This is a genomic window from Pseudomonas sputi (assembly GCF_021603585.1).
GTDB classification, from domain to species: domain Bacteria; phylum Pseudomonadota; class Gammaproteobacteria; order Pseudomonadales; family Pseudomonadaceae; genus Aquipseudomonas; species Aquipseudomonas sputi.
On the sequence record NZ_BQHI01000001.1, the window covers coordinates 57,672 to 112,715 of the forward strand.

Here is a 55,044-nt window from a genome sequence, read left to right on the forward strand (position 1 = left end):
GTGCGTTGCGGCCGCTGGAAAAGGCTCGCGAACAGATCGCCCAGTTACAGCAGGGCCAGCGTTCACAACTCGATGAACAAGTGCCGGCGGAACTGGAACCGCTGGTGGCGCAGATCAACCATTTGCTGGCGCACACCGAAGACAGCCTCAAGCGTTCGCGCAATGCCCTGGGCAACCTCGGGCATGCGCTGAAAACCCCGTTGGCGGTGCTGCTGAGTCTGGCGTCGAGTGAACGGCTCGACGCGCACCCGGAGCTGCGCAAGATCCTCAAGGAACAACTGGAGCAGGTTCAGCAACGGCTGAACCGCGAGCTCAACCGTGCACGCCTGTCCGGCGATGCGCTGCCGGGGGCGCTGTTCGATTGCGACGCAGAGCTGCCGGGGCTGCTGTCGACATTGAACATGATCCATGGTGAACATCTGGAACTGAGTTATGTGGCCCCGCCGGGCCTGCAACTGCCCTGGGATCGTGAAGACTTGCTGGAGCTGCTCGGCAACCTGCTGGACAACGCCTGCAAATGGGCCGATGCCGAGGTGCGGCTGAGTGTGGTTGAGCGTACGGACGGCTTCGCCCTGATCGTCGAAGATGACGGACCGGGGATTCCCGAATTGCAGCGTGCTCAGGTCTTCAGTCGTGGTACGCGACTGGACGAGCAGACCGACGGGCATGGCTTGGGGCTGGGGATTGTGCGCGATATTGTCGAGACTTGGGGTGGGTTGCTGGTGATGGGCGAGAGTGAGTGGGGCGGTTTGAAGGTGGTGATCGAGTTGCCTAAACGCTGATTCGTGTCACGCCACAACCCTGTGGGAGCTGGCCGGCTCTCACAGGGATTTTGAGGTGGACCTCAGACCCGAAACTGATCCATCAGACTCTGCTGCTGATTCGCCAGGCTATTGAGCGATTGACTCACCCGCGCCGATTCATTGGCCTGCCCCGACAGCGACTCCGTCACATCACGAATCGTCGCCACGTTGTTGTTGATCTCTTCGGCCACCGCGCTCTGCTCTTCGGCAGCGCTGGCGATCTGCAGGTTCATGTCGCTGATTACCGTTACCGCGTCGCCGATCTGGCGCAGCGCGGTCACGGCCTGACCGACCTGTTCGACGCTGCCCTGGGCCTGACGATGGCTGTTGCCCATCGAACCGACCACATCCTGGGTACCGGTCTGCAGTTGTTCGATCACTTGGCGGGTTTCTTCCACCGATTCCTGAGTGCGGCGGGCGAGGTTGCGCACTTCGTCGGCGACCACCGCAAAACCGCGTCCGGCTTCACCGGCACGGGCGGCTTCGATGGCGGCGTTCAGCGCCAGCAGGTTGGTCTGTTCGGCGATGGCGCGGATGGTTTCCAGCACGGTGCCGATCTTCTCGCTGTTGGCGGCCAGGCCTTCGACCTGCGCCATCGCCGCGCTCATGTCGGCGGCGAGGGTGTCGATGCTGGCGGTGGTGCGGTCGATCACGGTCAGGCCCTGACGGGTAGCGCGGTCGGCATCCTTGGCCGCTTCGGCGGCTTGTGCCGCGCTGCGGGCCACGTCCTGGGCGGTGGCGCTCATTTCGTGGGACGCGGTGGCCACCTGATCGACCTGACGGTATTGCTGCTCCATGCCGGCACTGGTCTGGGTCGCGATGGCCGAAGACTGGTCGGCGGTGTTGCGTGCGTCCTGCACCGAGCGTTTCACCTCGGCGATGATCGGTTGCAGCTTGTCGAGGAAGCGGTTGAACCAGCCGGCCAACTGGCCGAGCTCGTCCTTCTTGTCGTAGGCCAGACGCCGGGTCAGGTCGCCTTCGCCGCTGGCGATGTCTTCGAGCATGTGCGCGACGCCGAGGATCGGTCTGGTCACGCTGCGAGCCATCAGCCACACCAGCAACAGGCCGATCAGCGCCGCGAGCGCGCCCAGGCTCAGTTCGATCAGGGTGCCCGAGGTGTTGCTGGCATCCAGTTGCTGCTTGAGCGCTTCGGCGCGACTGACCAGAACCTTTTCCGGAACGTCGAGCAGCACGCCCCAGGACGGGCCGCCGGGAATCGGCTGGAACGGCGACAGCACTTTCAGTTGCGCGTTGCTGTGCAGGCTGCTGACGGTGTTGCTCGAGGCGAGCAGACGCAACAGTTCGGCGCCGCTGGTGGTGTCCACCGCATCCAGGCGCTGGCTGAGTTTATTGGCGTCCGGGCTGTAACCGGCGAGCAGGCCGGCGGGGCTGATGATGCTCACGGCGGTCTGGCCGTCGTAGAGCTTTTTGCTGGCGCTCTGGCTGATTGCTTGGAGGCTGTTGAGGTTGATGTCCACCGACAGCGAGGCGATGACTTTGCCATTGACCATCAGCGGGAACACGATGCTGGTCATCAGCACCTTTTGCCCGTCGATTACGTAGAAGTAGGGTTCGATCACGCACGGCTTGAGCGTGGTGCGCGGGCAGGTGAACCAGGCGTTGGCGGCCTGACCGCTGGGGCCGGTGCTGGTGTCGGCCATGTCGCTTTCCGGCAGGGCCATCGAGGTTACCTTGCCCGGCGTCGGCTGCGACCAGTACAGGGCGAAGCGGCCCTTGTCGTTGCTGCCTAATTCACTTTGATCCGCAAACAGTTCGTCCTTGCCGTCCAGCGCGTTGGCTTCGAACACCAGCGACAGGCCGAGCAGATCCGGGTTGGCCTGCAGCGCCGATTTCACCTGACGGGTCATGTCTTCGCGCAGGTCGAAGGCATCGAGGAAGCGCTTCTCGGCTTGTTCGCGCAGGAACAGCACCTGACGCGAGAAACCGTGGCCATATTGATAGGCGTCCATGAACTGCTGGCGAATGCCGGCGGCCTGGACTTCGCCCTGGGATTCGATGCGGGCCTGGGCCGATTCGGTGAGCATTTCCATGCTCGACGCTTTCACCAGTTCGGAACTGTGCTCCATGCGATACAGCGAAAGACCCACCAACAGGGTCACGATACCGGCCAGGCAGAGCCCGGCGAGCAGGGTGATTTTCCATTGGATGGAAAGTTGTCTGAGTGACATGGAAACGTCCTTATTCGATAAATATCTGAGACTTTGCACTGTAACGGCCGCGTTTCGGCTTTCTTTATGGCGTCAATGCAATAGGGCGAATTGACGCACGTTATGGCGGATATGCCCTGTTCAGCGGCTGGATCATGGAAAGTTACACTGTGTTGCGACCAGTCGCTTTGACACTGCGCCCGCGCTGCGGCACAGTGCGCGCCCTTCTAATAAGACCCTCTATGCAAATCCGCTGACGACCCTCGCGGCTTGTCGGTCGGACTCATCCTGTCTGGCGGTGGATGGCTTTACCGTCGCGTTTTCGAGGTAGTGAAATGAATGCAGTGATTGCTGCGGTCGGCGTCATGCTGATCCTCAGCCTGTCCCGGGTGCATGTGGTGATCGCGTTGATCGTCGGTGCGCTGGTCGGCGGCCTGACCGGTGGTCTGGGCATCGACGCCACGCTCAAGGCTTTCAACAGTGGCCTGGGTGGCGGGGCGACGGTGGCGTTGTCCTACGCGTTGCTCGGCGCTTTCGCCGTGGCGATTGCCAAGTCCGGCCTGGCCCATGCGCTGGCCGACAAGGCGCTGACGATGGTCGACCGCCAGCATGCGACCGGTGGCGGCAGCGTCAAATGGGTGCTGATCGGCCTGCTGTGGGTAGTGGCGATCGCCTCGCAGAACATCCTGCCGATCCACATTGCGTTCATTCCGCTGCTGGTACCGCCACTTCTCTTTGTACTGACCAAGCTGCAACTGGACCGGCGTCTGATCGCCTGTGTCATGACCTTCGGCCTGATCACGCCGTACATGTTCCTGCCGGTGGGCTTCGGCAACATTTTTCTCAATGAGATCCTGCTGGCCAACGTTGCCCGCAGCGGCGTCGACATCAGCGGGATCAACGTCACCCATGCCATGGGTATTCCGGCGCTGGGCATGCTGGTGGGGCTGGGCATCGCCTTTATCAGTTACCGCAAGAAGCGCGTCTACGACCTGAGAAAAATCGGGCAGGTCGAGCAGGTGGCGGTGCAATACAACCTGCGAAGCCTGTTGATCGCCGGTGTCGCCATTGCCGCAGCTTTCATTATTCAGTTGCTGCTGGATTCGATGATTATCGGGGCGCTGGCCGGTTTCCTGATCTTTTCGGCGTCGGGCATCGTCAAATGGCGCGAGACGGATGACCTGTTCACCGAAGGCATGAAGATGATGGCGATGATTGGCTTCATCATGATCGCCGCCTCCGGCTTCGCCGAAGTGATGAAGGCCACCGGCGAGGTGCAAACTCTGGTTGAGTCGTCGGCGTCGTGGATCAATCACAGCAAGGGCATCGGTGCCTTGCTGATGCTGCTGGTCGGTCTTCTGGTGACCATGGGCATCGGCTCGTCGTTTTCCACGGTGCCGATCCTGGCGGCGATTTTCGTGCCGCTGTGCGTGCAACTGGGCTTCAGCCCGATGGCGATTGTCTGCATCGTCGGGACGGCCGGTGCCTTGGGCGATGCCGGTTCGCCCGCGTCGGACTCGACCCTCGGCCCGACCTCCGGCCTGAACATCGACGGCCAGCATCACCACATCTGGGACACCGTGGTCCCGACCTTCCTGCATTACAACCTGCCGCTGCTGGTATTTGGCTGGGTGGCCGCGATGGTCCTCTGACCTGATCGTTCCCACGTCGAGGCGTCGAACCGTCCGCGTGGGAACGCCTCCTGTGACGCTTTGGGACGCGGAGCGTCCCGGGCTGCATTGCCACGCAGAGCGTGGGAACGATCTGAGGTAAAACTCAACTTTTGGCTTGGCGTGCCGTTAAAGCCTTTAACCACGCCAACAAAACCAAAAGAGTGAGCCCCCATGCGCCTGAGTCTCAAGGCTAAAGTCCTGTCCCTTGCCGTCCTTCCGGTCTTGCTCTTTGCGCTGGTGATCAGCCTGACCACGCTGTTCATCCTTCAGGAGCAGGCGCGCAAGGAAGTCGAACAGACCCGCGAACGCCTGCTCGGCGATGCCAAGGCCACCCTGGCCAGCTACGTCGCCGTGGCCATGACCACCATCAAGCCTTTGTACGATGCCGCCGCCCCCGGTGACACCGAGGCGCGGGCGCAGGTGATCAAGCTGCTGTCGAGCATCAAGTACGGCAAGGATGGCTACTTTTTCGGCTACGACTCCGAGACCGTGCGCCTGTTCAAGGCCAACGACCCCGAAGGCGTGGGCAAAAGCTTCAAGGACAACCGCGACCCGAATGGCGTCTACGTCAACCGCGACCTGGTAAAAGTGGCGAAGGACGGCACCCACTACCTGCAATACAGCTCGCCGCTGCCGGGCAACGCGCAAGTGCTGGTGCCGAAACTCGGTTACACCGAATACCTGGCGAAGTGGGACATGGCAGTCGGTACGTCGGTCAATCTCGATGGCATCGAAGCGCAAGTGGCGGTGGTCGAGGCCAAGGTGCAGGAGCGCATGCAAGGCGTGGTGCTGAGCATCGTTGGCGTGGCGGTGGTGGTGCTGCTGGTGATCGCGGCGGCAGGGATGCTGCTGGCCAACACCATTCTGCGACCGCTGACCCTGATGAAAGCCAACCTCGATGACATCGCGGCGGGCGAGGGCGACCTGACCCGGCGCCTGACCATTACCAGCCAGGACGAACTCGGCGAACTGGCCGGTTCGTTCAACCGTTTCGTCGACAAGATCCACGGCCTGGTGCGACAGATCACCGAGATGACTTCGCAGCTGACCGGGCTGGTGACTCAGGTGTCGGATCAGGCCCAGCGCTCCGATCAGGCCATGGAGCGTCAGCGCCACGAAACGGATCAGGTCGCCACGGCGATCAACGAGATGTCCGCCGCCGCCCAGGAAGTCGCCAAGAGCGCACAGAACGCCGCCGTCGCCGCGCAACAGACCGATGAGGAAGGCCAGACCGCCAAACGAGTGGTGGCCGGCAGCATCCAGCAGATTCACGCGCTGGTGGACGACATCCGCAGCAGCGGCGTGTCCCTCGACAGCCTGCAACAGGACGTGTCGTCGATTGTCGGCGTGCTCGGGGTGATCCGCTCGATCGCTGAACAGACCAACCTGCTGGCGCTCAACGCCGCGATCGAAGCGGCACGGGCCGGCGAGGCAGGGCGCGGGTTTGCGGTGGTGGCGGACGAGGTGCGGGCGCTGGCGTCACGCACGCAGATCAGCACGCAGGAAATTCAGGGGATGATCGACCGTTTGCAGGCGGGGACGCAGTCGGCGGTGGAGGCGATGCGCCGTTCCAGCGAGGCGGGTGACGGCACGTCGGCCCAGGCCAATCAGGCGGGGGCATCGCTGGATGCGATGGCGGACCTGATTGCGACGATCAACTCGATGAACGCGCAGATTGCCAGTGCCGCCGAGGAGCAAACGGCGGTCGCGGAAGAGATCAACCGCAGCGTGCATCAGATTGCGGTGGCGGTGGATAACGTGGCGGATGAGACACAGTTGGGGGCGCAGACTTCGCGCAGTCTGGCGGATCTTGGGCAGCGGCTGGGCAAACTGGTCGGCCAGTTCCGTATCTGATGGCGTAGTCGGGACAGACCGTCAGGGTCTGTCCCAATACGGCACCTCGCCAAAACACTCAATGAAGAAATCAATCACCGTCCGCACCTTCACTGACAGCCTCCGGCTCCCCGGCCACAGCACCGCAATCTGCTGCGGTTCAAGGCTGTTTGAAACCTGATAATCCCCCAGCACCGGCACCAGCGTACCTTCACGCACCGCCTCGCCGATCAGCCATGACGGAAACATCACCAGTCCCAGCCCTTGCACCGCAGCCTGGGTCAACGTGTCTGCGTGGTTGCCGGTAATCGGGCCCTTGACCGAGTACGGCGTCCACTCGCCCTGATCCTGTCGGAAGAACCAGCGCTGCAGGCCGGTCGCGCCCTTGTAGGCCAGGCACTGGTGGCGGGCGAGGTCTGCGGGCTGCTGCGGGGTGCCGAAGCGCTCGAGATACGCCGGGCTGGCCGCGACCTGAAAGCGATGCGGTGCCAGGATCCGCGCCTGCATGCTCGAGTCGTGCAGCGGGCCGATGCGAAACAGCAGGTCGGCGCCTTCCTGCAGCGGATCGACGTAGTGGTCGGTCTGCTGGATGTCCAGTTGCAGCTTCGGATAGCGCTCGCACAGACGACCCAGCCATGGCGTCAGGTGGCGCTGGCCAAACACCACCGGGGCGTTGATTCGCACCAGGCCGGTCGGTTCGCTTTGCTGTTCCTGCAACGCCTGTTCGGCTTCCTCCAGTTGCACCAGCACCAGCCGCGCGTGATGGCCGAGCATGCGCCCGGCTTCGGTTGGCGTCACCGCGCGGGTGTGGCGGTAGAGCAACTGCTGGTTCAGCGCTTGCTCCATCAGCTGGATCTGCCGGGAAATCGAGGAGGGTGCCACGCCTTCGCGGCGGGCGACCTCGGAAAAACTGCCGTGGTCGAGTACGGCCACAAACAGCCTTAGCGCCTTGAATCCCAGTTCGTTGAGCCCGTGCATGGTGTGTCCTGCTGTGCGAGTTGCGCAAAAGTGTTGTCTGGATGCTCCCATTTATCGCACAGCTGCGCCAGCCGATAATCCGCGCCATCGTTTTCTTCGAGGTTTTTTTGATGCAGTCACTTGATGAAGTGAGCGCCGCGCCGGCTCCGGTTGCCCGGCCTGGTTTACGTTTGTTGCTGTTGCCGCTGGTGATCCTGGCCGGCATGGGCTTGTCGGTGGAGGCCGGGTTGCTCGGACCGCTGGGCGAGCAGGTCGGGCATCTATGGGCAACGTTGAGCATCTTCGGGGTCGGCTCGGCGATTCTGTTTTTGCTGTTGCTGTTTGCGGGGCCACAGAAGGGCCCGGCGCTGACCGACCTGCCGCGCTGGCAGTTGATTGGCGGGTTTCTGGGGCCGATGTATGTAGTGGTGCTGACCCTGGCGACACCGCATATCGGGATTGCCATGACGATGATCGCGATTTTGTCGGGGCAGGTCGGCAAGAGTGTGCTGATCGACCATTTCGGCTGGTTTGGTGCTACGCGCAAGAAGGTCAATGCCGAACGTTGGCTGGCGTTGGGGTTGATTGTGGCGGCACTGATTTTGATTGCGCGGGGTTGATGCGATGAGTCTGGTTATTTTGTTGGCGGTGGTGGTGTTGGCCGGTGCGGTGTTGAGTGTGCAAGCGGCGATCAATGGGCGCCTTGGGGAAACCGTTGGGGTGTTGCGCAGCAGTTTGTTGACGTTTGTCGTCGGCGCCGTTTCTACGGGGTTGTTGATTTTGTTTTTTGAGCCTGCTCAGGCGGTGAGTTTGCTGGAGGTGCCGAAGTGGCAGTTGAGTGGGGCGCTGTTCGGTGTGGTTTACATGATGGTCATGGTTGGCGCAGTGCCGCGCGTTGGTGCGGCTGTGGCGACGGTGGCGGTGATTGTCGGGCAGTTGGGAATGGGGATGTTGATCGACAATTTTGGCTGGTTGGGGAATCCCGCTATTGAGTTGTCTTCGAGTCGGGTTTTGGCGATGGTTTGTTTGGGGCTGGCGCTGGTGTTCATGTATCGCAGCAGCGTGCGTCAGGCTGTTTGAGCGTGGCGTCCTTTGGGCCGACCAGGTTCTTGTTCGTTTTGCGTGTATATCCGTTGCTTCGGTCGCTGCGGCTTATGGTTCCGCCCTTACGGCGGGTCACTTTGGCAAACGCCCCAAAGTAACCAAAGGTCTTGGGCCCTGACGTACGGCCCTCGCTGTGGCTCGGGTTCCTTCGCTCCGGGATTGATCCGGGGGCATCGCCTACGGTTTGCTTCGCTGCACCTCCTCTCGATGCATGCGGCTTCGCCGCACGGTCGCTGCGCTCCCACCCCCGGATCAATCCCTCCACTCAGCCTGCCGACGGGCCTTGAGATCAAAAGCGGTACTCGAGCTAACGCTCATCGTGGTGAGTGGTGGGGGGATGGTTGAAGGGGGAGTGGTTAGTGGTTAGTGGTGTGGGTTGGGAGGTTAGGTGGTTTACACGTTCTACACTGGTAGCACGGCTTGTTCTTTCGGCCTCAGACAACCACCACCAGAGGAGTCTGTTTCATGGCAGATAGAAAATGCGATTGTCCGGGATGTCGTTGCACAATCAAGGAGGGTGAGCATTCTTATGTGGCGCACGGGAAGCATTATTGCTGTGAGGCCTGTGCGCATCATCACAAGAGTGGTGAGGAGTGTTCCGGCAAGGGGTGCCAGTGTGCGCATCCCAAGTAATCCTGGGTATTGAAAAGGTGGAGCCTAGTCAGGCTCCACTTCCAGTTTCAGGCTGTCGTCGTCCAGGCGTTCGGTGTGGCGGACGTTGCCTTGCAGGCGGCGACCTTCGACGTTGACGACGATGGTCTTGGCCTTTTCAAGGTCTTCCGGCAAGGGGGCCGGGACGCGCAGGGCGAAGCGGTAGGGGTCGTTTTCGACGGGTTCCAGGCCAACCGGGCAGTCGACGCTTTTGGTGATGCGGCCGAAGAGGGTGTCCAGGCCGTAGTCCAGGTGTGCCGGGCTGTTGATGGTTGTCATGTGTGTTCCCCCGATAGAGTCTCCGCCTGCGCGCAAGCTTAGCTTGCCGGTCGCCAGGTGACGTTTTCCACGCCGAATTTTTCCGCCATCGGCTTGCTGGTCTTCTGCACTTTCTCCCGGCCGAAACGCGGGATGCGGCCGACCCCAGCGTCGCAGCTTGCCCAGTGCCACGCCTCGGTGTTGTCCATTTTGTCCGAGCGGATAATGAACGACTTTGGCGCGCCGTGTAGGGTGTAATCGATGACGTACAGTTTTGCGTTGTTCATAAAGCCCATCTTCCTCCCTGTGGTAATAGAAGGATCGCTGGGCACCGGGAAAATTCACTCGAGTTGTCCGACGGTATCTATCAATGGCGAGGTCTCGGTCGGACTGGTTACCATGGCGCTTCCGCCAACCCCGATGAATGTTCGCCATGGCCCTCGCTGCGCCCCCTGATCTGAGTGATACCGATGTGCCGGTGCAACCGTTGGCGCGTACGTATCCGCGCGGGTTGTTCATCGAGCCCCATGAGCATGTCTGGGGGCAGTTGCTGTATGCAATGAGCGGGGTGATGTGGGTCGAGACGCCGCACGAGGCGCTGGTGGTGCCGCCGCAGCGGGCGGTGTGGTTGCCGCCGGGCGTGCCGCACGGAATTCGGGTGGTGTCGGATTTGCAGATGCGCAATATCTACCTGCGCCCGGCGCTGGCGGCGACGCTGGATGAGACGGTGCAGGTGATCGAGGTCGGCGGGCTGCTGCGTGAGTTGATTGTCGGGCTGGTGGCGCAGGGCGACAGCGGCGATGCCGGGTATTACGAGGCGCTGGTCGGGCTGGCGCTGCTGGAGCTGAAACGCGCAAGGCGTTCACAGTTGAAGATCCCGTTGCCGGACGACGCCGACCGGCGGCTGATGAGTCTGTGCCAGGCCGTCATGGCGGCGCCGTCGCTGGACATTCCTTTCGAGCAACACGCCGAAAACGCCGGAGCCAGCGTGCGTACGCTCGCACGTCTGTTCAAGGAAGGGCTGGGCATGGGCTTCGCCGAGTGGCGGCGTCAGGTGCAATTGGCGACGGCGGTGGCGGAATTGATTCAAGGCGTGCCGGTCAGCGCGATTGCCCGTGAGCTGGGTTATTCGCCGAGCAGTTTCAGCGACATGTTTCGCCGTGAGCTGGGTGTCGCGCCTTCGCAGTTCGGTGCCGGGCCGCTTGCCGGCTGATTTGGCCGAAATTCAGAAGTCCTTGGCCGATGCCGGCCTCAGCCTTTCCCTAGACTTTGCCCATTCCCTTTATGTGGCGGAGTGATCCCATGCATTACCTGATTTCACTGGGCGTCGGTCTGGGTGTCGGCCTGCTGTATGGCGCGCTGGATGTCCGTTCGCCGGCGCCGCCGACCATCGCGCTGGTGGGCCTGCTCGGCATGCTGGCGGGCGAGCAGTTGTGGCCGATGGGGCGGCAACTGGTCAGTGGCTGGCTGTCCTGAAGCCTGTCTTTTTCCTTCGGTGGAGATTTCCATGAAAGCACTGCAATTCGATAAAACCGGCGACCTGTCGTCCCTGCGCTTCGTCGAGGTGCCAACACCGGTGCCGGGCGCAGACGAGGTGCTGGTGCAGATCAAGGCCGCTGGCCTCAACCCCAGCGACGTGAAGAACGTGCTCGGGCGTTTCCCGTACACCACGCTGCCGCGCATTCCCGGTCGAGACTTTGCCGGTGTGGTGGTCGAAGGGCCGCAGGCGTTGATCGGCCAAGAGGTCTGGGGCACCGGGCGTGAGCTGGGTTTCTTCGCCGATGGCTCCCATGCGCAGTTCGTCAAACTGCCGGCCAATGGCGTGGCGCACAAGCCTTCGCATTTGAGTTTCACCCAGGCCGCCAGTCTTGGCGTGCCTTACACCACGGCGTGGGATGCGTTGGAGCGCAGTCTGGTCAGCGCTGAAACCCGTTTGCTGGTGATCGGCGGCGGAGCGGTGGCGACGGCGGCGCTGGCGCTGGCCAAGGTGCGCGGCGCGCAGTTGCTGGCGGCGGCGCGGCGGCCGGAGCAGGTCAAGGATTTGCAGGCGCAGGGTTATCAGACGATTCAGCTGGACAAGCCCGAGGATCTGGGCGCGCAGGTCAATGCGGTGTATCGCGGCGGCGCCGATGTGATTTTCGACACCACCGGGTTCTGGCTGCCGGCCTCGGTGGCGGCATTGGCGACCTTCGGCCGGATCGCGATCATCGCCGCGCCGGTGGACGGGCATGTGCAGTTGCCGGCGCTGGCCCTGTATCGCAAGGGTGGTTCGGTGGTCGGCATCAACTCGTTGCTGTATGGCGTTGAAGCCTGTGCGGCGATGCTCGAGCAGTTCGGCCGGTTCTTCGACGAAGACCTGCTGCCACTGCCGCAAGGGCTGGTCGAAGCACCGCTGGTCGAAGGTCTGGCACGGTATGCCGATGTGAATGAGGGTAGCGGTGACAAGGTCATCCTGATTCCCTGAGCGACACCAATGCATTAGATCGTTCCCACGCTCTGCGTGGGAATGCCTCAATGGACGCTCTGCGTCCGCTCTTTGGGACGCGGAGCGTCCCGGGCTGCATTCCCACGCAGAGCGTGGGAACGATCAGTCGATCAATCGATCAGGCTGCAGCGGACGCCTCAGCCTTCAACTCCAGATTATCCAGCACCCGACTCACCGCCAGCTCCCCCAGCATGATCAGCTGTGCAATCCCCAACAACACATGCCGTTGCGAGCCATCCACCAGCCCGGCGAAGTCATTGGCCATGGTCTTGGCCGAAGTCAGGGTTTCGCAGGCGTCGGCCAGCAGTTCTTCACTGTCGATACCGGGGGCGATGAGGTAGCGGGTGTTGGGTTTGAGCAGCGGTTTTCTGGGGAGCAGCGGATTGAGGTAATGGTCGAGCGCGCGCTCGGCGGCTTCGTGGAATTTCTTGGAATCGAGGGTTTCGTAGGGCGAGGTGGGGTCGGTTTCGGGTGGGTTGGGTGTGGGTTTGATCATGGTAAAACTCCCTGATTGATGGAGCTGCCACGGTTCGCTGCGAAACGAAGGGAGGTGGCAGCTGTACGCGGGTTCGCAGACCGGGAATCAAGGAACCCGGCATACCCGAAGGTATCCCGCGCACAACCGCCATTGCGCATTCAGCCAAAAATACTGAACGGAATGACTCGCTGGGCGCCTTGATTGATCCGGGCTGCGAAACCCGATCGCTGATTCGTCAGCGACCGACCCACAATAGAACCCGCCCCCAAGGCGCACAAGCCGGCGGATTCTGGCGGATGCGTAGGCAATGGCGCAAGGTGGCGTGGCTTTGCGGACATAACCTTAAACACACTTCAACAAGCGCGTTGGCAGGTGCCCGAAACGACAAAACCCGCCGTCCCGATCAAACGGGGCGGCGGGTTTGTAGGCCTGATGCGCTGTGTTGTTCTGTAGGCGTCAACGCGAGCAGTCTCGCCAGTACGTTCAGACTTGAAAGGCGCGGGATCAGAACTGATACCCGATCCCCGCGTAATACCCCCAGCCATTGGAACGTGCACGGAAGTTGCCGTCGCCGAAGTTCAGCTCGCTGCCGTCGTCCCAATTGCCGCCGTTGTGGAAATAACGCCCGACCAGGGTGAAGCGCAGATGGGTGAACGAGTACAGCAAGACGTTGGTTGCGACCGTGGCATTGGCGGTGCGCGCCGGATTGTCCTTGTGCAGGTCCGAGCCGAAATCGAAATTGGTAAAGCCTATATAGGTCAGCGAGGCACCGTTGCTGAATTTATCGATCGGCACGATGTACTTGAGCTGCGCGCGGTAGCCGTCCCACGAGTATTCGTTGCTGGCGCCGTAGTTTTCCCACTGGTAGCGCCCGTACAGGTTGGCCGACAGATTGACCCGCGAATGGGTGTCGATGTCGGTGCCGAAACCGCTGTACAGCGTGTTGGCGCGGTTTTCCTTGCGACTGCCGTGATCGTAGATCCAGTCGAACGCCACGTACCATTCCTTGAACGGCCCGATGGCCAGGCTGCGCCCGGCCAGGTAATCGATGGAGATGCGCGGCTCGTGCTCCATGAACACCGGCGAGCCGTGATCCCACACGCCTTTATCGTGGCTGTTGCCGATGTTGAAGATCTTCGGGATGTCGATGTAGCCATACAGCTCGAACGGGCCCTTGCGTCCGAAATACTCGTATTCCAGGTAGATGTCGTCGGCCGGTTGCGGGCCGAAGCTGATGTCCTTGCTGCCGATCAGCATCAGGTCCTGGTTATACCAGTCCGACAGGTACGCGCCTTTTTTCGGCGGGCTGGCTTCGGGACTGAGGGCTTCACCCTGGGCGGATTCATCCGGCAGGGCAGGTTGCGCCAGCGCGTTGTGACTGAGAACTCCGGTAACGCCGGCCAGTAGCAGGGAAACAGTAAAGGTACGCACACCGCGACGGCGGTGGCAGGAAGAAACGTGCATTCAAAGTCCTTTTTGCGAATCGAGGCCCGAGAGGATGGGGCCAGTACGGTTTTGTAACGAAAACGCGGTCATTAGCGACTCGCAAACGTTTGCACAAGCCGTACCAGTTTTCCAAACCACTGAAAAATCGATTGATTCACGGGTTTACCTGGCGACTTGATCAACTCCCCTCAAAAGCGCCTTAAATCGTCCTCAAGCCCTCGCTCAGAACGGCCGGTTCGACGGTCACCTGTACCGGTGTGCCGAGCCTGCCGCTGTTTCGATGACCATCAGCTTCAACCTCGGATTCTGATTCAGGAGCGAAGCACTTCAGCCGCCCGCAAGGGCGGTTTTTTTGCCCGCCGACCCCTCTGCTAAAATCCCTCCCACTGCCTCCCGGAGACTGCCCCATGACCGAGCCCATCCGTCTGACCCAATACAGCCACGGCGCCGGCTGTGGCTGCAAGATTTCGCCCAAGGTGCTGGAGGTGATTCTGGCCGGCAGCGGGGCGCAGAATCTTGATCCGAAACTGTGGGTCGGCAACGCGTCGCGCGATGATGCGGCGGTGTATGCAATCGATGCCGAGCGCGGGGTGGTCTCGACCACGGATTTCTTCATGCCGATCGTCGACGACCCGTTCGACTTCGGCCGGATCGCCGCCACCAATGCCATCAGCGACATCTACGCCATGGGCGGCGATCCGTTGATGGCGATTGCGATCCTCGGCTGGCCGGTCAACGTGCTGGCGCCGGAAGTGGCGCGGGAGGTGATTCGTGGCGGGCGTGCAGTGTGCGATGAAGCGGGAATTCCGTTGGCCGGCGGGCATTCGATCGATGCGCCGGAGCCGATTTTCGGTCTGGCCGTCACCGGACTGGTGGAAAAGCGCTTCATGAAGCGCAACGACACCGCTACCGCCGGTTGCCTGCTGTACCTGACCAAACCGCTGGGCATCGGCATCCTCACCACGGCGGAAAAAAAGGGCAAGCTGCGCCCCGACGACATCGGCGTGGCCCGGGACTGGATGTGTACGCTGAACAAGCCCGGCAGTCGGTTCGGCAAACTGGCCGGGGTCACCGCCATGACCGACGTTACCGGGTTCGGGCTGCTCGGGCATCTGGTGGAAATGGCCGACGGCAGTCACCTGACGGCGCGGGTTTTTTATGACCGGGTGCCGCGGCTTTCGAGCATCGAGTACTACCTCGAACAGGGCTGCGTGCCCGGCGGCACCCTGCGCAATTTCGACAGTTATTCGAGCCGCGTCGGGCGGGTCCAGGAATTGCACAAGCGCGTGCTGTGCGATCCGCAGACCAGCGGCGGGTTATTGATTGCAGTGACTCCGGAGGGGGAAGCCGAATTCCTCGCCGTCGCTGCCGAACTCGGCCTGGTGCTTGAGCCCATCGGTGAATTGATCGGGCGACAGAGCCACGCGGTCGAGGTGAATTGATGTCCATCGACTTCACTGGCTACCGCGACATCTTCCTCAACGACCGGCCGCTGATGGACGCCCGTGCGCCGGTCGAGTTTCACAAGGGGGCGTTTCCCGGGGCGGTCAATCTGCCGCTGATGAACGACATCGAGCGCCAGCGAGTCGGCACTTGCTACAAGCATCACGGGCAGCAGGCCGCCATCGAACTGGGCCATCAACTGGTGTCCGGCGCGGTCAAGGCCGAGCGTATTCAGGCCTGGGCGGACTTTGCCCGGGCACATCCGCAAGGTTATCTGTATTGCTTTCGTGGCGGCCTGCGTTCGCAGATCGTGCAGCAGTGGCTCAAGTCGGAGGCCGGTATCGACTATCCACGGATCGGCGGAGGCTACAAGGCGCTGCGTGGCTATCTGATCGACACCCTCGAATCAGCCTTGGCCGACTGTGATTTCGTGCTGCTGGGCGGCATGACCGGCACTGGCAAGACCGAAGTGCTGGCGCAACTGCGCAACAGCGTGGATCTGGAAGGCCATGCCAATCACCGAGGCTCGAGTTTCGGCAAGCGCGCCACCGGTCAGCCGTCGAACATCGATTTCGAGAACCGGCTGGCCATCGACTTTCTGAAAAAACGCGCCGCCGGCATCGAACAGTTTGTGCTGGAGGACGAAAGCCGGGTGGTGGGCAGCTGCGCGCTGCCCTTGCCGTTGTATCAGGGCATGCAGCAGTACCCGATGGTCTGGCTGGAAGATCGTTTCGAGCAGCGCGTCGAGCGGATCCTGCGCGATTACGTGGTGGATTTGTCTGCCGAGTTTCAGGCTGTGCATGGGGATGAAGGTTTTTCGCGGTTTTGCGAGCGGTTGCTGGATAGCCTCGACAATGTGCACAAACGCCTGGGCGGTGAGCGCCATCGGCGGCTGCGGATGTTGATGGAAGAGGCGCTGGCAGAGCAGGGCCGCAGTGGGGCGGTGGATTTGCACCGCGCGTGGATCGAGGGCTTGCTGCGCGAGTATTACGACCCGATGTATGTGTTCCAACGTGAAAAGAAGGGCGGGCGGATCGAGTTTGCGGAGGCGCGGCAGGCCGTTGTCGAGTATTTGCGTGAGCGAATCAAACCTCAGACCTGACGGGACCCGAAGGGGCCCCGGACACACTCAGGTCGGACAGCTCTCCTGGCCGTTATCCAGCCCCTGTTTGTAGCTGTGGCTCTGCAGGCTGGCCTTGCCGTTGTGCCAGGTCAGGGTCAGCACATACAGCGAGTCGTAATCGCTGGATTCCCAGTCCTCGGTGATCTTCTGCTTCCCGCCGACCGCCTTGCCCGCCACCTTGTTGATCAGCTCCGGCAGGTAGCCGTGGGACCAGGCGGTGTAGATGGTCGAGTTGTGGTACTTGTCGTCGGTCAGTTCCCGGGCCAGGTCGCTGGTGTCGTTGGCCGAAAATTCGATGTTCACCGGCAGGCCGAGCTTGATGGCGGCGGGGCTGATGGTCATGAGAGGGCGGATGTAGCTGTAGGAGTTGTCCAGTTCGCCTTCCTCGACATTGCGCGTCGGGTTGGCGGCGAACACGTAGTCGGCCTTGCCGAATTTTTCCGGCAGCAGGGTCGACAGGTCGATGGCCCGGTTCAGGCCCTGGCAGTTGAGCTGGCCGAGACCGCCGGCCGGTTTCTCTGCGTGGCGCAGGAACACCAGGGTCTGGGTGCCGTCCACCGGTTGCGCACGGCTTTCGCTGGATTCCAGCGACAGGAACAGCGCACTGACCGCCAGCAGGGTGGGCAGGGCCACGTACGCGCGATGTTTGAAGCGTTTGGCGACTTTCATCAAGTTCGTCATGGGATAAGGCGTCTTCAGTCTGTTCGGTTAAGGCTGACAAACCTTTGCACCGGTGCATGCGCGCCGGCTGTTTTCCCTGTCATCACTGGCTTGCTTGGAGCCCCCTGAGGCCCGTTTGGTTCGATCCGCTTGAGTGCGCAGCACTTTACCGTTGAGGCTGTGCGGTTGGAGGGAAGGTTAACCACAGGATGTTGCGGATTTAAGTAAGCCGACGGGCGAGGGTGTAAAGAACCCGAGCCAGAGCGCTGTTCGTGGATTATGCTCAGGCCTTTCAATTTGTGACTGGATGCTACACATGACTGATCTGTCCGCGTTCCCGATCACCCGGAAATGGCCGGCGCAGTACCCTGACTGGATTCAGCTCTATTCCCTGCCGACCCCCAACGGCGTCAAGGTCTCGATCATGCTTGAAGAGATCGGCCTGCCTTACGAGCCGCACCGCGTGGGCTTCGATACCAATGACCAGATGTCCCCGGAATTCCTGGCGCTGAACCCGAACAACAAGATCCCGGCGATCCTCGACCCCCACGGCCCCGAGGACAAACCGCTGCCGTTGTTCGAGTCTGGCGCGATCCTGATCTACCTCGCCGACAAGAGCGGCCAGTTGCTGGCCCAGGAAGGTGCGCTGCGCTATGAAACCATCCAGTGGCTGATGTTCCAGATGGGCGGCATCGGCCCGATGTTCGGCCAGCTCGGTTTCTTCAACAAATTTGCCGGCAAGGACTACGAAGACAAGCGTCCCCGTGACCGCTACGTCGAAGAAAGCCGCCGCCTGCTCAGCGTCCTGAACACCCGTCTGCAAGGGCGCGACTGGATCATGGGCGAGCGCTACACCATCGCCGACATCGCCACGTTCCCGTGGGTGCGCAACCTGATCGGCTTCTACGAGGCGGGCGATCTGGTCGGCATCGACAACTTCCCGAACGTCACCCGAGTGCTGGAGCGCTTCCTGGCGCGCCCGGCGGTTGTGCGCGGGCTGACCATTCCCTCCTGATCCTGTGGCTGCCGGGTGCGCAGATTATTGCGCGCCCGGTAATGCACTGTTGATTGATCCAGGTTTGTACCCCGATCCCCGCAAGGCATAAGCTTCGCCCCCTACGACTTTCGTCTCATCCGCTGTTTTCAGGAAAGGCCCCATGTCCAGTCAGTTCCCCGAAGCACGTCCACGCCGTCTGCGCCGCAATGCGAGCCTGCGCAGCCTGTTCCAGGAAACCGAGTTTTCCCTCAACGATCTGGTACTGCCGATCTTCGTCGAAGAAGAGATCGATGACTTCGTGCCGATCAAGAGCATGCCCGGCGTGATGCGTATTCCCGAGCGCAAACTGGCCGGCGAAATCGAGCGCTACGCCCGGGCCGGGATCAAGTCGGTGATGACTTTCGGCGTGTCCCATCATCTGGACGCCAGCGGCAGCGATACCTGGCGCGAAAACGGGCTGGTGTCGCGCATGTCGCGGATCGCCAAGGACGCCGTGCCGGAGATGATCGTGATGTCCGACACCTGCTTCTGCGAGTACACCGACCACGGCCATTGCGGCGTGATGCACAACCATGAAGTCGACAACGACCAGACCCTGATCAACCTCGGCAAACAAGCGGTGGCGGCAGCGCGTGCCGGTGCCGACGTGATCGCGCCGTCGGCGGCGATGGACGGCCAGGTGCGGGCGATTCGTCGCGCCCTGGACGATGCCGGCTTCACGCAGATTCCGATCATGGCCTACTCGACCAAATTCGCCTCGGCGCTCTACGGCCCGTTCCGCGAGGCTGGCGGCAGCGCGCTGAAGGGCGATCGCAAAAGCTATCAGATGAACCCGATGAACCGCCGCGAAGCCCTGCGCGAATCATTGCTCGACGAGCAGGAAGGCGCCGACGCGCTGATGGTCAAACCGGCCGGCGCGTACCTGGACATCATCCGCGATATCCGCGAAGCCTCGAACCTGCCGCTGGCGGCGTATCAGGTCAGCGGCGAGTACGCGATGATCAAGTTCGGCGCCCAGGCCGGGGCTATCGACGAAGATCGTGTGGTGCGCGAAAGCCTCGGCGCGATCAAGCGCGCGGGTGCGGATCTGATCTTCACCTACTTTGCGATGGACCTGGCCCTGGCCGGGATCTGACCTTTCAGGGGCCATTGAAAAACGGCCGGATCCCGTGATCACGGAAGTACCGTTCGATCACCTTCGGATCCGCGCTGTTGTCGGCAATCGCCACATAGGTATCGGGGCGCAACAGGTAAAAGCCGTTGCGCCCCAGGCCCGCCGTTTCAAACGCCGGACGCCAGTCGAACACGTGCAGCGGCAAGTGATGTTCAGTGCACCAGGCAATCATCTCGTCGCTGGTGTCGCCGTACACATGCACCTGCCAGCACGGATGGCGCAACGGCTCGTAATTGTCTCCCTCGCCATCATGGGCCCACGGCAGGCGGTCGCCGCCGTGCACGTGCCCGGCCACCCCTTCGCTCAACGTCATGCCCCGATAGTTGACGGTGATTTGCGACACCGTGCGAAAGAGGAATTCGCGGCTGGTCTCGAATGAGGCCATTTTCGGGATCAGGAACGGTGCCAGCCGCGTGCGCAAAAGATCAGCCATGCGGCCTTCGGCAGTCACAAAACTGAAGACCTTGTCGGTGGTCGACACCAGTCGGCGAGCGAAGGCGATGCGTTCGGTTTCGTAGCTGTCGAGCAGCCCGGGCGTGGCAGCGCCGCCGAGCACTGCCGCGAGCTTCCACGCCAGGTTGATCGCATCGCCGATGCCGGTGTTCATGCCCTGGCCACCGGCCGGGCTGTGCACGTGCGCCGCATCGCCGAGCAGAAACGCCCGACCCTGGCGAAAGTGATCCGCCACCCGGTGATGCACGCGGTAGGTGGAGAACCAGTTGACGTCCTCGATGTGCACGTTCAAATGCTCGATGGCGCGGCTGCTGACATCGGAAAACTCCAGGGTCTCGGCGCGGTCTGCACGCTCGTCACGCACGGTGCCGATCAGCCGCGCGCGGCCCTCACCGGCCAGAGGGAACACGGCGAGAAAGTCCGCTTCATCCAGATCCAGATGCAACTCGCCGTTGAGTGCCGGACCACTGGCCCGTACATCGGCGACATAGAAAATCTGCTGATAGGTGCCGCCGGGAAAACCGGTGTCGAGGGTTTTGCGCACGATTGAACGGGCGCCGTCGCATCCGGCCAGATAGCAGGCCTGACAGATTTCCTGCTGGCCATCCGGCAGGCGCAAATGGGCGGTGAGGCCATCGCCGTTTTCCGTGAAACTCTCCAGCGTGGTGTTGCGCTCGACGGTCACGTCGTAATCTTCGAGACGGTCGATCAACAGTCGCTCGTGTTCGTCCTGCGGGTATATTTCCAGAAAGGCATAGGGCGTCAGGCCTTCGCCGATCCGGTTCAGCGGCAGTTGCGCCACGGGTTTGCCCTTGACCCAGAAATTCGCCGCGGCTACCCGGTGACCGTTGCGTACCACGGCGTCGGCCAGGTCCAGTTGCCGGTACAACTCAAGGGTGCGCGCCTGCACTGCCAGTGCCCGCGACGTGGTGCCGGGGGCGCTGGCCTTGTCGATGATGCGCACGCGCACGCCCAGTTTGCTCAGCCACAGGGCGAGCACCAGTCCGGTGGGGCCGGCGCCGATGATCAGAACATCACTGCGGTTCATGGTCTGTCCTCCTCGCGTGTCCTGATCTGAGACGTGCCACTGAGTGTGCAGCAGCAAGTATGGATCAGACGGCGAGGGCGGCCAGTCGGCCTGCCAGACGGGCCGATGGAACAGCGTCGCCGGCCCGCAGTCCTATCCTGCGCCCTGCGATTGCGCGTAGGGTTAACCCGGCTCAACGGACTGGATGAAGCGTTATGCACACCCCTCGATTACTCGTCAGCCTCGCCGCGCTGCTGGTACTGGCCGGTTGCGCCGGTCAACGCAGCGAAGAACCGGCGCCGCGCCCGCCCGCCGAGGTCAAGGCGCAGATCGTGCGCTTGCTGCCGGCAAAAACCGTCGACCGCCCGGGCTGGGCCACTGACATCTACGCCGCGTTCGCCGCCCAGGGCATCAGCCCGACCACGCAGAATCTGTGTTCGGTGCTGGCCGTCACCGAGCAGGAGTCCACCTTTCAGGTCGATCCGCCGGTGCCCGGCCTGGGCAAGATCGCCCGCAACGAGATCGACCGGCGCGCCGCCAAGGTGCATATCCCGAGCCTGTTGGTCAGCGGCGCGTTGCAGGTGCGTTCGCCGAACGGCAAGACCTACAGCGAACGCCTGAGCGCCGCCCGCAGCGAAAAGGAATTGAGCGCGATTTTCGATGACTTCATCGGCTCGGTGCCGATGGGCCGTACGCTGTTCAGCGGTTTCAACCCGGTGCACACCGGCGGGCCGATGCAGGTCAGCATCGAATTCGCCGAGCAGCACGCCAAGGACTATCCGTACCCGGTGGACGGCACCATTCGTCGCGAGGTGTTCAGCCGTCGGGGCGGCATGTACTTCGGCATTGCCCATTTGCTGGGTTATCCGGTGAGTTATCGCGAACCGTTGTACCGCTTCGCCGACTTCAACGCCGGCTGGTACGCCAGTCGCAACGCGGCGTTTCAGAATGCGGTCAGCCGGGCGTCGGGGATTCCACTGGCGCTGGATGGCGACCTGATCCGCCCTGGCGCGATCATGCCCGGCAGCACTGAACTGGCGGTGCGCACCCTCGGCAAATCGCTGGGCATGCGCAATCCGGTGATCCGCGATCAACTGGAAAAGGGCGATAGCCTGGCCTTCGAGGAAACCAAACTGTATCAACGGGTCTTCGAACTGGCGGAGCGCGCCGAAGGCAAGTCACTGCCCCGTGCGGTGTTGCCTGGGATCGTGCTGCAGAGCCCGAAGATCACCCGCAAATTGACCACGGCATGGTTTGCCAAACGGGTCGACGAGCGTTATCGGCGCTGCATGGCCAAGGGCTGAGGACGATCAAAAAGGTATAAAAAAACCCGGCTGACGGGAGCCGGGTTTTTTCTGGGTTGTTGCGGTCACGCCATTCATTCAGGCAACGCGACGTTCGATCAGACGATCCGAGCCACCTTCGGCAACGCGACGTTCGATCAGTCGATCCGAACCACCTTCGGCAACGCGACGTTCGATCAGACGATCCGAACCACCTTCAGCGACGCGACGTTCGATCAGACGATCCGAGCCACCTTCGGCAACGCGACGTTCGATCAGACGATCCGAACCACCTTCGGCAACGCGACGTTCGATCAGGCGATCCGAACCACCTTCGGCGACGCGACGTTCGATCAGACGATCCGAGCCACCTTCAGCGACGCGACGTTCGATCAAACGATCCGAGCCACCTTCGGCGACGCGACGTTCGATCAGGCGATCCGAACCACCTTCGGCGATCAGGGTGTGGGCGGGTTTGGCGGCAAATGCGTTGAAGGCCAGAACCGAAAGGGCAATGCTGAGGATGACTTGGCGTTTCATGATTTTTGCTCCGGGGTGTTGTTTGTTTGGTATGGAGCCGATCTTACGCCCGGGATTTTTTAAGAGAACTTCATTGACGTGATGGTGAACATCGACGCCGATGATGGTTTGTCACAGCACCTTCACGGCGCGGCCAATCGCCTGGATCGGCCCGGTGGGTTTGCCGATCGGCGAGCCGTTGGCGCCTTCCAGCGTCAGCTCGAACAACTGGTTCGGTTGCAGCGGCGGCAGCTTGTCCAGCGGGATCGACAGCGCCTGTCCCGGTTTGACCAGCCCCAGCGACACCGGCCCCTGCCAGCCATCGGCCTTGGTCCAGAACTCCAGCGCCTTGTCGGCCGGCACCTCGACCACGCCCAGCGGAATCAACTGAATCTCCCGTGGACTGCTGGCCTGGATCACCCAGCCCGGGGCCTTGTCCTGCGGGGCAACCAGCACCACCAGATAGCTCGGTTTCGGTGTGGTCTGGGTCAACAGGATCGAGCCCAGCAACAAGGTCGCGGCCAGCCCGGCGGCGCTCAAACCGCGCCACAGTGACAGGCGGTTCCACCATGAAATCTCTGGCGTCCTCTTATGGGTGAGCTGCGTGACACTGCGTTCGATCCGTTGCCACAGCTGCGACGAGGGCTGATGCGCCGGGGCGAGGTCGGTCAGTTCCAGCAGACGCCGCTCCCAGGCATCCACGGCCGCTTGCAGATCGGGATCGTTGGGCAAGCGTCGCTGCACTTCGGCGCGTTCTTCGGCCGAGAGGGTGCCGAGCACGTATTCGCTGGCCAGTTCATCGCGTTCCTGCGCCGATTCGGTGGTCATCCCATGCACTCCCGCAACGCATTGAGGCTGCGTTTGATCCAGGCTTTGACGGTGCCCAGCGGCGTGTCGAGGCGTTGGGCGATCTGCGCGTGGCTGTAACCGTCGACGTAGGCGTGAAGGATGCAGCGGCGGCGTTGCGGTTCCAGTTGATGCAGGCAGCGGTGGATGCGCGCCGAATGGGCCTGTGCGTCGAATGCGTCATCGACGTGAAGTGCGTCGTCTTCGAGCAACGGCACTTCCCGGCCATGATCGCGCAACGCGTTCAGCGCCAGATGACGGGTCACGCTGAACATCCAGCCCCGGGCTGAACCGCGCGCCGGATCGAAACCCGCCGCGCCGGCCCAGATCTTGATGAATGCGTCGTGCACGATGTCTTCGGCCAGCGCCGTGTCACGCACCAGACGCCGGGCCACACCCAGCAGCCGCGGGCTTTCCTGCACATACAATTCGCGCAGGGCCCCGCCCTCGCCGCGGGCACAGGCGGCGAGGCGGGCTTCGTAATCAAACGCGGTTTCGGGTAATGGCATGTCCTGCAATCTAGCAAGCATCGGCCAAACGTCCAGTCAGGCTCAGTTCGCTGCCCAGAAAATGTAGTCGGCCTGGTACTTCACCACGGCCTGTTTACCCTTGTTTGCCGCCGTACATTCGCTGCCCGGCGCCACGCCGCCCTTGAGCGCGACGCGCTGGATGTAACTCACGCCGCTCATGGCGCCTTTGCCCTCGGCGGGGTTGGCCTTGACCAGTTGATAGGGCAGGTTGCCCGGGCTCGATGGCGCAACGGCCAATTGCGTGCCGGTGACTTTCGAACCGTCCTGCGCCTGCCAGGTGGCGGGCGGGCCGAAGTAGGTGCCGACCTGCTTGCCGCTGCGATCGTTGAGCACCGCTTTCGGGCCGACGAACGTCCACTCGGTCTGCCCGGCGGCATTGGCCTTGTCCCGGCATTCGTAGGTGATCTCGCCGACCCCGGTGGTTTCCATCGCGATCCTGTGGCCGTCCGGCACCTTGATCGCATCGGGATAACTGCTTTGGGCAAAGCTCGTCGAAGCAACCGTGAGCAAACCGGTGAGGCCAATCAGTTGGGTGATGTTCATCAGTGTTTCTCCGAAAAAGGGTAAACCGCTGACAGCCGAAAGTGGGCTGTTACAGGGACTACCCGCGACGGAGGCGTTTGGATGCAGTGGCCGGACAATAAATCTGAAAACACTGAAGATCAGATTGCTGTAACCCGCTCGCGCCCGGTTTTTGCCATTGCCAGGCCGGAGGCTTTCAGGAGTTCCTGGGTATAGGCATGCTGCGGCGCCGCAAAAATGTCCCGCGATGCTCCCTGTTCCACCACTTTGCCGTCCTTGATCACCATCAAGTCGTGCGCCAGCGCATGCACCACCGCCAGGTCATGACTGATGAACAGGTACGTCAAGCCATGGCGAATCTGCAGCTGCCGCAACAATTCCACCACCTGTTTCTGCACCGTGCGATCCAGCGCCGAGGTCGGTTCGTCCAGCAGAATCAGCGCCGGTTCCAGCACCAATGCGCGGGCGATGGAAATGCGCTGGCGCTGGCCGCCGGAAAATTCGTGGGGATAGCGATGGCGGCTCTGCGGGTCGAGGCCGACTTCCTCCAGCACGCGGATCACCGCCGCCTCTCGTTCCTCGGCCGTGCCGATACCGTGGGTCAGCAGGCCTTCGGCGATGATCTGTTGCACCGACATCCGTGGGCTGAGGCTGCCGAACGGGTCCTGGAACACCACCTGAATCTGCCGGCGCAAGGGGCGCATCAAGCGCTGGTTGAGCAGGCTCAAATGCTTGTTGCCGAAGCGGATATCGCCCTCCGATTCCACCAGTCGCAGAATCGCCTGGCCCAGCGTCGATTTGCCCGAGCCGGACTCGCCGACAATCCCCAGGGTCTTGCCCCGTTGCAGACGGAAACTCACGCCGTCCACGGCCTTGATGTATTGCCGGGTGCGGCTGAACAACGCCTTGGGCAGCGGGAACCAGACTTTCAGATCGTCCACCTCCAGCAGGTTGTGATCGTAGCGACTCGGCACCGGCGCACCCGACGGTTCGGCCTCGATCAGCAAGCGGCTGTAAGGATGCTGCGGTGCGCGGAACAGCGTTGCGCAATCGGCCTGTTCGACGATTTCCCCGTGGCGCATCACGCACACCCGTTGGGCGATGCGCCGCACCAGATTGAGGTCATGACTGATCAGCAGCAGCGACATGCCGAGGCGTTGCTGCAACTCGATCAGCAGCTCGAGAATCTTCTGCTGCACGGTCACATCCAGCGCGGTGGTCGGTTCATCGGCGATCAGCAATTGCGGTTCGTTGGCCAGCGCCATGGCGATCATCACCCGTTGCCGCTGACCGCCGGAGAGCTGGTGCGGATAGGCCTTCAAACGCTGCAACGGCTGGCGAATGCCGACCAGTTCCAGCAGCTCCAGCGTGCGCTGGCGCGCGGCGCGGCCCTTGAGTCCCTTGTGGATCTCCAGCACTTCGCTGATCTGCTTTTCCACCGTGTGCAACGGGTTCAGCGAGGTCATCGGCTCCTGGAAAATCATCGCGATGCGGTTGCCGCGCAAGCCGCGCAGTTGCTGTTCGCTGGCGTGCAACAGATCCACACCGTTATAGCGGATGCTGCCGCTGCTGCTGACGGTCTTGCCTGGCAGCAAACGCAGAATCGAATGGGCTGTCACCGACTTGCCCGAGCCGGATTCGCCGACCAGTGCCAGGCACTCGCCGCGGCGGATGTCGAGGTTCACGCCGTGCACCACTTCGTGCCCGGCGAAGGCGACGCGCAGGTCGCGGATTTCAATCAGGTTATCGCTCATTTCAGCTCCGGGGATCAGGATCGCGGGTCGAACGCGTCACGGCAGGCTTCGCCGATAAACACCAGCAGGGACAGAATCAGCGCCAGGGCAAAAAACGCCGTCAGCCCCAGCCACGGCGCTTGCAGATTGCGCTTGGCCTGGCCGATCAGTTCACCCAAGGATGCGGTGCCGGCGGGCATGCCGAAGCCGAGAAAATCCAGCGCGGTGAGGGTGGCAATGGCGCCGGTCAGAATGAACGGCAGGTAGGTGAGGGTGGAGGTCATCGCGTTGGGCAGAATGTGCCGGCGCATCAGCTCGCTGTCCGTCAGGCCCAGGGCCCGCGCGGCTTTGACGTACTCCAGGCTGCGCCCGCGCAGGAACTCGGCGCGCACCACATCCACCAGTGCCAGCCAGGAAAACAGCGCCATGATCCCCAGCAGCCACCAGAAACTCGGCGAGACGAACCCGGACAAAATGATCAGCAGGTACAGCACCGGCAATCCCGACCAGATCTCCAGCACCCGCTGCCCGAGCAAGTCGACCCAGCCGCCGTAATAACCCTGCAACGCTCCGGCGACGATGCCGACCAGCGCACTGACGGCGGTGAGGATCAGCGCGAACAGGATCGAAATCCGCGTGCCGAAAATCACCCGCGCCAACACATCCCGGGCCTGATCGTCGGTGCCCAGCCAGTTGCGCGAGGACGGCGGGCTCGGTGCCGGTTCCGTGAGGTCGTAATTGACCGTGTCGTAGCTGAACGGGATCGGCGGGAACAGCATCCAGCCGCCCTGATCCTCGATCAGTTTGTGCACGTAATTGCTGGCGTAATCCGGCTGGAACGGCAGCTCGCCGCCGAAATCGGTTTCCAGATAATCGCTGAGGATCGGGAAGTAGAAGGCGTTGTGGTAGCGGATCACCAGCGGCTTGTCGTTGGCGATCAGTTCGCCGCCGAGGCAGATCAGGCATAGCCCGATGAACAGCCACAGCGACCAGCGCCCGCGACGGTTGGCCTTGAATTGCGCGATGCGCCGCCGGCCCAGAGGGGAGAGTGTGAACATCAGGCAGTCCTCGCCGAGAAGTCGATGCGCGGGTCGAGCAGGGTGTAGCAGAGGTCGCCGATCAGCTTGATCAACAGGCCGAACAGGGTGAACAGAAACAGCGTGCCGAACACCACCGGGTAGTCCCGTGACACCGCCGCTTCGTAGCTCATGCGCCCGAGGCCGTCGAGGTTGAAGAGGGTTTCGATCAGCAGGGAGCCGGCAAAAAACACCTCTATCAAGGCCGACGGCACACCGGCCACCACCAACAGCATCGCGTTGCGAAACACATGGCCGTAAAGCACGCGCCTTTCGGTCAACCCCTTGGCGCGCGCGGTGATCACGTACTGGCGGCTGATCTCGTTGAGGAAGCTGTTCTTGGTCAGGATCGTCAGCGTCGCAAAACCGCCGATCACCAGCGCCGTCACCGGCAACACCAGGTGCCAGAGGTAGTCGCCGACCTTGCCCCACAGGCTCAGGCTGTCGAAGTGGTCCGAGACCAGCCCCTGCACCGGAAACCAGTTGACGTAGCTGCCCCCGGCGAACACCACGATCAACAGGATCGCGAACAGAAAGGCCGGCATCGCGTAACCGACGATGATCGCCGTGCTGCTCCAGACATCGAACGCGCTGCCGTTTTTGATTGCCTTGCGAATGCCCAGCGGGATCGAAATCAGGTAGGTGATCAAGGTCGCCCACAGGCCGAGGGACAGCGACACCGGCAGTTTCTGCACGATCAGGTCAGTGACTTTTGCACCGCGAAAGAAGCTGCTGCCCAGGTCCAGTTGCGCGTAGTTCTTGAGCATCAGCCACAGGCGTTCGTGCATCGGTTTGTCGAAGCCGTAGTGGTGCTTGATCTCTTCGATCAGCGCCGGGTCCAGGCCACGGCTGCTGCGCCCGGCACCGCCGATGGCGGTCACCTCGCTGGCGCCGCCCATGCTGTGCCCGCCGAAGCCTTGCAGGCGGGCAATGGCTTGTTCCACCGGGCCACCGGGCGCGGCCTGCACGATGACGAAGTTGACCACCAGAATGCACAGCAGCGTCGGGATGATCAGCAACAGCCGTCGACTCAGATAACGCCACATGTCACTGGCCCCCCGCGAGCTGGCGCAGGGCGCTCATCTGCTGGTTGGTCAGCGGCTTGGCCGAGACCTCCCACCAGGTGTCGAGGCCTTCGCTGTAGATCGGCTGCACCGCCGGCCTGCCGAAGCGGTTCTGAAACACCGTCGGCGTGCCTTTGGAGTAGTAGTTGGGAATCATGTAGTCACCCCATTGCAGCACCCGGTCGAGGGCGCGGGCGTAACGCACCATGGCGTCGCGGGTATTGGCCTGGACCAGGCCGTCGATCAGCCGGTCCACCGCAGGATCGGCCAGCACCATCGAGTTGGAACTGCCGACCTGGGTCGCGCTTTGCGAGGCATACAGGCTGTACAACTCGCGGCCCGGCGAGACGATCGGATCGCCGCTGCGGGGGAAACTGGTGACGATCATGTCGTAGTCCCGGGCGTTGAGCCGGTTGATGTACTGCGCCGAATCGATGCGCCGCAGATTCAGGGTGATGCCGATCTGCGCCAGGGTGCGCTTGTACGGCAGCAGCATGCGGTCGAAGCCGCCCTGGCCGTCGAGGAAGGTGAATTCGAGCGGCTCGCCGGCAGCGTTTACCAAGCGGTTGTGCTTCGGCGTCCATCCGGCCTCGGCCAGCAGTTTCAGGGCCTGCAGCTGTTTGTCGCGGATGTAGCCGCTGCCATCGGTTTTCGGTGCCTGATAAACCTGGGTGAAGACCTCGTCCGGGATCTGTCCGCGCAGCGGTTCAAGGATTGCCCGCTCCGCTGCGTCGGGCAGGGCGGTGGCGGCCATTTCACTTTTTGGCCAGTAGCTGTTCTGGCGCACGTAGAAGCCGCGCATCATCTGTTTGTTGGTCCACTCGAAATCCCACAGCAGGCTCAGCGCCTGGCGCACGCGGCGGTCCTTGAACAGCGGGTTCTGCAGATTGAACACAAAACCCTGAGCGCTGGTCGGTTTGTCCGGGGCGAGAATCGCTTGTTGCAGACGGCCGTCGCGCAGGGCCGGGCTGTCGTAGCCGACCACGTAGCCGGACGAGGAAAACTCGCGGTTGTAGTCGAACGCGCCGGCCTGCAGCAGTTGCCGGGCGACGTCGGTGTCGCCGTAGAAATTCACGGTCAGGCTGTCGAAGTTGTACATCCCGCGACTGACCGGCAGGTCTTTGCCCCACCAGTGCGGATCTCTCTGAAAACTGATGCTGCGTCCCGCGTCGACCTTGCTCACCCGGTACGGGCCGCTGCCCAACGGGGGTTCGAAACCGCCGCCGTTGGCGAAGTCGCGGGTCTTCCACCAGTGCTCGGGCACCGGTCGCAGCGACGCCAGATCCAGCGCCAGGGTGCGGTTGAGGTTGTTCTTGAAGGTGAAGCGAATCTGCCGCGGGCCTTCGATCAGCACGTCCTGCACGTCGGCGTATTGCTGGCGATAACTCAGGCTGCCCTTGGTCATCAACAGCTCGAAGGTGTAGCGCACGTCTTCGGCGGTGATCGGTGTGCCGTCGGCGAAACGCGCCTCGGGGTTCAGGTTGAAACGCACCCACAGGCCGCCGGGATCGCGCTCCATGGATTGCGCCACCAGACCGTAGACGGTGTAGGGCTCGTCCAGCGAGCGGAACGCCAGCGGCGAATACACCCAGTCGTTGACCTGCACCACGGAAATGCCCTGATCGGCATACGGGGTGATGTAGTTGTACTGCCCGATCTCCATCGAAGCGCGGCTGAGCGAGCCGCCCTTCGGTGCGTCGGGATTGACGAAGTCGAAGTGCCGGAAACCGGCGGGGTATTTCGGCGCTTCGCCGTACACCGTCATCGCGTAGCTGCCGCCGGCCAGCGCCGATGCCGCGTTGCACAGCAGCGCACCGCCGAGCAGCAGGCCGGCCATGTTGCGCATGAATGTCATGAAGTCGTTCCTCTGAGCCGGAAAAGCCCGGAGCGGCGGCAGGCCGCTGCGGGATGCGAATTCGCAAGGGGAAGGGGCCGGCCGGAGTCTTGCGCGGCCCCGACCGGGACTCAGAAGTGGTACGTCATGCGCGCAAACAGCGTGCGGCCCAGCGGGTCGGTGTAGCGCGGGTCATAACCGCTCTGGAAGTTGTAGGCCTGGTTGGAGAACGGCGGATCGCGGTCGAACAGGTTCTTCACCCCGGCATCCACGTCCAGCACCTTGTCGAAGGTGTACCCGGCCGACAGGTCCCACACCGAATACGACGCGACCCGCGCGTTGGTCTCGCGGTCGTAGTCGTTATAGCCGGTGGTGAAACGGTTGGTCAGCGCCGCGCGGGCGGCGCCGAAGGTCCAGGAACCGGTCAGGTTGTGTTTCCAGCGGGCAATCACCCCGTCACCCTTGAAGTCACCGACCTTGTCGGTGAACGGGCCCTTGATGGTGCTCTGGAAGTCGTACTCGTCGACATAAGTGCCTTGCAGGCCCAGACCGAACTGACCGTACGGCGTATTCGGAAAGCGATAGTCCAGCGACACATCGACGCCGTTGGTTTCGACGATGCCCAGGTTGGCGTTGCCGGTGACGATGTAGTTGAGCGTGCCGTCGGCGTTGCGCACGAAACGGTCGGGGTAGCTGCCGGCCTGATCGAACACGGTGGATTCCGGGAACGGCTGGATCTGGTTGGAGATGTGAATCCACCAGAAATCCAGGCCCACGGACAGGTTGCTGACCGGCTGATAGACAAAGCCCAGCGTCACGTTGCGTGCTTTCTCCGGGGCCAGGTCTTCGTTGCCGCCGATCTGGTTGAGGAACTGCTGACCGCAATCGCGCCCGCCGTTGCCGCCCGGTTGCACCACGCCGCCGGTACACAGCACCGGGTCGTTGTAGTAGCCCTGGGTGTAGGTGATGCTGCGCGGCGAATACAACTCATACAGCGACGGCGCGCGGAAGCCTTCGCTGTAGGCGCCGCGGACCACCAGCTCCTTGAGCGGCTGATAACGGAACGAGTATTTCGGGTTGGTGGTGCTGCCGAAGTCGCTGTATTTGTCGTGACGCACAGCGGCGGACAATTCCAGGCTGTCGAGCACCGGCACGTTGATTTCCGCGTAGGCGGCTTTCACGCTGCGATCGCCCTCGACACTGCCGGCCGGATCGATCCCCAGGCTCTGGATATCGCCGGCAAAGGCTTCGAAGTCCTGGTGGAATTTCTCTTTGCGGTACTCGCCGCCCAGGGCCAGGCCCGACGGGCCGGCACCGAACCAGTCACCGATTTCGCGGCTGATTCGCCCGTCGAAACCGGCGACCCGACCGACCGCCGTGGAATAGGCGCCGTGGTACATGGCCTGATCGATGTACTGCTGACCGGCGCTGGTCTGTGGGCCGAACGGGTTGAGCAGGCCGCTGGCCAGGCCGTCGATCATCGCCTGATCGCTGACGTAGCCGCTGGTGACGCTGGAGACGATCTTGTTCTGGTTGTACGAGGCGCCGACGTTGTAGTCCCAGCCACCGACCAGACCGTCGAAGCTCAGCAGAAAGCGCTGGCTGGTGTTCTGGTCTTTCGATTCACGCGGGCCGGCGGCGGTCTCGCGCCAGTTCACGTCCACCGGTTGCGTCGGGTCGAGGGCGAAATCGGTGGGCGCCGGGGTGATGCCGTTGCCGGGGTAGTAGGGCGAGGACGAGTCCAGGCTCAGGCCGGTCAATGGCGCCGGGCCGACGGCGGTGGCGTTGTTGTTGCGCGACCAGAAGTATTCGAGATTGACGTTGTGGTCGTCGGCCAGTTTGCCGGTGGTCTTGCCGAAGAACGAAGTCTTCTCGGTCTGCGGCACCAGGTCGATGAATTCCCGGGTACTGAAGCGGCAGAGGCCGTCGCGGGCCACCAGGTTGGGGCCGTTGCAATTGCTGTTGGCCAGCGGGTTGGTGGCGTTGCCGTTCTGGCTGTAGTTGCCGGGGAACGCGGTGCCGGAGGTCTGGTCCAGGCCCCGGCCGGGCACGTAGTCACGGGCAAAGGAGCGGTCGTTGGCGTCGAGGTTCTGCTGCTTGTTGTAGTTGAACACGCCGAGCACGTTGAAGCGGTCCTGCTCCAGATCGCCGTAGCCCCAGCTGGCGCTCATGTCCTTGGTCGCACCGCCGCCGCTGTGGGTCGGGGTTTCGCCGCCGAGGGTGAGCTGGCCGTCGGTCATGGATTTTTTGGTGATGAAGTTGATCACACCGCCGATGGCGTCGGTGCCGTACAGGGCCGAGGCGCCGTCGCGCAGCACTTCCACGCGCTCGATCGCGGCAAACGGGATCATGTTCAGATCCACCGCACCGCCGGCCGAGTTGGTGCCCGACAGGGCGTTGTTGGCCAGCCGGCGACCGTTGAGCAGCACCAGCGTCTTGTTCGCGCCGATGCCGCGCATGTCGGCGAAGGAGGCGCCGCCGGTGGCCGCGCCGACCGAGCCTGCGCTGTTGTTGATCGACTGGCTGCCGGTGATGCGCTGCACCAGTTCGGCGGTGGTGGTCACGCCCTGTTTGCGCAGTTCATCGGCCTTGAGCACGGTGATCGGCACCGCGGTTTCCGCGTCGACCCGACGGATCGCCGAGCCGGTCACTTCGACCCGTTGCAGTTGCGTGGTCGGCGCGACCACCGCCGCAGCGGCCGGGACGCTGTTGTCGTCCTCGGCGGCCTGAACCCCGGTGCCCATCCCCATGGCCACCAGGTACAACGGAACGAAACGGTGGCGGGAAATCGTCGCCACCAAGGGTTTGAGCGTGAAGCGTGGAGTGTTCATCAGCATGGTTGTTTCCGACTTTGTTAGACGTTTATCGAAATGGCCTTGTGAGCCCTCTTTGCACGGAGCACGGTGGTGCCGCGCCGCGAAAACCACTTTCTTCAAGCAAGCCGATCCCCTCCGAAGACGCGCTGCGTTTTTTCGGTCGGCCGATTGCGACGGGATTCAACAAACGGTGCCGAGCGCGTCCCTCACAGCGCGCCCGGCACCGCCGTCAGCGGGTGGTCATCACCGATATCTTGGTGATGCCCGAGCGCTCGATGGACGCCATGGCTTTGGCCACCTGGCCGTAATTCACGGCGGAGTCGGCCTGCAGCTGCACGCGGACGTCGGCGTCCCTGGCCTTGACCTCCTTGAGGCTGGCCTCCAGTGATTCCGGCGCCAGCTCGGTCTTGGCCAGGAAGAACTTGCCGTCCTGATCGACGCTGACCACCACCGGGTCCTTCTTTTCGGCGGGGGCGACGGCATCGGTTTTCGGCAGGTTGACCTTGATCGCGTTGGTCATCAGTGGCGCGGTGACGATGAACACCACCAGCAGCACGAGCATCACGTCCACCAGCGGCGTGACGTTCATTTCGCTGAGCACTTCATCGCTGTCTTGAGTGGAAAAGGACATCAGCTGGCCTCCCGCACGGCGGCCGTGGACTTGGCGATGGCCTGGCGGCTGATGGAAAACGCGCTGCGCGAGGCGAGTGCGTCGAAGTCGTGGGCGAAGTCATCCATGTCCGCCGAGGCCAGCTTCAGGCGGCGCAGGAAGAGGTTGTAAATCAGCACCGCCGGCACCGCGACGGCAATCCCCACGCCGGTCGCGATCAGCGCGTGGCCGATGGGCCCGGCCACGGTTTCCAGGCTGGCCGAACCGCTGGCACCGATGCTTTGCAGCGCCTCCATGATTCCCCACACGGTGCCGAACAGGCCAATGAACGGCGCGGTGCTGCCGATACTGGCGAGGATCGCCTGGCCGTTTTCCAGCGAGCGGCGTTCCTTCTGGATCTGCTGGCGCAGGTTGCGTTCCAGTCGGTCGGAGCGGTTGATGGTGTGCGCCAGTTGCTGGGTGGTGCGAGGGGATTCTTCCACCAGCAAGGCTTCGAAACCGCTGCTGGCGATCCGCGCCAGCGAGCCCGGATACTGGCTGGCGTGTTCGGCGGCGGTGAGCAGGTCCGGCGCGCCCCAGAAGGCTTTGCTGAACTGCTTGTTCTGGGTTTTCTGGCGCAGGTATTGCGCCGACTTGACCAGCAGGATCGCCCAGCTGACCACGGAAAACAGCACCAGCCCCCAGAGCACGCCGGGGACAATCATCGAAGACAGAGAATCGTTCATGGCTACACCTCGCTTGCGTTAATCGGTTGTGAGTTCGGTTGTCGTGCCGTCATTGCGGCAATTTGAAATCGATGGTCTGGGTGGCGAAGCCGTCGATCGGTGTGTCGCCGCGTTTGGCCGGAATGAACTTCCAGGCCTTCACCGCTGCGACCGCCGCGTCATCCAGTTGCGGCTTGCCGCTGGACTTGGTCACCGTCACCGAACCGGCGCGACCGTTGGCCAGCACCTGAATCCGCAGCACCACGCTGCCTTCCCAGTTGCGCCGCAGGGCCAGCGACGGGTATTCCGGTGGCGGGTTGCCCAGGCTGGCGAGGCCGGAAATCGCCGCCGACTCTTTCACCGGGCCCGGTGCCGCAGCAGGTGCCGGTGGCGCTCTCGGGGTGGCCGGGGCAGCAGGTGCAGCCGGTGGCGCAGGGGCGGGCGGCGCTTTCGGCGGCTCGACCTTTTTCACCGGTTTGGGTTTCTCGACCGGTTTCGGTTTTTCGATCGGCTTGGGTTTTTCCACCGGTTTGGGCGGTGGCTTGACCGCGTCCTCGTCTTCCACCGGTTGTTCCGGTTCGGGAGGGGGCGGCGGTGGGGGCGGCGGCTCCGGTGTTGGCGGCGCCGGAGGTGTCGGGCTGGTGAGCTCGACGGTCATTTCCGGAATTTCCGGTGGCGTGGGCAGCGGCTCGGCCCTGGCCTGCTGGAAAAACCACCAGGCGCCGCCGTGTATCAGCGCCGACACCGCCACCAGCAACAGCATCTGCTGCTTGTTCAGGCCGCCGGGCTGAGACGTGTTGGCCTGATAGACGGGCCGACCCGCCACCGACGCAAGCGCTGCGTTCGGTACTGGCCCCGGCGGCGTTCTGTGCTTTACCGCATCGTTCATTAAAGCTCCCTCGGGTGGATGAAGGGCAATAAAGTGCCGTTCGAACAACACAGCGTTGTTCGAGTGAGTGGTCGCAACTTTCATACGGGTGTGCAGAAGCCGATAGTTGAACTATCTATTGAACAGGGCTTGTGCAGCGTGTTGCTTCAGTAATGCCGACTTCGATGGTTCATTGATCCGGTCCGTGGCTGTTCTTTTATTAGTGAGTGTGCAATTGAGTGGCGAACATCATTCGTGCCCTCATGGTGGATGCAATAGCAACCGCTGTGCCAAAGAGTGACCAAATGTGTATCGGTTATTTCACGGATGATACGTATGTCGCATTTATATAAGTTTCATCAGGCACGCCGCTTTTCATGGGCGCATAACCGCCCGACGGCCCTGTTTACAGGGCTTTTTTCAGGGCGAGACAGGCTTCGCGCGGTATCGCGCTGTTCAGCGAGATAGAGCGGCTGTTCTCGTGTCGGCCAGGACGCGTGATGGTGCGTGGCGGACTGATTTGGTGCGAGTCAGTGTTTTAGCGGGCCACAGGCGATGTTCCTTGTTCTTGTCTAAATAAAGTCGGTCATTGCGCTGGATCGGTTTATTGACTTCAAGTGCAGTTTTGGTGCGCTTCGGGCATTAACGTCGTACAGCGAAAGTTGTATGGGTGTGCTGCCTGAAAGTTATTGTCGAACAATGTGTTGTTGCATTCATTAATGCAGCGCGCACGCAATGACTGCTTGCGTGCTATTTAAAAAATAAATAGTGCAGGCGTTCAGGTAATAAAAGGAATGCACGGACTGTTCGCAGGACGAACAGGGCGCAGGTACAGGGACACAGAGAGAAGAGTGTGGCGCAGCCGATGAAGATTCACGCGGTGAACTCCTTGTTGCCAGCTCGGATACGCGAACTTTTGGTTCGGTATCGCACCTTACAAGAACGCGGATAGCGTTCGCTGATTGCTCTTGGTGCGGGATGGGCACCGCCAGCGCTGTTTTGCGAGATCAGGGATTCGCAAGCTGCCGATGAATGCGCAATCCGTGCCAAATTCGATACAACAGCTATAAATAGGGCCAGGCGGGATGCCTTTCGCAGTGGAGGAGGGGATATGTATCAGCTCTACGGACACCGCAATTCAGGGGCGGCCGCCATCGAGGCGGCGCTCGAGTTGTGCCAGGTGGCTTACCGCTTCATTGATATCGAGGCCAGCGCGGAAGCAGCGCAGGAGCTGGCGCGGCTCAACCCGCTCAAACAGATCCCGACCCTGCAACTGCCGGACGGCAGTGCAATCACCGAAAGTGCGGCGATCCTGATTCATCTGGGGCTGAGCTTCCCGCAATCCGGCCTGCTGCCGGCCAACGGCGCTGACCGCGATCAGGCGATTCGCGGGCTGGTGTACATCGTCAGCAATTGCTATGCGGCCATCGGCATCATTGATTACCCCGAACGCTGGCTGGTGATGCCGGACGAGGCTTCGCGACAGAATCTGATGGCGGGTGCACGGGAACGCCTGCACTGGAGCTGGGAGGTGTTTGCCGACCAGTTCTCGGCCGAGCTGTACCTGGACGATGAAACACCGGGGGCGCTGGATGTGCTGGCAGCGGTGGTCACGCGCTGGGCCGGTGCCCGCGAACACCTGGGCCAGGCCCGACCCGGTTTCCATGCATGGCTGCTGCGCATCGACCGACACCCGGTGCTGGCGCCGGTCTTTGCGCGGCATTGGCCTGCCTGAGTCTTCGGCTGAATGGCTGCTCGTCTGATCGTTCCCACGCGGAGCGTGGGAACGATCAACGATCAGGGTGGGGCATTACTCCCCGCGGATGTACTGCTCCAGCTGTTTGATCAGCTCGGCCTGTTCGGCAATCGCTTCCTTGACCAGGTCGCCGATCGACAGCAGGCCGATCAGCTTGCCGTTCTCCACCACCGGCAAGTGACGCAGGCGTTTGTCGGACATGATGCCAAGGCAAGTGTCGACGGTCTGGTGAGTGTCCACCGTGATCACGTTCGCCACCATGATGTCGCGCACCGGCGTACCCACCGATGAGCGCCCGTGCAGCACCAGTTTGCGCGCGTAATCGCGCTCGCTGATGATGCCCACCACGTTGTCGTCTTCCACCACGAGCAAGGCGCCGACGTTTTTTTCGGCCATTTTCATCAGCGCTTCGAGCACCATGTGATCGGGCTTGATCTGGTGCACTTCCTGATTTTTTGGATCTTTGAGCTTGAGCAGTTGGGCGACGGTTTTCATGGCGGTTACTCAGGTGTTGTCGTTGTTCTCCAAGCATCGTAGACGCAGGCGCGCAGGGCAAGGCCGCAAAACGGCAGATAACACGCAAAAAACGTCATTTGACCGGATTTTTCATGGCGTGGCCGGTGTCACCGGTTGCGGCAATGCCGCGTAGAATGCCCGTCTGAATCAATTCCCGAGGTTGCAGTGGTGGATTTACAGCAGGGCTTCGTCCTGACCCGGCATTGGCGCGACACCCCGGCCGGCACCGAAGTCGAGTTCTGGCTGGCGACCGACGCCGGGCCGCGCCGTGTGCGATTGCCGCATCAGCCGTCGGTGGCGTTCATCCCGGCGGCGCAGCGCGAGCAGGCCGAGCGGGTGCTGGCGGACGAAAAGAACGTCGAACTGCGCCCCCTGGCCTTGCTGGATTTCGAGCATCGCCCGGTGCTCGGGCTGTATTGCCAGCAGCATGGTCAGTTGATGCGTCTGGAAACCGCGCTCAACCGTCACAGTGTCGACGTCTTCGAAGCCGACGTGCGACCGCCCGAGCGTTACCTGATGGAGCGGTTCATCACCGCGCCCGTCTGGTTCAGCGGCACGCACGCTGCCGATGGCGTGCTGCTCGACGCCCACCTCAAGCCGGCGCCCGACTATCGTCCGCAACTGCGGCTGGTCTCGCTGGACATCGAAACCACTGAGCAGGGCGAGTTGTATTCCATCGCGCTGGAAGGTTGCGGCGAACGCCAGGTGTACATGCTCGGCGCACCGAATGGCGATGCCAGCATCGTCGATTTCGACCTCGAGTACTGCGAGTCGCGCACCCTGATCCTGAAGAAGCTCAACGACTGGTTCGCCCAACACGACCCCGACGCGATCATCGGCTGGAACCTTGTGCAGTTCGATTTGCGCATCCTTCACGAACACGCCCGGCGCCTCGGCGTGCCGCTCAAGCTCGGGCGCGGCGGCGAGCAAATGCAGTGGCGCGAACACGGCAGCCGCAATCACTACTTCGCGGCAGCGGCAGGAAGGCTGATCATCGACGGCATCGAATCCCTGCGTTCGGCGACCTGGAACTTCCCGTCGTTCAGTCTGGAAAACGTCGCCCAGACCCTGCTCGGCGAAGGCAAATCGATCGACAACCCGTACCAGCGCATGGACGAGATCAACCGCATGTTCGCCGAGGACAAACCGGCGCTGGCCAAGTACAACCTCAGGGACTGCGAGCTGGTCACACGGATCTTCGCCAGGACTGAGTTACTCAAATTCTTGCTCGAGCGCGCCAGCGTCACCGGCCTGCCGGCGGATCGCAGCGGCGGCTCGGTGGCGGCGTTCACCCATTTGTACATGCCGTTGATGCATCGCCAGGGCTTTGTGGCGCCGAACCTTGGCACCCATCCTCCGCAGGCCAGCCCCGGCGGGTTTGTCATGGACTCGCAACCGGGGCTGTACGAATCGGTGCTGGTGCTCGACTACAAGAGCCTTTACCCGTCGATCATTCGTACCTTTCTGATTGACCCGGTGGGGTTGATCGAAGGCTTGCAGCATCCGGATGACAGCGACTCGGTGCCGGGCTTTCGCGGCGCTCGTTTCTCCCGCACCCGGCATTGCCTGCCGTCCATCGTCGCCCGGGTCGCCGAGGGGCGCGAGACCGCCAAGCGCGAACACAACGCGCCGTTGTCCCAAGCACTGAAGATCATCATGAACGCCTTCTACGGCGTGCTCGGTTCAAGCGGTTGCCGGTTTTTCGATACGCGGCTGGCGTCATCGATCACCCTGCGCGGCCACGAAATCATGTTGCGCACCCGGCAGTTGATCGAGGCTCAGGGCCACGCGGTGATCTATGGCGATACCGATTCGACCTTCGTCTGGCTGCGTCGCCCCCACGGTCAGGAAGAAGCGGCGACCATCGGCCGAGCGCTGGTGCAGCACGTCAACGATTGGTGGCGCGAGCATGTGCGTGACCAGTACGGGCTGGAAAGCGCCCTCGAACTGCAGTTCGAAACCCACTACAAACGCTTCCTGATGCCGACCATCCGTGGCGCCGAAGAGGGCAGCAAAAAGCGCTACGCCGGTCTGGTGACCCGTGCCGACGGCAGCGAAGAAATGGTCTACAAAGGCCTGGAAACCGTGCGCACCGACTGGTCGCTGCTGGCCCGGCAATTCCAGCAGGAACTGTACGAGCGGATCTTTCAGCGCAAGCCGTATCAGGATTACGTGCGCGAGTACGTGCGCAAGACCCTGGCCGGCGAGTTCGACGAGCGACTGGTCTACCGCAAGCGTCTGCGCCGCACCCTCGACGATTACGAACGCAACGTGCCGCCCCACGTGCGCGCCGCACGGCTGGCGGACGATTACAACGCGCAGCACGGTCGCCCGCGGCAATACCAGAACGGCGGCTGGATCAGCTACGTCATTACCCTGGCCGGGCCCGAGCCACTGGAAGTGCGCCGCGCGGCCATCGACTACGACCACTACATCACCCGCCAGCTGCAACCGGTGGCGGATGCGATCCTGCCGTTTGTCGACGACGATTTCTCAACCCTGATCGGGGGGCAACTGGGCCTGTTTTGAGTCCAGCAGCTGCAGGGTCCATTCGTCCAGAATGCCGTGAAAGTAACGCTCCAGCGCTTGATGCCAGAGGCTGTCGTCGTCAGCGAACTGGGCGAACAGGGTCATCGACGAGTGGAATTTCAGGTCGTCCGGATGGCCGAAAATCTCGGCAATCGAACGCTGCCGCACATTCAGCACCAGTTGTGTGCAGGTCCGCAGGCGGGCGCCGAGCAGCGGGTGGTCGAGGTAGGCGCGGGTTTCCGGTGCCGAATTGATCGCGAACCGCCGCGACATCTCGCTGCCGCCGAGCCCGGCGAACTGCGGGAACACGAACCACATCCAGTGGCTGCGCTTGCGGCCTTCGCCGAGTTCGTGCTGGACCCGATCAAACACCGGGTCCTGGGCAAGCACGAAGCGTTGCAGGTTGAATGGATCGTCCTGATCAGTGCTTCTCATGGCGAAGCCCCCTGTCAGTCGGCGGTGGCTCAGACCATGGCCAGCCGCTGCTTGCGTTGTGGCGCGTGAAACACCTGGTCCAGCGCCGCCAGATCCCCGGCTTCGAGTTGCAGCTGCGCCGCTTGTGCATTGAGCTGCACATGTTCCGGGCGCACGGCCTTGGGAATCGCAATCAGCCCATCCTGACGCAGAATCCACGCCAGCGAAACCTGTGCCGGGGTCACGCCGTGACGAGCGGCAATCTGTTTCAACACCGGCTCGGCCAGCATCGCGCCGCCCTGGCCGATCGGGCAGTACGCCATCAGCGGCATGCGCTGTTGCTGGCACCACGGCAAAAGATCGAATTCGATGCCGCGTTCTTCCAGGTTGTACAGCACCTGATTGGTCGCGCAGGCCGGGGCCGACAGTTCTTCGAGATCGTCGACATCAAAGTTTGACACGCCCCAGCGGCCGATCTTGCCGTCCTCGCGCAGGCGCTCGAAGGCCTCGACGGTTTCTTCCAGCGGATACTGGCCGCGCCAATGCAGCAGATAGAGATCGATGTAGTCCGTATCGAGCCGGCGCAGGCTGCGCTCGCAAGCCTGGGGAATGCCTTTGCGGCTGGCGTTGTGCGGGTAGACCTTGCTCACCAGGAACACTTGATCGCGCAGACCGGCAATGGCTTCGCCGACCACGGTTTCGGCACCGCCTTCACCGTACATTTCCGCGGTGTCAATCAGGGTCATGCCCAGTTCGATGCCGCTGCGCAGGGCCGCGACTTCACGCTTGTGCGCCGAACGGTCTTCGCCCATGCGCCAGGTGCCCTGGCCAATCACCGGCACCTGCACGCCAGCCAGTTCGAGGGTACGCATGCAAACCTCCTTTCTGAAACGGTCGATACCTTTAAGTGGGCAGCAGGATAGCCCACGGGTTCCGTCCGCTTCCAGAAAGGAGGGTGAGGGCAGCTACTTGGCGGAGAACTTCAACACCACGCTCTGGGTGTAGGTCTGGCCCGGATCCAGGCGGGTGCTCGGGAAGTTGGGCTGGTTCGGCGAATCCGGGTAGTGCTGGGTCTCCAGGGTGAACGCGCCCCAGTGCGGATAGACCTTGCCACCCTTGCCCTTGACCGTGCCGTCGAGGAAGTTGCTGGTGTAGAACTGCACGCCCGGTTCGTTGGTGAACAGCTGCAAGTGGCGACCGGATTGCGGGTCGCTGACTTCGGCGGCGAGTTTGCTGACGTCACCCTGGGTGTCCAGCGCCCAGTTGAAATCGAAGCCACCGTGTTTCGGTTCGGCGAATTTCAATTGCGGGTGATCGGCCTTGATGTGCTGGCCGATGGCGGTGGGTTTGGTGAAGTCCATCGGTGTGCCGGCCACAGGGGCCAGTTCGCCGGTCGGGATCAGCTTGGCGGTGACCGGGGTGTAATGGCTGGCGTGCAGGGTGGCGACTTGCTTGAGGATGTCGCCATTGCCGGCGCCGGCGAGGTTGAAGTAGCTGTGGTTGGTCAGGTTGAGCACAGTGGGTTTGTCGGTGCTGGCCTTGTAGTCGATGCGCAGCTCGTTGCTGTCGGTGAGGCGGTAGGTCACTTCGGTGGTGAGATTGCCGGGGAAACCCATTTCGCCATCTGCCGACAGATAGGTCAGGGTCACGCCGACCGAATCCTTGTCCTTGGTTTCCTTCGCTTTCCAGACCTTTTTGTCGAAGCCCTGCGTTCCGCCGTGCAGGGCGTTGGTCTTGTCGTTCTGCGGCACTTGATAGCGTTTGCCGTCGAGTTCGAAGGCGCCATCGGCCAGACGATTGCCGAAGCGACCGATGGTTGCGCCGAAGTACGCGGTGCCTTTCTGGTAGCCCTGCACATCGTCGAAGCCGAGGACGATGTCGTCGAGCTGGCCGTGTTTGTCCGGCACTTGCAGCGCCTGCAAGGTCGCGCCATAGGTGATGACCGTGGCCTGCATGCCGTGGCTGTTGCGCAGGATGTATTGCTCGACGGGCGTGCCGTCATTGGTTTTGCCGAAGGCTTTGTGTTCGCTGGACAGGCCGGCGGCCTGGGCGGAGAGGGTGGCGATCATCAGGGACAGTCCGAGGCCGCAGAGTGAGTGTCGGGATTGAAGCATGGGTTGACCTTCCTTTTTGTTGTTGTTTTGAAAATCGTTAAATAGTCATGCTAATTAGTGGATGAATGGGAATTTATAGCGGAAGTAGCGATTAATGCAAAAATAAAGTCGGACTAAATTGAATGAGCCAACAGCGCCGAAGGTCGGGAATCCGCGCCGGCACTGCACTTTTTCGAAATCCCCGGCTCTATCCATGGCCAGGGTGCGGTGACTTCCGCTGCACAGGAACGTGTCCGTCAAAGCATTCATGCCGAGAGTTTTGCACCCCATCGCTGCATACATTCACCGCCCGTGCCTGCTGCTGGCCTGTCTGTCGACGCTGTTGCTCGGCGGTTGCAGCCATCAGGAGGGCAACAACTTCATCACCCAGATGCGCGAGGGCAGGCCTCAGGAGTTTCTCCAGACCAGCGTCGACCGTATGGCCACGCTGGCGATGCGCGACAACCTCGACAGCCTCTATCGCTTGATGGGCAAGTTGTACCTGCGCAACCCGGACGAGTTGCGCAAATCCGGCTTTCTCGACATTCGCACGGCGGTCAAACAGGTGCGGCTGGCCATCGAGCAGCAGCAACCTTTGCCGACCCTCGGCGGCAAAAAGGATCTGGCAGCGCTGAGCTATGCCATGAGCCCTGAATTTCTCGGTGACCGGGTTGGTGCGTTCATCTACGCGATCGGCAGCATGCTGGTCACCGCCCACGGCAACCGCACCGAGTTCTACATGACCGATGCGATCAATCCGACCTTCGTCAACAACGCTGCGCGCAACATCGAGAAAGCCACGTGGATCCTCGCCCAGCGGCAGAACAAGGAAGGCCAGCCGCTGCTGTTTTCCAACGAGATTTCCGAAGAGGGCAGCAACCTGAGCTTCGCCACGGAGTTCGGCAAAGTCGTGGCGCGCCTGGATCTGCTGACCCAGATGCTCGATGAGCGCTACCGGCGCATCGGGCTGAATTACGCGCAGAGCCTGCTGTTCTTGAATTTTTTGCCGGTGCAGTGAAATGGCATAACGATAGATCGGATCGATATAGGTGGTTATAAGAAAAATCGCTATGCTGCGGGCCAGATTTTTCCTGTCGTCTTCTGGATGTCTTCATGGAATTGGCAAATTTCGGCCTGGTGATTGCCGGGTTGGTGGTGGGGTTCATCGTCGGCATGACCGGTGTCGGCGGCGGTTCGCTGATGACACCGATCCTGCTGTGGTTCGGCATCAATCCGGCCACGGCAGTGGGCACGGATCTGCTGTACGCGGCCATCACCAAATCCAGCGGCGTGCTGGTGCACAGGAAAAACAAGAACATCGACTGGGCCATCACCGGCTGGTTGACCCTGGGCAGTGTCCCGGCGGTGGCGATGACCTTGTGGTTCCTCAGCACCCTGCACACCGCGCCGGACGCGATGAACGCAATCATCAAGCAAGCGCTGGGCTTCGTGCTGTTCGCCACGGCGCTGGCGATTCTGTTCAAGAAACGCCTGCTGGAGTTCGCCCACAAACGCGCCGGCGGCAACTACAACCCCAGCGGTATGCGCCTGAATGTCATGACCGTGATCACCGGTCTGGTCCTCGGCACCATGGTCGCCCTGACGTCCATCGGCGCCGGCGCCCTCGGCACCGTCGCGTTGTTCATCCTCTATCCACTGCTGCCGACCCGTCGTCTGGTCGGCACCGAAATCGCCCACGCCGTACCGCTGACCCTGGTCGCCGGCCTCGGCCACGCGAGCATGGGCAACATGGACTGGGGCGTGCTGGGCTTTCTGCTGGTCGGCTCGCTGCCCGGCATCTGGCTCGGCAGCCACCTGACCGGCCGCGTCTCCGATGAACTGCTGCGCCCGTGCCTGGCAACGATGCTGGTGTTGATCGGTTACAAGCTGGCGTTCTGATCGGCGAGCATCCATGAGCGAAATCACATTCCATTGCAATGGGCGTCTCGCCATCACGGTCGAGCCCCGGGAAATACGCATGAGCCACTGGCTATACGCGCCTCTAGTGGTTGATCAGCAGCGCCAACAGACGCTGCTGGACTTGAGTGGCAGCCAGTGGGAGCTGATTTCCACTACCCATGAAACCGCTGGCGGTATTGATCTCCTGCTGCGCAAATATCCGGGCGACACGCCAACTGTGACCTTGAGCGTCAGCTTTGATGACGGAATGCTTCGGCTTGATGGCCGAAGCGTCGAGCTCTCCGGGCTGGAAGCGGCGCTGGACTTGGCGCGCAGCCAAGCGATCACTGGCTGATAGAGCGTTTCATCACCGTCACCGGCAAGCCGTCATATTCCATTTCTTCGACCACCTCCCAACCCAGTCGCGCATACAGCGACTGCGCCGCATCGGTGTACAGGTACAACTGTGGCAAGCCCAGTGCGGCGGCTTCCTCAACGATGCGGTTGACCAGTTGCGAGGCGACTCCGCGGCCACGCTGTTCGGCCTTCACGTAGACCCCGGCCAGCCACGGCGTCAGATGCGGGCGCGTGTCCATGTCGCTGTCGATCAGCAGTGCACCGCCGAGCAGTTTTCCGTCTTCGATCGCCACCACCACGCTGGGTATCGCACCTTTACCGCAGGCGGCGCGCATGCGTTCAGTGCGGCTGGCGAGGGTGTCTTCGGGTTTGTACTGGCCCCATTCCTTGAAGTTGAGTTCGGCCAGTTCCTCGATCAGATGCGGGTGATGGCAGAGGTAGTCGATGTGCATACGCGTTGAACTCCATTTCACAGTTGGAGCTGCCACCCTAATGCGGTCATAAGAGATCATCAAATGCGCGACACGATCGCGCCCAGCCGGTTGCGCAAAACCGGTGCTGACCTAAGCTTTGGGCAAGGCGAAACACTTTTGCCGGGCAGCCTCCGGAACAATCGCCGCGATGCGCAATCATTAGAGCGTGGATATCAAAAGGAGATGCGCATGCTCATCAGGTCACTGACCCTGACACTCTTGCTGGCGATCGCCGGCCCCCTGTTCGCCGCCGACGGCGATTCCCCTCTGGACGTCGACAAGGGCATTAACCGCCCATTGATCGTGATCGCTTCCAGTACGGTCGATTCTTATTGGGTCAGCCTGAAAAAAGCGCTGGACGACCCGGCCAACAAGCAAGGCATCGCCGACCGCAAGATCAAGGTCTACACCATCCTCAGCATGAGCGGTCAGGTCGATGGCAAAAGCCTCGAGCAGCAGCAAACCATGGCGCTGCTGCGCTCGCTGAAGCTGGGCGCCGGGGCGTATCCGAAGGTCTTTCTGGTGGGCAAGGATGGAGAGACCAAACTGACGGCTTCGGGGGATGAAGCGGCGACGGTCGACTTGAAGAAGATCTTCGACACCATCGATGCAATGCCTGCCGCCGAGAAAGAAGCCACCTCCACCGTCGTTACTGCCCCGGCCGCTGCAGAACCTGCGCCGGCCAAGGGGGCGAAAGGGACTAAGCCGACCAAGCCGGCCAAGCCGCCGGAAATGCCGGATGATTGATTGCGGCTGGCTCTGAATAAAAATGGCGAACGTTTTAAACGTTCGCCATTTTTTTGTCCGCCGGAATGATTGCGATACTTGAATATCAGGGCAGGAGCTGACGGATGACATTGACCAGAACCGGAGAAAAAGCCGCAAGTTGGCCATTCTTGGGAGTCAGCATGTCATCTAGGAGAATGCCCAGAAGCTCTTCATCTTCAAGGTCATCGGGTTGCATGCCTCCAGTAAAGATCAGCTGATCGACCAGCTGTTTCCGCGCCCCTATGAGTCCGCGATTGCTTTCTTCGGTATGGCCCAGATTCAAGATTTCCAGAGCTGAATTTGCGCGTTCGGTTTTGCCGGTCACTCTACCGGATAGGTAAAACTTCAATTCCGACTCGCACTCCTCCATCAAGGGCGTCAGATCTAGTGGGCGCGTGCCTCGATGATGTCCACATTGGTTCTGGCGCTGGCAGCTGGCAACGATGTTGGTGAACTCCAATGTGCGATTGGGGGCTTTATCCTGGGCTTCAACGTGCTCGTTATGTGAGTTGTCGCCTGCAATGGTCTGGCAGCAATAGGCGCAAAGGCTGAACTGTTCCGCTATACAGGCCGTACGCACACTCACGCGTTCTTCGCTGGGCAGGTCCCGGTAACGTAATGTTGTGTTGGCGCGTTTCCATCTGATGAGTTGTTCTGGCTCGGCTCCCTTGGTGATCTTACGCACGACGCAGCTCCAGCTTGCGCAGCAACAGCGCGGCTTTCGCCAGTTCGATATGACCGTCTGGAAGTTCTTCTGCCAGTTCGGCGAATAGTTTCTGTGCGGTTTCCAGATCACCGTCCTGCAAGCGTTCGAGCAGCGCGTTCAAGCGTTTTTGCACTTCGCTGTTACGGATGTCGGTGTCCATGACTTCCAGCAGGACCTGATTGGCATCGAGGCCATACAGGCCGTTGTGTTCGTGGAGTTCACCGTCATTGAGCACGTAAACCAGCACGTCCTTGGCGTCACTGATGACCAGTGGCGAGTGGGTGGTCAGTACGAACTGGCAGTTGGGGAAGGTTTCGCTCAGTTGGCGGATCAGGCTGCGTTGCCATTTCGGGTGCAGGTGCAGATCCACTTCGTCGATCAGCACAATGCCGTCACCGTGGAGTGGGTTGTCCAGCGACTGATTCATCATCGCCAAACGGCGGGCGATATCACCGACCAGCGCCATCATCGACTTCTCGCCTTGCGATAGCTGGGCAACGTTGAGAGTGACGCCGTCCTTGTCGATGGCCATGTGCAGGTGCGGTTTGCGTTGCACGCGCAGGTTGGTGAAGCCGGGCATGAACGCGGCGATGGCGGAGCGCACGGCAGTCAGTTGGCGGTCGCGGGAGGAGGCTTTCAGTTTGGACAGGGTTTTCCAAACGTCGCTGTCAGTACCGAACTTTTTGGAGATTTCCAACAATGCGCTTGTGGATACTCCAGTTTCGTTTTCACTATCTTCACGTTCACGAAACCATTCGAAAAAGCGACGGAAGTCGACGCCTCGATTCAAAGAGTTGTCGTACCCATCCAACTGATCAAAGGTGTGTTTGGTTTTTATTTTAAGCGGTATTTCCAAAACCGAACGCTCGACGGGGTAGTAAGCGATCAGTGGAAGAGACGCCTTATCATCGGCAGTCAGTTGATTGCGATAGTGGTCTGCCAAGCGAGTTGCATCCGCTAACGTGCTGTGCATGGAGTGTTTTCTACCCTGCCTCCCGCGGCCAATACCCCAAACAAAAAGGCTATTGTCACCATCGGAGTCCGGAGGGAGGGGCGTTGTAGAAGATTCGTCAATTACAGAGACCAACACTAATGCTGCGTTAGCTCCATTCTGAATGTCTTCCTCAGCCAGATGATTGCCATTGCCTTTCTCGTTACGAACTCTTGCGACCAGCCAACTCAGCGAGTTTGCTAAGGATTTAAGAAGAGTGGTCTTGCCGGCGCCATTGTTCCCAACCAGTACGGTTACTTTAGAAGGGTGTTCGTAGGTAGGCGCCAATCGAACGTTCACATCGGCGAACCGACCGACATTCGTGAGCCTCAATCTGTAGATTTCCATTACAACGCCCTTCGAGGGTCAGTCGGTTTAAAAGCTTTGGCACGCATTATGTCATCCCCGGCCACGGATTGATTCGATGGAGTGTAGATACTCCACTTCACCCGGTCACCCATGAAAATAGTTGCCGCATATTCCCACCAGAATGAGCTGCGCAACACCCTTCAAATCCATCGGATTTTTCCTGCAACGCGCGGCGGCACTGAGGAACTGGTGCTCCGAGAGCCGTGCCGATAACCTTTCCGAGCCGCTGCAAAATCAGCGGTCGGATGTGGAAGTCCGGTGAATCCTGAAAGCGCATGTGCGCCTGTAAACACTTGTTGGCGCCTTTTATGCCAACATTGTTTGCTTATGGCAGCTATGCGCAGGAGCACTCTCGAGTGCACCGGGTTTTTCTCGGGGTCCCGGACTTCCACACCTGCGCAAAGCTGCCACCCTCTCGTGGAAGGGAGCTCGGCAGTTTTTCTCTAACTGCACGAGATCTTCACGCATGAAAAAATTTGATTCGAACGCAGCCGAAACTCCCGCGAACCCAGATTCCCCCGAACACATCGCCAACCCCAAACCCCGCTACATCCCCATTACCGGCATCGACTGCCAGATTCCCTGCCTCCTGATCGACCGCGAAGCCCCGGTAGACGTACTCCACGGCACCGCCGCCTACCGCTTGCGCAGCGTGACGCAGTTGTTGGAAACACTTTCATTGAGCGACGGCATCGGTCACGACGCCTTGCTGCTGCAGGACTTCGCCCGGGTGCTGGCAATCCCTCTGCGCGACAGCTGCGATCTGATGGATGTACTGGGCTGGAAGCTACAGGCGTAGTTTTCAAACCCTCAAATAAAAACGGGCGACCTTCTCAGGTCGCCCATTTTTATGGCGTGATTACCGGGTCAACTCCCCCAGAATCCTGTGCGCAATCTTCACCCGCTCTCCATTCGGATAATTGCGGTTCGCCAGAATCACGATCCCGACTTTCTTCGATGGCACGAACGCGACGTAGGCGCCGTAGCCAGCGGTGGAGCCGGTCTTGTTCAACAGCACGTTCGCCGGTTCTGGCTGCGGCGGATTCAGCCATTTGACCTTGTGCGGTTCCATGGCCATTGGCGTCGAGTTGCCGTCCAGCAGGCGATCGAGGCTGATCGGGTAGGTGTAGCGTTCCCAGCCAAGGCCCTGGGTCATGTCGCCGACGGTGTAGTAACCGGTGTGGGTGAGGGCGAAGGCTTTTTGCAGCGGTGTTTCGAGTTTCGCGCTGTCGAGGTTGGCCTGGACGTATTGCAGCAGGTCGGCGGCGCTGGTCTTCACGCCGTAGGCTTCGGAATCCAGTGCGCCGGGGCTGACTCGAACCGGTTTGTTGTTCTTGTCATAGCCTTGGGCGTAGAGCTTTTGTTCAGACGCCGGCACTGACAGGAAGGTGTGCTTGAGTCCGAGTTTCGGCAGCAGGGTTTCAGTCATGACCTGATTGAACGGCTGGCCGAGGCTTTTTGCTGCCAGATAACCGAACAGGCCGATGCTCGGGTTGGAGTACAGGCGCTGGCTGCCGGCCGCAAAGGTCGGTTTCCACTGTTGGTAATAGCCGAGCATTTTGTCGGCAGAATCTGCGGCATCCGGGAATTGCAGCGGCAGGCCGCCCGCGCTGTAGGTGCCCAGTTGCAGCAGGCTGATGTGGTCGAAAGCGCTGCCTTTCAGTTCGGGCCAGTGCTGACTGGCCTTGTCGGAGAATTCCAGTTTGCCGCTGGCCTGGGCGTAGGCGGCGAGGGTGGCGGTGAAGGTTTTACTCACCGAGCCGACTTCGAACAAGGTGTTCTCATCCACCGTTTGGCCGGTGCTTTTGTCGGCGACACCGTAGTTAAAGTAATGTGCCTTGCCATCGACGGTCACGGCCACGGCCAGGCCCGCGATGTCCTGTTGCTGCATGACCGGGGTCACGGTGGACTTGACCAGGGCCTGCAACTGATCGCTGGTTGGCGGGGCAGCGAGGCAGGTGGCGGCGCTGAAGAAAAGTCCGAAAGCGCTGTAAGACTTGAGTTTGTTCAGGTTGATCGAAGGCATGCTTGAACCACTCTCCATGAGTGTTGATGGTGATATCCCGCTACACTGCGAGCGTTTTCCGTCGGGCTGGCTGATCGGCGCCGCCAAATCTAGGCACTCCGTAGGCTTTCGACAAACGATGAAAACTCGGACGAGCCATTAGAAAATTTTGGGACATGGCATGATTCGACCTCAATTGCCTTTGAATGCATTGCGCGCCTTTGAAGCTTCTGCGCGCCACCTGAGCTTCACCCGTGCGGCCGTGGAGTTGTGCGTGACCCAGGCGGCCGTCAGCCATCAGGTCAAAAGCCTGGAGGCGCAACTCGGCGTGATTCTGTTCAAGCGCTTGCCCCGTGGGCTGATGCTGACCGGCGAGGGCGAAACCCTGCTGCCGGTGCTGACCACGTCGTTCGATCATATCGCGCAGATGCTCGAGCGTCTGGCGGGCGGGCAGTATCGGGAAATGCTCACGGTCGGCGCGGTGGGCACCTTCGCCGTGGGCTGGTTGTTGCCGAGGCTGGCGGACTTTCAGGCGAAACATCCGCTCATAGATTTGCGGCTGTCGACCAACAACAATCGGGTGGACGTCGCTGCCGAAGGGCTGGATTACGCGATCCGGTTTGGCGCCGGGGCGTGGCACGGCATTGAAGCGACCCGTTTGCTGGAGGCGCCGCTGTCGGTGCTCTGCGTGCCGGAAATCGCCCGGCAACTGCACACGCCCGGAGATCTTCTGCAGCAGCGTTTGCTGCGTTCCTATCGCACCGATGAGTGGCCGGAGTGGTTTCATGCGGCCGGTCTGGCGACCCATGCCGCGCCGCCCCAGAGCATCGTGTTCGACTCGTCGCTGGCGATGATGGAAGCGGCGTTGCAGGGCGGCGGTGTGGCACTGGCGCCGCCGTTGATGTTTGCCCGGCAACTGGCGGCGGACCTGATTCGTCAACCCTTTGCCATCGAAATCACCACCGGCAGCTATTGGCTGACGCGCTTGCAGTCACGGCCCGAGACGTCGGCGATGACTGCATTCAAGCATTGGTTGCTGGAGGCTGCGCAGGCTTAGCGCACCAGGCACGGCTTCTTGTTATCGAACGTCCATCCCGGAATCAGAAACTGCATCGCCACGCTGTCATCCCGCGCACCGAGTCCCATGCCTTTGTAGAGTTCGTGGGCCTTGGCCACCTGATCCATGTCCAGTTCCACGCCCAGCCCCGGTTTCTTCGGCACCTGCACGCAGCCGTCGACGATTTGCAGCGGCGCCCTGGTCAGGCGCTGGCCGTCCTGCCAGATCCAGTGGGTGTCGATGGCGGTGATGTCGCCCGGCGCGGCGGCGGCGACGTGGGTGAACATCGCCAGGGAAATGTCGAAGTGGTTGTTGGAGTGCGAGCCCCAGGTCAGACCCCATTCGTGGCACATCTGCGCCACGCGCACCGAACCCTGCATGGTCCAGAAATGCGGGTCGGCCAGCGGAATGTCCACCGACTGCAACTGGATCGCATGGCCCATCTCACGCCAATCGGTGGCAATCATGTTGGTGGCGGTTTTCAGGCCGGTGGCACGGCGGAACTCAGCCATTACCTCACGGCCCGAATAGCCGTTTTCCGCACCGCACGGGTCCTCGGCGTAGGCCAGCACATGATGCTGGTCGCGGCACAGACGGATTGCTTCTTTCAATGACCATGCGCCGTTCGGATCAAGCGTGATGCGAGCGTCGGGGAAGCGTTCGGCCAGTGCGGTCACCGCTTCGATTTCGGCATCGCCGCTGAGTACGCCGCCCTTGAGCTTGAAGTCCTTGAAGCCATAGCGCGCATGGGCGGCTTCGGCCAGACGCACCACGGCCTCGGCGGTCATGGCCTTTTCGTGACGCACGCGGAACCAGTCGTTGTCGGCCTCCGGTTCGCTGCGGTAGGCGAGGTCGGTGTCCCGGCGATCGCCTACGTAGAACAGATAACCGAGCATTTTCACTTCGTCGCGCTGCTGGCCTTCGCCGAGCAATGCCGCCACCGGCACGTCGAGGTGCTGGCCGAGCAGGTCGAGCAGGGCGGCTTCCAGTCCGGTGACCGCGTGAATGGTGATGCGCAGGTCGAAGGTCTGCAGGCCACGGCCGCCGGCATCGCGGTCGGCGAAGGTCTGGCGAACCTGATTGAGGATCTTCTGGTAGGTGCCGATCGGACTGCCGACCACCAGGCTGCGAGCGTCTTCGAGGGTCTGGCGGATGCGTTCGCCACCGGGTACTTCACCGACACCGGTATGGCCGGCGTTGTCCTTGAGAATGACGAGGTTGCGGGTGAAAAACGGCCCGTGGGCGCCGCTCAGGTTGAGCAGCATGCCGTCGTGGCCGGCCACCGGGATGACTTGCATGTCGGTGATGATCGGGGCTTTGGCGATGTCGTGTGCGGTCATTTATGGTTGTCCTTTCAAGCGTGTTTCGGCGCGGCATCGGCCACGGCGACGTCAGGGGCGGATTTGGGTGTCATGCGGGCGGCGAACACGATGATCGCGGCGATGATCGAGGTCGCGGCCAGGCCATAGAGGCCGCCCTGGATCGAACCGGTGTGTTGTTCCAGCAGGCCGAAGGTGGTGGGGGCGACGAAGCCGCCGAGGTTGCCCACCGAGTTGATCAGCGCGATCACGGCAGCGGCGATCCGTGCGTCGAGATAGGCCTGCGGGATCGGCCAGAACAGCGACGAGGCGGATTTGAAACCCAGTGCGGCAAAGCAGATCGCGACGAAGGCAAAAATCGGCCCGCCGGTGGTGGACATAAACATCCCCGCGGCGGCGATCAGCAATGCAGTAGCCACCCAAGCCTGCTGGTGTTTCCACTTCGCCGAGAACGAGGCGAACGCATACATGCCGATGATCGACAGCAACCACGGAATCGAATTGAACAGGCCGACCTGGAAGTCGCTCATCTCGCCCATCTTCTTGATGATGCTCGGCAGCCAGAACGTTGCGGCGTAGATGGTCAATTGAATGAAGAAGTAAATCAGGCAGAACAGGATGATCTGACGATCCTTGAGCAGTTTGCCCAGCGACGGCCGGATCGGGGTCGCCGCTTCGCGGGCCTTCTGTTCATCGTCGATGGCCTTGACCAGTGCGTCCTGCTCGGCGCGGGTCAGCCACTTGGCGTCGTGGGGTTTGGCGTCGAGCCAGAACCAGACGAATACACACAGGCAAACCGAGAACATGCCTTCAATGAAGTACATCCACTGCCAGCCGTGCAGGCCCAGGCCTTCGATCTGCAGCAACAGGCCGGACAACGGGCCGGAAATCAGCGAGGCCACGGCCGAGCCGCTGAGGAAGATCGCAATCGCCTTGCCGCGCTCGGCCCCCGGCAACCAGCGAGTGAAGTAGTAGATCACCCCGGGAAAGAATCCGGCCTCGGCCACACCGAGCAGAAAACGCAGGATGTAGAAGTGGGTTTCGTTCTGGATGAACGCCATGCCGGCGGCGACCAGGCCCCAGGTGAGCATGATGCGGGTCAGCCAGATTCGCGCGCCGACCTTTTGCAACAGCATGTTGGAGGGGACTTCGAACAGCGCGTAACCGATGAAGAACAGCCCGGCACCAAAACCGTAGGCCGCGGCACCGATGCCGAGGTCGTGTTCCATGTGGGTGCGGACGAAGCCGATGTTCACCCGGTCAATGTAATTGACGATGAACATGATGACGAACAGCGGCAGGACGTGGCGTTTGACTTTGGCAATGGCAGAGGACAGCGCGGAGTCGGCGCCCTCGTTCATCCCGGCAATGGATGATTTCACTTGGTTTTTCTCCCACTCGTTATTTTTATGCGGGGTGTGATGGGTGTTGCGTTGTTGATAGACATCATACAACTAGATTTTTTTATCCTACAAGGGGGAGTGCTCAATCAAATTTGTCTACGGGGAGCGGTTTTTATGCTTTTTCAGATTTTAGGTGCTGTTTTTGTTGGATTTGGTAAGGGTTTCTTCAGATATGGCAGAGCATTCTATGCCAGGGGTCGCGGGTCAATTGCTCGGCGCAGTGAGAGGTTTTCTCGCTAAAATCGAGTGTTGTCATACAAGTTGAGCCCTTGAATTCATAGGAGCTCATACAAGTCATCGCCGCCAGTGCTACGATCGATTCACCCCCGATCACCGGAATCGACCATGCAAGAAGACCTCGACGCTCCCGCCCGTAAACGCGCGCACAACCTGGCCCATGACCTGGTGGAAAAACTGACCCAGAGCATCCTGCTTGGTCAGATGCTGCCCGGTGACAAGCTGCCGTCGGAAAACTCGATCGTTCAGGAACACGGCGTCAGTCGCACCGTGGTACGCGAGGCGATTTCCAAGTTGCAGGCGTCGGGGCTGGTGGAGACGCGGCACGGCATCGGCACCTTCGTGATCGAACGCGCACCGGAGCAGGGCTTGCGACTGAATGTCGACACCGCGCTGGGGGTGCGCAGCATTCTCGAATTGCGCATGGGCCTGGAGACGCAAGCCGCGGCACTGGCCGCGCAGCGCCGCAGCGAACAGCAACTGGTGCAGATGCGTCAGGCGCTGGACGACTATCAGCGTCTACTGGCCAACAACGACAGTTGCGTCGACGCCGACCGGCGCTTCCATCTGCTGATTGCCGAGGCCACCGGCAATGTCTGCTTCACCGAGATCATGCAACACCTGGGCAGTGCGATGATCCCGCGCACCCGGGTCAACGCAGCCGAGCGCGGGGCCGTGGATTTGAGCAAGCTCGGGCAATTGGCGAATCTGGAACATGAGGCGATTTTCAACGCGATCAAACGCCAGGATTCGGAAGCGGCGCGTGCGGCGATGTGGTTGCACCTGAGCAACAGTCGTGACCGGTTTTCGGCTCAGGGATAATCCGGCAGAAATACGGGGGGCTCAATCCTCGCTCACGTCGCGCATCAACAAGCCGAACCGCAAATCCACCGCATCCGGAATCGGCAGATAAACCGTGTGCCCATCCCCGGGCGCCACGTCGATGGCTTCGCCTTTAAGGTTCTGCAGTTCATGCAGATCAAAATGGAAGTTGCCCTTGGGCGTCATCAGTTC

53 protein-coding genes and 3 pseudogenes (2 of these 56 running past the window's edge) are annotated in these 55,044 nt (G+C 61.6%); 24 read left to right on the top strand and 32 right to left on the bottom strand.

From position 1 onward, the window contains the following. Window positions 1-782 carry the 3' portion of a sensor histidine kinase gene (locus L6D81_RS00235; RefSeq protein WP_236177327.1) on the top strand. It extends 532 nt beyond the left edge of the window, so the window shows 782 of its 1,314 coding nt (coding positions 533-1,314); its start codon lies beyond the left edge, outside the window; the stop codon is at window positions 780-782. A gap of 62 nt (window positions 783-844) precedes the next feature. Here L6D81_RS00235 and L6D81_RS29590 read toward each other — a convergent pair whose 3' ends face one another. Then, window positions 845-1,600: a methyl-accepting chemotaxis protein gene (locus tag L6D81_RS29590; RefSeq protein WP_373874275.1), complete on the bottom strand. Its 756-nt coding sequence runs from the start codon at window positions 1,598-1,600 to the stop codon at window positions 845-847. 102 nt (window positions 1,601-1,702) lie between these two features. Further along, window positions 1,703-2,992 (bottom strand): annotated as a pseudogene (locus L6D81_RS29595) (methyl-accepting chemotaxis protein); the annotation flags it as partial. 314 nt (window positions 2,993-3,306) lie between these two features. On the opposite strand from L6D81_RS29595, the gene L6D81_RS00245 reads away from it, so the two are divergent. The 3 genes and pseudogenes from L6D81_RS00245 to L6D81_RS29605 form a co-directional block, all read left to right on the top strand. Continuing rightward, the gene (locus L6D81_RS00245; protein WP_236177331.1) at window positions 3,307-4,623 is read left to right on the top strand and encodes a Na+/H+ antiporter family protein; all 1,317 of its coding nucleotides are present in this window, start codon (window positions 3,307-3,309) and stop codon (window positions 4,621-4,623) included. 192 nt (window positions 4,624-4,815) lie between these two features. Then, window positions 4,816-5,592 (top strand): annotated as a pseudogene (locus tag L6D81_RS29600) (cache domain-containing protein); the annotation flags it as partial. Between the two features lie 312 nt (window positions 5,593-5,904). Continuing rightward, window positions 5,905-6,498, top strand: a pseudogene (locus L6D81_RS29605) (methyl-accepting chemotaxis protein); the annotation flags it as partial. 21 nt (window positions 6,499-6,519) lie between these two features. Here L6D81_RS29605 and L6D81_RS00255 read toward each other — a convergent pair. Further along, window positions 6,520-7,455 carry a LysR family transcriptional regulator gene (locus tag L6D81_RS00255; protein ID WP_236177336.1) on the bottom strand — a complete coding sequence of 312 codons (936 nt, stop codon included), beginning with the start codon at window positions 7,453-7,455 and terminating at the stop codon, window positions 6,520-6,522. A 110-nt stretch (window positions 7,456-7,565) separates the two neighbouring features. Between L6D81_RS00255 and L6D81_RS00260 the strand changes: the two genes are divergently transcribed. From L6D81_RS00260 to L6D81_RS00270, 3 genes are all read left to right on the top strand, one after another. Further along, window positions 7,566-8,054 (top strand): DMT family transporter, encoded by a 489-nt coding sequence (locus L6D81_RS00260; RefSeq protein ID WP_236177338.1) that lies wholly within the window; start codon window positions 7,566-7,568, stop codon window positions 8,052-8,054. 4 nt (window positions 8,055-8,058) lie between these two features. Then, window positions 8,059-8,514, top strand: coding sequence for a DMT family transporter (locus tag L6D81_RS00265; RefSeq protein WP_039770319.1), 456 nt, complete (start codon window positions 8,059-8,061; stop codon window positions 8,512-8,514). A 489-nt stretch (window positions 8,515-9,003) separates the two neighbouring features. Then, window positions 9,004-9,171 carry a metallothionein gene (locus L6D81_RS00270; RefSeq protein ID WP_074689145.1) on the top strand — a complete coding sequence of 56 codons (168 nt, stop codon included), beginning with the start codon at window positions 9,004-9,006 and terminating at the stop codon, window positions 9,169-9,171. A gap of 24 nt (window positions 9,172-9,195) precedes the next feature. Here L6D81_RS00270 and L6D81_RS00275 read toward each other — a convergent pair whose 3' ends face one another. Both L6D81_RS00275 and L6D81_RS00280 read right to left on the bottom strand, forming a co-directional pair. Then, window positions 9,196-9,468 carry a hypothetical protein gene (locus tag L6D81_RS00275; RefSeq protein ID WP_085745874.1) on the bottom strand — a complete coding sequence of 91 codons (273 nt, stop codon included), beginning with the start codon at window positions 9,466-9,468 and terminating at the stop codon, window positions 9,196-9,198. Between the two features lie 38 nt (window positions 9,469-9,506). Further along, a complete protein-coding gene (locus tag L6D81_RS00280) occupies window positions 9,507-9,734 on the bottom strand; it encodes a DUF6555 family protein (protein WP_011335095.1) in 228 nt (75 codons plus the stop codon). Between the two features lie 137 nt (window positions 9,735-9,871). On the opposite strand from L6D81_RS00280, the gene L6D81_RS00285 reads away from it, so the two are divergent. From L6D81_RS00285 to L6D81_RS00295, 3 genes are all read left to right on the top strand, one after another. Then, the gene (locus tag L6D81_RS00285; protein WP_236177340.1) at window positions 9,872-10,660 is read left to right on the top strand and encodes an AraC family transcriptional regulator; all 789 of its coding nucleotides are present in this window, start codon (window positions 9,872-9,874) and stop codon (window positions 10,658-10,660) included. A gap of 89 nt (window positions 10,661-10,749) precedes the next feature. Next, window positions 10,750-10,923 carry a DUF1427 family protein gene (locus tag L6D81_RS00290; protein ID WP_236177342.1) on the top strand — a complete coding sequence of 58 codons (174 nt, stop codon included), beginning with the start codon at window positions 10,750-10,752 and terminating at the stop codon, window positions 10,921-10,923. A 31-nt stretch (window positions 10,924-10,954) separates the two neighbouring features. After that, window positions 10,955-11,911, top strand: a complete 957-nt coding sequence (locus L6D81_RS00295) for a quinone oxidoreductase family protein (protein WP_236177344.1) — start codon at window positions 10,955-10,957, stop codon at window positions 11,909-11,911. A gap of 139 nt (window positions 11,912-12,050) precedes the next feature. Here L6D81_RS00295 and L6D81_RS00300 read toward each other — a convergent pair whose 3' ends face one another. Together L6D81_RS00300 and L6D81_RS00305 are read right to left on the bottom strand one after the other, a co-directional pair. Next, on the bottom strand, window positions 12,051-12,428 hold the full coding sequence (locus tag L6D81_RS00300; RefSeq protein ID WP_236177346.1) for a DUF6124 family protein: 378 nt from the start codon (window positions 12,426-12,428) through the stop codon (window positions 12,051-12,053). Between the two features lie 486 nt (window positions 12,429-12,914). After that, window positions 12,915-13,874: a nucleoside-specific channel-forming protein Tsx gene (locus L6D81_RS00305; protein WP_236177348.1), complete on the bottom strand. Its 960-nt coding sequence runs from the start codon at window positions 13,872-13,874 to the stop codon at window positions 12,915-12,917. Window positions 13,875-14,263: 389 nt separating this feature from the next. Between L6D81_RS00305 and selD the strand changes: the two genes are divergently transcribed. Together selD and mnmH are read left to right on the top strand one after the other, a co-directional pair. Then, the gene (gene selD / locus L6D81_RS00310) at window positions 14,264-15,298 is read left to right on the top strand and encodes a selenide, water dikinase SelD (RefSeq protein ID WP_236177350.1); all 1,035 of its coding nucleotides are present in this window, start codon (window positions 14,264-14,266) and stop codon (window positions 15,296-15,298) included. After that, window positions 15,298-16,401: a tRNA 2-selenouridine(34) synthase MnmH gene (mnmH, locus tag L6D81_RS00315; protein ID WP_236177352.1), complete on the top strand. Its 1,104-nt coding sequence runs from the start codon at window positions 15,298-15,300 to the stop codon at window positions 16,399-16,401. Before selD ends, mnmH begins: the two co-directional genes overlap by 1 nt. Window positions 16,402-16,428: 27 nt before the next feature. Here the strand turns inward: mnmH and L6D81_RS00320 are convergent, their stop codons facing one another. Continuing rightward, window positions 16,429-17,103: a histidine phosphatase family protein gene (locus L6D81_RS00320; RefSeq protein ID WP_236177354.1), complete on the bottom strand. Its 675-nt coding sequence runs from the start codon at window positions 17,101-17,103 to the stop codon at window positions 16,429-16,431. A gap of 295 nt (window positions 17,104-17,398) precedes the next feature. Between L6D81_RS00320 and L6D81_RS00325 the strand changes: the two genes are divergently transcribed. Both L6D81_RS00325 and hemB read left to right on the top strand, forming a co-directional pair. After that, window positions 17,399-18,097, top strand: a complete 699-nt coding sequence (locus L6D81_RS00325; protein ID WP_236177355.1) for a glutathione S-transferase family protein — start codon at window positions 17,399-17,401, stop codon at window positions 18,095-18,097. Window positions 18,098-18,239: 142 nt separating this feature from the next. Next, entirely contained in the window at window positions 18,240-19,214 is a 975-nt protein-coding gene (hemB, locus tag L6D81_RS00330; protein ID WP_085608287.1) for a porphobilinogen synthase, read from the top strand. A 4-nt stretch (window positions 19,215-19,218) separates the two neighbouring features. Here the strand turns inward: hemB and L6D81_RS00335 are convergent, their stop codons facing one another. Then, entirely contained in the window at window positions 19,219-20,754 is a 1,536-nt protein-coding gene (locus tag L6D81_RS00335; protein WP_236177357.1) for an FAD-dependent oxidoreductase, read from the bottom strand. Window positions 20,755-20,948: 194 nt separating this feature from the next. On the opposite strand from L6D81_RS00335, the gene L6D81_RS00340 reads away from it, so the two are divergent. Then, window positions 20,949-22,037, top strand: coding sequence for a DUF1615 domain-containing protein (locus L6D81_RS00340; protein ID WP_236177359.1), 1,089 nt, complete (start codon window positions 20,949-20,951; stop codon window positions 22,035-22,037). 78 nt (window positions 22,038-22,115) lie between these two features. Here the strand turns inward: L6D81_RS00340 and L6D81_RS00345 are convergent, their stop codons facing one another. From L6D81_RS00345 to L6D81_RS00400, 12 genes are all read right to left on the bottom strand, one after another. Further along, a complete protein-coding gene (locus tag L6D81_RS00345; protein ID WP_236177361.1) occupies window positions 22,116-22,556 on the bottom strand; it encodes a phage infection protein in 441 nt (146 codons plus the stop codon). Window positions 22,557-22,667: 111 nt separating this feature from the next. Continuing rightward, entirely contained in the window at window positions 22,668-23,363 is a 696-nt protein-coding gene (locus L6D81_RS00350; protein ID WP_236177363.1) for an anti-sigma factor, read from the bottom strand. Next, window positions 23,360-23,890 carry a sigma-70 family RNA polymerase sigma factor gene (locus L6D81_RS00355; protein WP_236177365.1) on the bottom strand — a complete coding sequence of 177 codons (531 nt, stop codon included), beginning with the start codon at window positions 23,888-23,890 and terminating at the stop codon, window positions 23,360-23,362. The genes L6D81_RS00350 and L6D81_RS00355 overlap by 4 nt, the downstream gene beginning before the upstream one ends. Window positions 23,891-23,932: 42 nt before the next feature. Further along, window positions 23,933-24,454: a DUF3455 domain-containing protein gene (locus tag L6D81_RS00360; RefSeq protein WP_236177367.1), complete on the bottom strand. Its 522-nt coding sequence runs from the start codon at window positions 24,452-24,454 to the stop codon at window positions 23,933-23,935. A gap of 119 nt (window positions 24,455-24,573) precedes the next feature. After that, window positions 24,574-26,187 (bottom strand): ABC transporter ATP-binding protein, encoded by a 1,614-nt coding sequence (locus tag L6D81_RS00365; protein WP_236177369.1) that lies wholly within the window; start codon window positions 26,185-26,187, stop codon window positions 24,574-24,576. 14 nt (window positions 26,188-26,201) lie between these two features. Beyond that, complete coding sequence (locus L6D81_RS00370) at window positions 26,202-27,224, bottom strand: ABC transporter permease (protein WP_236177371.1); 1,023 nt, start codon at window positions 27,222-27,224, stop codon at window positions 26,202-26,204. Next, window positions 27,224-28,288, bottom strand: coding sequence for a microcin C ABC transporter permease YejB (locus tag L6D81_RS00375; RefSeq protein ID WP_236177373.1), 1,065 nt, complete (start codon window positions 28,286-28,288; stop codon window positions 27,224-27,226). The genes L6D81_RS00370 and L6D81_RS00375 overlap by 1 nt, the downstream gene beginning before the upstream one ends. Window position 28,289: 1 nt before the next feature. After that, window positions 28,290-30,161 (bottom strand): extracellular solute-binding protein, encoded by a 1,872-nt coding sequence (locus L6D81_RS00380; protein ID WP_236177374.1) that lies wholly within the window; start codon window positions 30,159-30,161, stop codon window positions 28,290-28,292. 110 nt (window positions 30,162-30,271) lie between these two features. Further along, window positions 30,272-32,977, bottom strand: coding sequence for a TonB-dependent receptor (locus tag L6D81_RS00385; protein ID WP_236177376.1), 2,706 nt, complete (start codon window positions 32,975-32,977; stop codon window positions 30,272-30,274). Between the two features lie 208 nt (window positions 32,978-33,185). After that, the gene (locus tag L6D81_RS00390) at window positions 33,186-33,587 is read right to left on the bottom strand and encodes an ExbD/TolR family protein (RefSeq protein WP_236177378.1); all 402 of its coding nucleotides are present in this window, start codon (window positions 33,585-33,587) and stop codon (window positions 33,186-33,188) included. Next, a complete protein-coding gene (locus tag L6D81_RS00395; protein WP_236177379.1) occupies window positions 33,587-34,291 on the bottom strand; it encodes a MotA/TolQ/ExbB proton channel family protein in 705 nt (234 codons plus the stop codon). Before L6D81_RS00395 ends, L6D81_RS00390 begins: the two co-directional genes overlap by 1 nt. 49 nt (window positions 34,292-34,340) lie before the next feature. After that, on the bottom strand, window positions 34,341-35,159 hold the full coding sequence (locus tag L6D81_RS00400) for a TonB family protein (protein ID WP_236177381.1): 819 nt from the start codon (window positions 35,157-35,159) through the stop codon (window positions 34,341-34,343). A gap of 1,090 nt (window positions 35,160-36,249) precedes the next feature. Here L6D81_RS00400 and L6D81_RS00405 point away from each other — a divergent pair. Beyond that, window positions 36,250-36,873, top strand: a complete 624-nt coding sequence (locus L6D81_RS00405; protein ID WP_236177383.1) for a glutathione S-transferase N-terminal domain-containing protein — start codon at window positions 36,250-36,252, stop codon at window positions 36,871-36,873. 75 nt (window positions 36,874-36,948) lie between these two features. Here the strand turns inward: L6D81_RS00405 and L6D81_RS00410 are convergent, their stop codons facing one another. Continuing rightward, window positions 36,949-37,389, bottom strand: a complete 441-nt coding sequence (locus tag L6D81_RS00410; protein ID WP_011335068.1) for a CBS domain-containing protein — start codon at window positions 37,387-37,389, stop codon at window positions 36,949-36,951. A 189-nt stretch (window positions 37,390-37,578) separates the two neighbouring features. Here L6D81_RS00410 and L6D81_RS00415 point away from each other — a divergent pair, with 189 nt between their 5' ends. Further along, a complete protein-coding gene (locus L6D81_RS00415; RefSeq protein ID WP_236177385.1) occupies window positions 37,579-39,939 on the top strand; it encodes a DNA polymerase II in 2,361 nt (786 codons plus the stop codon). Here L6D81_RS00415 and L6D81_RS00420 read toward each other — a convergent pair. The 3 genes from L6D81_RS00420 to L6D81_RS00430 form a co-directional block, all read right to left on the bottom strand. Continuing rightward, on the bottom strand, window positions 39,904-40,374 hold the full coding sequence (locus tag L6D81_RS00420; protein WP_236177387.1) for a DUF1810 domain-containing protein: 471 nt from the start codon (window positions 40,372-40,374) through the stop codon (window positions 39,904-39,906). The two genes, L6D81_RS00415 and L6D81_RS00420, sit on opposite strands and share 36 nt — an antisense overlap. 29 nt (window positions 40,375-40,403) lie before the next feature. Then, the gene (locus tag L6D81_RS00425) at window positions 40,404-41,225 is read right to left on the bottom strand and encodes an aldo/keto reductase (protein ID WP_236177390.1); all 822 of its coding nucleotides are present in this window, start codon (window positions 41,223-41,225) and stop codon (window positions 40,404-40,406) included. A gap of 93 nt (window positions 41,226-41,318) precedes the next feature. After that, the gene (locus L6D81_RS00430; RefSeq protein WP_236177391.1) at window positions 41,319-42,467 is read right to left on the bottom strand and encodes an aldose epimerase family protein; all 1,149 of its coding nucleotides are present in this window, start codon (window positions 42,465-42,467) and stop codon (window positions 41,319-41,321) included. 247 nt (window positions 42,468-42,714) lie between these two features. On the opposite strand from L6D81_RS00430, the gene L6D81_RS00435 reads away from it, so the two are divergent. From L6D81_RS00435 to L6D81_RS00445, 3 genes are all read left to right on the top strand, one after another. Beyond that, a complete protein-coding gene (locus L6D81_RS00435; RefSeq protein WP_236177394.1) occupies window positions 42,715-43,464 on the top strand; it encodes a hypothetical protein in 750 nt (249 codons plus the stop codon). A 95-nt stretch (window positions 43,465-43,559) separates the two neighbouring features. After that, window positions 43,560-44,345 (top strand): sulfite exporter TauE/SafE family protein, encoded by a 786-nt coding sequence (locus tag L6D81_RS00440; protein ID WP_236177396.1) that lies wholly within the window; start codon window positions 43,560-43,562, stop codon window positions 44,343-44,345. Window positions 44,346-44,358: 13 nt separating this feature from the next. Then, window positions 44,359-44,700 (top strand): hypothetical protein, encoded by a 342-nt coding sequence (locus L6D81_RS00445; RefSeq protein WP_236177397.1) that lies wholly within the window; start codon window positions 44,359-44,361, stop codon window positions 44,698-44,700. Here the strand turns inward: L6D81_RS00445 and L6D81_RS00450 are convergent. After that, the gene (locus L6D81_RS00450) at window positions 44,690-45,154 is read right to left on the bottom strand and encodes a GNAT family N-acetyltransferase (RefSeq protein WP_236177399.1); all 465 of its coding nucleotides are present in this window, start codon (window positions 45,152-45,154) and stop codon (window positions 44,690-44,692) included. The two genes, L6D81_RS00445 and L6D81_RS00450, sit on opposite strands and share 11 nt — an antisense overlap. Before the next feature lie 210 nt (window positions 45,155-45,364). Here L6D81_RS00450 and L6D81_RS00455 point away from each other — a divergent pair, with 210 nt between their 5' ends. Continuing rightward, entirely contained in the window at window positions 45,365-45,922 is a 558-nt protein-coding gene (locus L6D81_RS00455) for a DUF4174 domain-containing protein (protein WP_236177780.1), read from the top strand. 85 nt (window positions 45,923-46,007) lie between these two features. On the opposite strand, the gene L6D81_RS00460 is transcribed toward L6D81_RS00455, so the two are convergent. Both L6D81_RS00460 and L6D81_RS00465 read right to left on the bottom strand, forming a co-directional pair. After that, window positions 46,008-46,628 carry a retron system putative HNH endonuclease gene (locus tag L6D81_RS00460; protein WP_236177401.1) on the bottom strand — a complete coding sequence of 207 codons (621 nt, stop codon included), beginning with the start codon at window positions 46,626-46,628 and terminating at the stop codon, window positions 46,008-46,010. Continuing rightward, on the bottom strand, window positions 46,621-47,988 hold the full coding sequence (locus tag L6D81_RS00465; protein ID WP_236177403.1) for an AAA family ATPase: 1,368 nt from the start codon (window positions 47,986-47,988) through the stop codon (window positions 46,621-46,623). The genes L6D81_RS00460 and L6D81_RS00465 overlap by 8 nt, the downstream gene beginning before the upstream one ends. Window positions 47,989-48,535: 547 nt before the next feature. Between L6D81_RS00465 and L6D81_RS00470 the strand changes: the two genes are divergently transcribed. Beyond that, on the top strand, window positions 48,536-48,808 hold the full coding sequence (locus tag L6D81_RS00470; protein ID WP_197867757.1) for a hypothetical protein: 273 nt from the start codon (window positions 48,536-48,538) through the stop codon (window positions 48,806-48,808). Between the two features lie 60 nt (window positions 48,809-48,868). Here the strand turns inward: L6D81_RS00470 and ampC are convergent, their stop codons facing one another. After that, complete coding sequence (gene ampC, locus L6D81_RS00475) at window positions 48,869-50,035, bottom strand: class C beta-lactamase (protein ID WP_236177405.1); 1,167 nt, start codon at window positions 50,033-50,035, stop codon at window positions 48,869-48,871. Window positions 50,036-50,195: 160 nt separating this feature from the next. On the opposite strand from ampC, the gene L6D81_RS00480 reads away from it, so the two are divergent. Then, window positions 50,196-51,071, top strand: a complete 876-nt coding sequence (locus L6D81_RS00480) for a LysR family transcriptional regulator (RefSeq protein WP_236177407.1) — start codon at window positions 50,196-50,198, stop codon at window positions 51,069-51,071. Here L6D81_RS00480 and gudD read toward each other — a convergent pair. After that, window positions 51,068-52,411 carry a glucarate dehydratase gene (gene gudD / locus L6D81_RS00485; protein WP_236177409.1) on the bottom strand — a complete coding sequence of 448 codons (1,344 nt, stop codon included), beginning with the start codon at window positions 52,409-52,411 and terminating at the stop codon, window positions 51,068-51,070. The genes L6D81_RS00480 and gudD overlap by 4 nt on opposite strands. A gap of 14 nt (window positions 52,412-52,425) precedes the next feature. Further along, a complete protein-coding gene (locus tag L6D81_RS00490) occupies window positions 52,426-53,772 on the bottom strand; it encodes an MFS transporter (RefSeq protein ID WP_236177411.1) in 1,347 nt (448 codons plus the stop codon). Window positions 53,773-54,138: 366 nt separating this feature from the next. Here L6D81_RS00490 and L6D81_RS00495 point away from each other — a divergent pair, with 366 nt between their 5' ends. Next, window positions 54,139-54,852 (top strand): FadR/GntR family transcriptional regulator, encoded by a 714-nt coding sequence (locus tag L6D81_RS00495; RefSeq protein WP_236177414.1) that lies wholly within the window; start codon window positions 54,139-54,141, stop codon window positions 54,850-54,852. 21 nt (window positions 54,853-54,873) lie between these two features. On the opposite strand, the gene trhP is transcribed toward L6D81_RS00495, so the two are convergent. Beyond that, on the bottom strand, window positions 54,874-55,044 hold the final stretch of the coding sequence (trhP, locus tag L6D81_RS00500; RefSeq protein WP_236177416.1) for a prephenate-dependent tRNA uridine(34) hydroxylase TrhP. It continues 1,158 nt past the right edge of the window; the window shows 171 of its 1,329 coding nt (coding positions 1,159-1,329); its start codon lies beyond the right edge, outside the window; it ends in the stop codon at window positions 54,874-54,876.

Excerpts from the sequence above, each read along its gene's own strand:
- L6D81_RS00440 (WP_236177396.1), top strand. The coding sequence starts at position 43,560 with ATGGAATTGGCAAATTTCGGCCTGGTGATTGCCGGGTTGGTGGTGGGG.
- L6D81_RS00305 (WP_236177348.1), bottom strand. The coding sequence starts at position 13,874 with ATGCACGTTTCTTCCTGCCACCGCCGTCGCGGTGTGCGTACCTTTACT.
- L6D81_RS00295 (WP_236177344.1), top strand. The coding sequence starts at position 10,955 with ATGAAAGCACTGCAATTCGATAAAACCGGCGACCTGTCGTCCCTGCGC.
- L6D81_RS00320 (WP_236177354.1), bottom strand. The coding sequence starts at position 17,103 with ATGACGAACTTGATGAAAGTCGCCAAACGCTTCAAACATCGCGCGTAC.
- L6D81_RS00480 (WP_236177407.1), top strand. The coding sequence starts at position 50,196 with ATGATTCGACCTCAATTGCCTTTGAATGCATTGCGCGCCTTTGAAGCT.
- ampC (WP_236177405.1), bottom strand. The coding sequence starts at position 50,035 with ATGCCTTCGATCAACCTGAACAAACTCAAGTCTTACAGCGCTTTCGGA.
- L6D81_RS00390 (WP_236177378.1), bottom strand. The coding sequence starts at position 33,587 with ATGTCCTTTTCCACTCAAGACAGCGATGAAGTGCTCAGCGAAATGAAC.
- L6D81_RS00375 (WP_236177373.1), bottom strand. The coding sequence starts at position 28,288 with ATGTGGCGTTATCTGAGTCGACGGCTGTTGCTGATCATCCCGACGCTG.
- L6D81_RS00465 (WP_236177403.1), bottom strand. The coding sequence starts at position 47,988 with ATGGAAATCTACAGATTGAGGCTCACGAATGTCGGTCGGTTCGCCGAT.
- L6D81_RS00495 (WP_236177414.1), top strand. The coding sequence starts at position 54,139 with ATGCAAGAAGACCTCGACGCTCCCGCCCGTAAACGCGCGCACAACCTG.
- L6D81_RS00395 (WP_236177379.1), bottom strand. The coding sequence starts at position 34,291 with ATGAACGATTCTCTGTCTTCGATGATTGTCCCCGGCGTGCTCTGGGGG.
- L6D81_RS00270 (WP_074689145.1), top strand. The coding sequence starts at position 9,004 with ATGGCAGATAGAAAATGCGATTGTCCGGGATGTCGTTGCACAATCAAG.
- L6D81_RS00380 (WP_236177374.1), bottom strand. The coding sequence starts at position 30,161 with ATGACATTCATGCGCAACATGGCCGGCCTGCTGCTCGGCGGTGCGCTG.
- L6D81_RS00290 (WP_236177342.1), top strand. The coding sequence starts at position 10,750 with ATGCATTACCTGATTTCACTGGGCGTCGGTCTGGGTGTCGGCCTGCTG.
- L6D81_RS00430 (WP_236177391.1), bottom strand. The coding sequence starts at position 42,467 with ATGCTTCAATCCCGACACTCACTCTGCGGCCTCGGACTGTCCCTGATG.
- L6D81_RS00360 (WP_236177367.1), bottom strand. The coding sequence starts at position 24,454 with ATGAACATCACCCAACTGATTGGCCTCACCGGTTTGCTCACGGTTGCT.
- L6D81_RS00385 (WP_236177376.1), bottom strand. The coding sequence starts at position 32,977 with ATGCTGATGAACACTCCACGCTTCACGCTCAAACCCTTGGTGGCGACG.
- selD (WP_236177350.1), top strand. The coding sequence starts at position 14,264 with ATGACCGAGCCCATCCGTCTGACCCAATACAGCCACGGCGCCGGCTGT.
- L6D81_RS00325 (WP_236177355.1), top strand. The coding sequence starts at position 17,399 with ATGACTGATCTGTCCGCGTTCCCGATCACCCGGAAATGGCCGGCGCAG.
- L6D81_RS00275 (WP_085745874.1), bottom strand. The coding sequence starts at position 9,468 with ATGACAACCATCAACAGCCCGGCACACCTGGACTACGGCCTGGACACC.
- L6D81_RS00370 (WP_236177371.1), bottom strand. The coding sequence starts at position 27,224 with ATGTTCACACTCTCCCCTCTGGGCCGGCGGCGCATCGCGCAATTCAAG.
- L6D81_RS00245 (WP_236177331.1), top strand. The coding sequence starts at position 3,307 with ATGAATGCAGTGATTGCTGCGGTCGGCGTCATGCTGATCCTCAGCCTG.
- L6D81_RS00265 (WP_039770319.1), top strand. The coding sequence starts at position 8,059 with ATGAGTCTGGTTATTTTGTTGGCGGTGGTGGTGTTGGCCGGTGCGGTG.
- L6D81_RS00280 (WP_011335095.1), bottom strand. The coding sequence starts at position 9,734 with ATGAACAACGCAAAACTGTACGTCATCGATTACACCCTACACGGCGCG.
- L6D81_RS00450 (WP_236177399.1), bottom strand. The coding sequence starts at position 45,154 with ATGCACATCGACTACCTCTGCCATCACCCGCATCTGATCGAGGAACTG.
- L6D81_RS00420 (WP_236177387.1), bottom strand. The coding sequence starts at position 40,374 with ATGAGAAGCACTGATCAGGACGATCCATTCAACCTGCAACGCTTCGTG.
- mnmH (WP_236177352.1), top strand. The coding sequence starts at position 15,298 with ATGTCCATCGACTTCACTGGCTACCGCGACATCTTCCTCAACGACCGG.
- L6D81_RS00355 (WP_236177365.1), bottom strand. The coding sequence starts at position 23,890 with ATGCCATTACCCGAAACCGCGTTTGATTACGAAGCCCGCCTCGCCGCC.
- L6D81_RS00425 (WP_236177390.1), bottom strand. The coding sequence starts at position 41,225 with ATGCGTACCCTCGAACTGGCTGGCGTGCAGGTGCCGGTGATTGGCCAG.
- hemB (WP_085608287.1), top strand. The coding sequence starts at position 18,240 with ATGTCCAGTCAGTTCCCCGAAGCACGTCCACGCCGTCTGCGCCGCAAT.
- L6D81_RS00435 (WP_236177394.1), top strand. The coding sequence starts at position 42,715 with ATGCCGAGAGTTTTGCACCCCATCGCTGCATACATTCACCGCCCGTGC.
- L6D81_RS00410 (WP_011335068.1), bottom strand. The coding sequence starts at position 37,389 with ATGAAAACCGTCGCCCAACTGCTCAAGCTCAAAGATCCAAAAAATCAG.
- L6D81_RS00455 (WP_236177780.1), top strand. The coding sequence starts at position 45,365 with ATGCTCATCAGGTCACTGACCCTGACACTCTTGCTGGCGATCGCCGGC.
- L6D81_RS29590 (WP_373874275.1), bottom strand. The coding sequence starts at position 1,600 with ATGGAGCAGCAATACCGTCAGGTCGATCAGGTGGCCACCGCGTCCCAC.
- L6D81_RS00300 (WP_236177346.1), bottom strand. The coding sequence starts at position 12,428 with ATGATCAAACCCACACCCAACCCACCCGAAACCGACCCCACCTCGCCC.
- L6D81_RS00345 (WP_236177361.1), bottom strand. The coding sequence starts at position 22,556 with ATGAAACGCCAAGTCATCCTCAGCATTGCCCTTTCGGTTCTGGCCTTC.
- L6D81_RS00260 (WP_236177338.1), top strand. The coding sequence starts at position 7,566 with ATGCAGTCACTTGATGAAGTGAGCGCCGCGCCGGCTCCGGTTGCCCGG.
- L6D81_RS00285 (WP_236177340.1), top strand. The coding sequence starts at position 9,872 with ATGTTCGCCATGGCCCTCGCTGCGCCCCCTGATCTGAGTGATACCGAT.
- L6D81_RS00405 (WP_236177383.1), top strand. The coding sequence starts at position 36,250 with ATGTATCAGCTCTACGGACACCGCAATTCAGGGGCGGCCGCCATCGAG.
- L6D81_RS00400 (WP_236177381.1), bottom strand. The coding sequence starts at position 35,159 with ATGAACGATGCGGTAAAGCACAGAACGCCGCCGGGGCCAGTACCGAAC.
- L6D81_RS00340 (WP_236177359.1), top strand. The coding sequence starts at position 20,949 with ATGCACACCCCTCGATTACTCGTCAGCCTCGCCGCGCTGCTGGTACTG.
- L6D81_RS00255 (WP_236177336.1), bottom strand. The coding sequence starts at position 7,455 with ATGCACGGGCTCAACGAACTGGGATTCAAGGCGCTAAGGCTGTTTGTG.
- L6D81_RS00445 (WP_236177397.1), top strand. The coding sequence starts at position 44,359 with ATGAGCGAAATCACATTCCATTGCAATGGGCGTCTCGCCATCACGGTC.
- L6D81_RS00350 (WP_236177363.1), bottom strand. The coding sequence starts at position 23,363 with ATGACCACCGAATCGGCGCAGGAACGCGATGAACTGGCCAGCGAATAC.
- gudD (WP_236177409.1), bottom strand. The coding sequence starts at position 52,411 with ATGACCGCACACGACATCGCCAAAGCCCCGATCATCACCGACATGCAA.
- L6D81_RS00335 (WP_236177357.1), bottom strand. The coding sequence starts at position 20,754 with ATGAACCGCAGTGATGTTCTGATCATCGGCGCCGGCCCCACCGGACTG.
- L6D81_RS00365 (WP_236177369.1), bottom strand. The coding sequence starts at position 26,187 with ATGAGCGATAACCTGATTGAAATCCGCGACCTGCGCGTCGCCTTCGCC.